This window comes from Escherichia sp. E2661, from assembly GCF_004745185.1.
GTDB lineage: Bacteria > Pseudomonadota > Gammaproteobacteria > Enterobacterales > Enterobacteriaceae > Escherichia.
The window spans coordinates 115,343-173,013 of record NZ_PDIG01000019.1 but is presented as its reverse complement, the minus strand read 5'-3'; the positions used below and the strand labels follow the sequence as shown (position 1 = coordinate 173,013).

At 50.5% G+C, this 57,671-nt stretch carries 39 protein-coding genes and 13 pseudogenes (2 of these 52 running past the window's edge); 46 read left to right on the top strand and 6 right to left on the bottom strand.

Annotated features, from left to right (window positions below; translation table 11 throughout):
• The 7 genes and pseudogenes from ftsY to ataT form a co-directional block, all read left to right on the top strand.
• Positions 1-1,175, top strand: a pseudogene (ftsY, locus tag CRI63_RS10390) (signal recognition particle-docking protein FtsY); it begins 404 nt to the left of the window's first position.
• Between the two features lie 2 nt (positions 1,176-1,177).
• Complete coding sequence (gene ftsE / locus CRI63_RS10385) at positions 1,178-1,846, top strand: cell division ATP-binding protein FtsE (RefSeq protein WP_000617723.1); 669 nt, start codon at positions 1,178-1,180, stop codon at positions 1,844-1,846.
• A pseudogene (gene ftsX / locus CRI63_RS10380) lies at positions 1,839-2,898 on the top strand (permease-like cell division protein FtsX). Before ftsE ends, ftsX begins: the two are co-directional and overlap by 8 nt.
• A 243-nt stretch (positions 2,899-3,141) precedes the next feature.
• Positions 3,142-3,996, top strand: coding sequence for an RNA polymerase sigma factor RpoH (gene rpoH / locus CRI63_RS10375; RefSeq protein ID WP_000130217.1), 855 nt, complete (start codon positions 3,142-3,144; stop codon positions 3,994-3,996).
• A gap of 271 nt (positions 3,997-4,267) precedes the next feature.
• The gene (gene livJ, locus CRI63_RS10370; protein ID WP_130209078.1) at positions 4,268-5,371 is read left to right on the top strand and encodes a branched chain amino acid ABC transporter substrate-binding protein LivJ; all 1,104 of its coding nucleotides are present in this window, start codon (positions 4,268-4,270) and stop codon (positions 5,369-5,371) included.
• A gap of 149 nt (positions 5,372-5,520) precedes the next feature.
• Positions 5,521-5,802 carry a type II toxin-antitoxin system antitoxin AtaR gene (gene ataR / locus CRI63_RS10365; protein ID WP_135519448.1) on the top strand — a complete coding sequence of 94 codons (282 nt, stop codon included), beginning with the start codon at positions 5,521-5,523 and terminating at the stop codon, positions 5,800-5,802.
• Positions 5,795-6,322, top strand: a complete 528-nt coding sequence (ataT, locus tag CRI63_RS10360; RefSeq protein ID WP_135405472.1) for a type II toxin-antitoxin system toxin acetyltransferase AtaT — start codon at positions 5,795-5,797, stop codon at positions 6,320-6,322. The genes ataR and ataT overlap by 8 nt, the downstream gene beginning before the upstream one ends.
• Here ataT and panM read toward each other — a convergent pair.
• Entirely contained in the window at positions 6,319-6,702 is a 384-nt protein-coding gene (panM, locus tag CRI63_RS10355; protein WP_135519446.1) for an aspartate 1-decarboxylase autocleavage activator PanM, read from the bottom strand. The genes ataT and panM overlap by 4 nt on opposite strands.
• A 423-nt stretch (positions 6,703-7,125) precedes the next feature.
• Here panM and livK point away from each other — a divergent pair, with 423 nt between their 5' ends.
• From livK to ugpQ, 11 genes and pseudogenes are all read left to right on the top strand, one after another.
• A complete protein-coding gene (livK, locus tag CRI63_RS10350; protein WP_135405474.1) occupies positions 7,126-8,235 on the top strand; it encodes a high-affinity branched-chain amino acid ABC transporter substrate-binding protein LivK in 1,110 nt (369 codons plus the stop codon).
• A gap of 47 nt (positions 8,236-8,282) precedes the next feature.
• Positions 8,283-9,209, top strand: coding sequence for a high-affinity branched-chain amino acid ABC transporter permease LivH (livH, locus tag CRI63_RS10345; protein WP_001295111.1), 927 nt, complete (start codon positions 8,283-8,285; stop codon positions 9,207-9,209).
• Positions 9,206-10,485, top strand: a pseudogene (gene livM / locus CRI63_RS10340) (branched chain amino acid ABC transporter permease LivM). The gene livH and the pseudogene livM overlap by 4 nt, the downstream one beginning before the upstream one ends.
• Complete coding sequence (gene livG / locus CRI63_RS10335; RefSeq protein ID WP_000082101.1) at positions 10,482-11,249, top strand: high-affinity branched-chain amino acid ABC transporter ATP-binding protein LivG; 768 nt, start codon at positions 10,482-10,484, stop codon at positions 11,247-11,249. Before livM ends, livG begins: the two are co-directional and overlap by 4 nt.
• A gap of 1 nt (position 11,250) precedes the next feature.
• Positions 11,251-11,964: a high-affinity branched-chain amino acid ABC transporter ATP-binding protein LivF gene (gene livF, locus CRI63_RS10330; RefSeq protein ID WP_000416895.1), complete on the top strand. Its 714-nt coding sequence runs from the start codon at positions 11,251-11,253 to the stop codon at positions 11,962-11,964.
• Positions 11,965-12,082: 118 nt separating this feature from the next.
• Entirely contained in the window at positions 12,083-12,829 is a 747-nt protein-coding gene (locus CRI63_RS10325; protein WP_135519444.1) for a tetratricopeptide repeat protein, read from the top strand.
• Between the two features lie 359 nt (positions 12,830-13,188).
• On the top strand, positions 13,189-14,505 hold the full coding sequence (gene ugpB, locus CRI63_RS10320) for a sn-glycerol-3-phosphate ABC transporter substrate-binding protein UgpB (protein WP_000803190.1): 1,317 nt from the start codon (positions 13,189-13,191) through the stop codon (positions 14,503-14,505).
• A 97-nt stretch (positions 14,506-14,602) separates the two neighbouring features.
• Positions 14,603-15,490, top strand: a complete 888-nt coding sequence (ugpA, locus tag CRI63_RS10315; protein ID WP_000099289.1) for a sn-glycerol-3-phosphate ABC transporter permease UgpA — start codon at positions 14,603-14,605, stop codon at positions 15,488-15,490.
• The gene (ugpE, locus tag CRI63_RS10310) at positions 15,487-16,332 is read left to right on the top strand and encodes a sn-glycerol-3-phosphate ABC transporter permease UgpE (RefSeq protein ID WP_000572183.1); all 846 of its coding nucleotides are present in this window, start codon (positions 15,487-15,489) and stop codon (positions 16,330-16,332) included. Before ugpA ends, ugpE begins: the two co-directional genes overlap by 4 nt.
• Position 16,333: 1 nt before the next feature.
• Complete coding sequence (gene ugpC, locus CRI63_RS10305; RefSeq protein WP_130221359.1) at positions 16,334-17,404, top strand: sn-glycerol 3-phosphate ABC transporter ATP binding protein UgpC; 1,071 nt, start codon at positions 16,334-16,336, stop codon at positions 17,402-17,404.
• Complete coding sequence (ugpQ, locus tag CRI63_RS10300; protein WP_130221360.1) at positions 17,401-18,144, top strand: glycerophosphodiester phosphodiesterase; 744 nt, start codon at positions 17,401-17,403, stop codon at positions 18,142-18,144. The genes ugpC and ugpQ overlap by 4 nt, the downstream gene beginning before the upstream one ends.
• Here the strand turns inward: ugpQ and CRI63_RS10295 are convergent.
• Positions 18,131-18,572 (bottom strand): annotated as a pseudogene (locus CRI63_RS10295) (DUF2756 family protein). The gene ugpQ and the pseudogene CRI63_RS10295 sit on opposite strands and share 14 nt — an antisense overlap.
• Before the next feature lie 120 nt (positions 18,573-18,692).
• Here CRI63_RS10295 and ggt point away from each other — a divergent pair.
• Positions 18,693-20,426: a gamma-glutamyltransferase gene (ggt, locus tag CRI63_RS10290; RefSeq protein WP_135519442.1), complete on the top strand. Its 1,734-nt coding sequence runs from the start codon at positions 18,693-18,695 to the stop codon at positions 20,424-20,426.
• Between the two features lie 59 nt (positions 20,427-20,485).
• Here the strand turns inward: ggt and yhhY are convergent, their stop codons facing one another.
• Positions 20,486-20,974: an N-acetyltransferase gene (yhhY, locus tag CRI63_RS10285; protein WP_135488648.1), complete on the bottom strand. Its 489-nt coding sequence runs from the start codon at positions 20,972-20,974 to the stop codon at positions 20,486-20,488.
• Between the two features lie 388 nt (positions 20,975-21,362).
• On the opposite strand from yhhY, the gene CRI63_RS10280 reads away from it, so the two are divergent.
• The 7 genes and pseudogenes from CRI63_RS10280 to CRI63_RS10250 all read left to right on the top strand — a co-directional run bounded on the left by CRI63_RS10280 (position 21,363) and on the right by CRI63_RS10250 (position 29,756).
• On the top strand, positions 21,363-22,400 hold the full coding sequence (locus tag CRI63_RS10280) for an oxidoreductase (protein ID WP_135488650.1): 1,038 nt from the start codon (positions 21,363-21,365) through the stop codon (positions 22,398-22,400).
• 122 nt (positions 22,401-22,522) lie between these two features.
• The gene (gene yhhW / locus CRI63_RS10275; protein ID WP_130209049.1) at positions 22,523-23,218 is read left to right on the top strand and encodes a quercetin 2,3-dioxygenase; all 696 of its coding nucleotides are present in this window, start codon (positions 22,523-22,525) and stop codon (positions 23,216-23,218) included.
• A 92-nt stretch (positions 23,219-23,310) separates the two neighbouring features.
• Positions 23,311-24,306, top strand: coding sequence for a gluconate operon transcriptional repressor GntR (gene gntR / locus CRI63_RS10270; protein WP_130209047.1), 996 nt, complete (start codon positions 23,311-23,313; stop codon positions 24,304-24,306).
• A 138-nt stretch (positions 24,307-24,444) separates the two neighbouring features.
• A pseudogene (gntK, locus tag CRI63_RS10265) lies at positions 24,445-24,973 on the top strand (gluconokinase).
• Between the two features lie 3 nt (positions 24,974-24,976).
• Positions 24,977-26,317, top strand: a complete 1,341-nt coding sequence (gene gntU, locus CRI63_RS10260) for a gluconate transporter (RefSeq protein ID WP_000210111.1) — start codon at positions 24,977-24,979, stop codon at positions 26,315-26,317.
• A gap of 139 nt (positions 26,318-26,456) precedes the next feature.
• Positions 26,457-28,554 (top strand): annotated as a pseudogene (locus CRI63_RS10255) (RecQ family ATP-dependent DNA helicase).
• Complete coding sequence (locus tag CRI63_RS10250) at positions 28,461-29,756, top strand: DNA-processing protein DprA (protein WP_135519440.1); 1,296 nt, start codon at positions 28,461-28,463, stop codon at positions 29,754-29,756. The pseudogene CRI63_RS10255 and the gene CRI63_RS10250 overlap by 94 nt, the downstream one beginning before the upstream one ends.
• A gap of 45 nt (positions 29,757-29,801) precedes the next feature.
• Here the strand turns inward: CRI63_RS10250 and yhgN are convergent, their stop codons facing one another.
• Positions 29,802-30,395 (bottom strand): NAAT family transporter YhgN, encoded by a 594-nt coding sequence (gene yhgN / locus CRI63_RS10245; RefSeq protein WP_130217718.1) that lies wholly within the window; start codon positions 30,393-30,395, stop codon positions 29,802-29,804.
• Between the two features lie 191 nt (positions 30,396-30,586).
• On the opposite strand from yhgN, the gene asd reads away from it, so the two are divergent.
• The 16 genes and pseudogenes from asd to CRI63_RS10165 all read left to right on the top strand — a co-directional run bounded on the left by asd (position 30,587) and on the right by CRI63_RS10165 (position 51,597).
• Positions 30,587-31,690, top strand: coding sequence for an aspartate-semialdehyde dehydrogenase (gene asd, locus CRI63_RS10240; protein ID WP_130217716.1), 1,104 nt, complete (start codon positions 30,587-30,589; stop codon positions 31,688-31,690).
• A gap of 271 nt (positions 31,691-31,961) precedes the next feature.
• A pseudogene (gene glgB / locus CRI63_RS10235) lies at positions 31,962-34,147 on the top strand (1,4-alpha-glucan branching enzyme).
• Positions 34,144-36,117 carry a glycogen debranching protein GlgX gene (gene glgX, locus CRI63_RS10230; protein ID WP_135519437.1) on the top strand — a complete coding sequence of 658 codons (1,974 nt, stop codon included), beginning with the start codon at positions 34,144-34,146 and terminating at the stop codon, positions 36,115-36,117. Before glgB ends, glgX begins: the two are co-directional and overlap by 4 nt.
• Before the next feature lie 17 nt (positions 36,118-36,134).
• Positions 36,135-37,430 (top strand): glucose-1-phosphate adenylyltransferase, encoded by a 1,296-nt coding sequence (gene glgC, locus CRI63_RS10225; RefSeq protein WP_130217714.1) that lies wholly within the window; start codon positions 36,135-36,137, stop codon positions 37,428-37,430.
• A pseudogene (gene glgA, locus CRI63_RS10220) lies at positions 37,430-38,864 on the top strand (glycogen synthase GlgA). The gene glgC and the pseudogene glgA overlap by 1 nt, the downstream one beginning before the upstream one ends.
• Positions 38,865-38,882: 18 nt before the next feature.
• Positions 38,883-41,330: a glycogen phosphorylase gene (glgP, locus tag CRI63_RS10215; protein WP_130221371.1), complete on the top strand. Its 2,448-nt coding sequence runs from the start codon at positions 38,883-38,885 to the stop codon at positions 41,328-41,330.
• 482 nt (positions 41,331-41,812) lie between these two features.
• Positions 41,813-42,517 carry a fimbrial protein gene (locus tag CRI63_RS10210; RefSeq protein WP_135519435.1) on the top strand — a complete coding sequence of 235 codons (705 nt, stop codon included), beginning with the start codon at positions 41,813-41,815 and terminating at the stop codon, positions 42,515-42,517.
• Positions 42,518-42,637: 120 nt separating this feature from the next.
• Positions 42,638-43,391, top strand: a pseudogene (locus CRI63_RS24365) (fimbria/pilus periplasmic chaperone).
• Between the two features lie 41 nt (positions 43,392-43,432).
• Complete coding sequence (locus CRI63_RS10200) at positions 43,433-46,024, top strand: fimbrial biogenesis usher protein (RefSeq protein ID WP_167852307.1); 2,592 nt, start codon at positions 43,433-43,435, stop codon at positions 46,022-46,024.
• A pseudogene (locus CRI63_RS10195) lies at positions 46,024-46,588 on the top strand (fimbrial protein). The gene CRI63_RS10200 and the pseudogene CRI63_RS10195 overlap by 1 nt, the downstream one beginning before the upstream one ends.
• Positions 46,589-46,595: 7 nt before the next feature.
• Positions 46,596-47,121 (top strand): annotated as a pseudogene (locus CRI63_RS10190) (fimbrial protein).
• Positions 47,087-47,863, top strand: coding sequence for a molecular chaperone (locus CRI63_RS10185; protein WP_135519433.1), 777 nt, complete (start codon positions 47,087-47,089; stop codon positions 47,861-47,863). Before CRI63_RS10190 ends, CRI63_RS10185 begins: the two are co-directional and overlap by 35 nt.
• A gap of 13 nt (positions 47,864-47,876) precedes the next feature.
• Positions 47,877-49,007 (top strand): fimbrial protein, encoded by a 1,131-nt coding sequence (locus CRI63_RS10180; protein ID WP_135519596.1) that lies wholly within the window; start codon positions 47,877-47,879, stop codon positions 49,005-49,007.
• A 130-nt stretch (positions 49,008-49,137) separates the two neighbouring features.
• Entirely contained in the window at positions 49,138-50,115 is a 978-nt protein-coding gene (locus CRI63_RS10175; protein WP_135519431.1) for a PstS family phosphate ABC transporter substrate-binding protein, read from the top strand.
• Positions 50,116-50,218: 103 nt separating this feature from the next.
• Complete coding sequence (locus CRI63_RS10170) at positions 50,219-50,995, top strand: hypothetical protein (RefSeq protein WP_135405496.1); 777 nt, start codon at positions 50,219-50,221, stop codon at positions 50,993-50,995.
• 2 nt (positions 50,996-50,997) lie between these two features.
• On the top strand, positions 50,998-51,597 hold the full coding sequence (locus CRI63_RS10165) for a hypothetical protein (protein WP_135519429.1): 600 nt from the start codon (positions 50,998-51,000) through the stop codon (positions 51,595-51,597).
• A 232-nt stretch (positions 51,598-51,829) separates the two neighbouring features.
• Here CRI63_RS10165 and glpD read toward each other — a convergent pair whose 3' ends face one another.
• Entirely contained in the window at positions 51,830-53,335 is a 1,506-nt protein-coding gene (gene glpD / locus CRI63_RS10160) for a glycerol-3-phosphate dehydrogenase (RefSeq protein WP_000448125.1), read from the bottom strand.
• Between the two features lie 189 nt (positions 53,336-53,524).
• On the opposite strand from glpD, the gene glpE reads away from it, so the two are divergent.
• The 3 genes and pseudogenes from glpE (at position 53,525) to CRI63_RS10145 (ending at position 55,502) form a co-directional block, all read left to right on the top strand.
• Positions 53,525-53,851: a thiosulfate sulfurtransferase GlpE gene (gene glpE / locus CRI63_RS10155; protein WP_130221378.1), complete on the top strand. Its 327-nt coding sequence runs from the start codon at positions 53,525-53,527 to the stop codon at positions 53,849-53,851.
• 44 nt (positions 53,852-53,895) lie between these two features.
• Positions 53,896-54,727: pseudogene (gene glpG / locus CRI63_RS10150) on the top strand (rhomboid family intramembrane serine protease GlpG).
• A 16-nt stretch (positions 54,728-54,743) separates the two neighbouring features.
• Entirely contained in the window at positions 54,744-55,502 is a 759-nt protein-coding gene (locus CRI63_RS10145; protein ID WP_021550071.1) for a DeoR/GlpR family transcriptional regulator, read from the top strand.
• On the opposite strand, the gene rtcR is transcribed toward CRI63_RS10145, so the two are convergent.
• Positions 55,484-57,082, bottom strand: coding sequence for a DNA-binding transcriptional regulator RtcR (gene rtcR / locus CRI63_RS10140; RefSeq protein WP_135519427.1), 1,599 nt, complete (start codon positions 57,080-57,082; stop codon positions 55,484-55,486). The genes CRI63_RS10145 and rtcR overlap by 19 nt on opposite strands.
• A gap of 188 nt (positions 57,083-57,270) precedes the next feature.
• Between rtcR and rtcB the strand changes: the two are divergent.
• Positions 57,271-57,671: pseudogene (gene rtcB, locus CRI63_RS10135) on the top strand (RNA-splicing ligase RtcB) (it continues 827 nt past the right edge of the window).

The following is a 57,671-nucleotide window of genomic DNA, read 5'->3' as shown; positions in this document are numbered from 1 at the left end:
GCGTGAAGAGCTGCCATTGCCGGAAGACGTCAACGCCGAAGAGGTTTCGCCAGAAGAGTGGCAGGCAGAAGCGGAAACCGTGGAGATTGTCGAAGCGGCGCAAGAAGAAGCGGCTAAAGAAGAAATCACCGACGAAGAGCTGGAAGCACAGGCGCTGGCTGCCGAAGCGGCAGAAGAGGCGGTGATGGTAGTTCCTCCGGCAGAAGAAGAGCAGCCAGTTGAAGAAATTGCCCAGGAGCAAGAAAAACCGACCAAAGAAGGTTTCTTCGCGCGCCTGAAACGCAGCCTGTTAAAAACCAAAGAAAATCTCGGTTCCGGATTTATCAGCCTGTTCCGCGGTAAAAAAATCGAACGATGATCTGTTTGAGGAGCTGGAAGAGCAGCTTTTGATCGCCGATGTGGGTGTGGAAACCACGCGTAAAATCATCACCAATCTGACGGAAGGCGCATCCCGCAAGCAGCTTCGTGACGCCGAGGCGCTCTATGGCCTGCTGAAAGAAGAGATGGGCGAGATTCTGGCGAAAGTCGATGAACCACTGAACGTCGAAGGCAAAGCGCCGTTTGTGATCCTGATGGTGGGCGTCAACGGTGTGGGTAAAACCACGACGATTGGTAAGCTGGCGCGTCAGTTTGAACAGCAAGGTAAATCGGTGATGCTGGCGGCGGGCGATACTTTCCGTGCGGCAGCCGTTGAGCAGCTTCAGGTCTGGGGTCAGCGCAACAATATCCCGGTGATTGCCCAGCATACAGGTGCGGATTCCGCCTCTGTTATCTTCGACGCCATTCAGGCTGCGAAGGCGCGTAATGTTGACGTTCTGATTGCCGATACCGCCGGACGCCTGCAGAACAAATCGCACCTGATGGAAGAGCTGAAGAAAATCGTCCGCGTGATGAAGAAACTCGACGTTGAAGCCCCGCATGAAGTTATGCTGACTATCGACGCCAGCACCGGGCAGAATGCGGTAAGCCAGGCCAAACTGTTCCACGAAGCGGTTGGCTTAACCGGCATCACGTTAACGAAACTGGACGGCACGGCGAAAGGCGGGGTAATTTTCTCGGTGGCTGACCAGTTTGGTATTCCTATCCGCTATATTGGTGTCGGCGAACGTATTGAGGATTTGCGTCCGTTTAAAGCGGACGACTTTATAGAGGCACTTTTTGCCCGAGAGGATTAACAATGATTCGCTTTGAACATGTCAGCAAGGCTTATCTCGGTGGGAGACAGGCGCTGCAGGGCGTTACGTTTCATATGCAGCCGGGTGAGATGGCGTTTCTGACCGGTCATTCCGGTGCAGGGAAAAGTACCCTCCTGAAGCTGATCTGTGGGATTGAGCGGCCAAGCGCCGGGAAAATCTGGTTTAGCGGCCATGACATCACGCGTCTGAAAAACCGTGAAGTTCCGTTTCTGCGCCGCCAGATCGGCATGATTTTCCAGGATCACCATCTACTGATGGACCGTACTGTCTATGATAACGTGGCGATCCCGTTGATTATCGCCGGTGCCAGCGGTGACGATATTCGTCGCCGTGTATCGGCGGCGCTGGACAAAGTCGGGCTACTGGACAAAGCGAAAAACTTTCCAATACAGCTTTCTGGCGGTGAACAGCAGCGCGTTGGTATTGCCCGCGCGGTGGTGAACAAACCTGCGGTACTGCTGGCGGACGAACCGACCGGTAACCTGGATGATGCGCTGTCAGAAGGGATTTTACGTCTGTTTGAAGAGTTTAATCGCGTTGGGGTAACAGTATTGATGGCAACACACGACATCAACCTGATTTCACGACGTTCCTATCGCATGCTCACCCTGAGCGATGGTCACTTGCATGGAGGCGTGGGCCATGAATAAGCGCGATGCAATCAATCATATCCGGCAGTTTGGCGGGCGTCTTGATCGCTTCCGTAAAACGGCTGGCGGCTCTGGCGACGGTGGGCGTAACGCGCCGAAACGCGCGAAGTCCTCGCCAAAACCGGCAAATCGCAAAACCAACGTTTTCAACGAACAGGTGCGCTATGCGTTCCACGGCGCTTTGCAGGATCTGAAAAGCAAACCGTTCGCCACGTTTTTAACCGTGATGGTCATCGCCATCTCGCTGACGCTGCCAAGCGTCTGTTATATGGTGTACAAAAAACGTTAACCAGGCGGCGACGCAGTATTATCCGTCACCGCAAATTACCGTTTACTTGCAAAAAACGCTGGATGATGACGCCGCTGCGGGCGTGGTGGCGCAGCTACAGGCCGAGCAGGGCGTGGAGAAAGTGAACTATCTTTCTCGTGAAGACGCACTGGGCGAGTTCCGTAACTGGTCTGGCTTTGGCGGTGCGCTGGACATGCTGGAAGAAAATCCGCTTCCGGCAGTGGCGGTGGTGATCCCAAAACTCGATTTCCAGGGGACGGAGTCACTGAATACGCTGCGCGATCGAATCACTCAGATTAACGGCATTGACGAAGTTCGGATGGATGACAGCTGGTTTGCTCGTCTGGCGGCGTTGACCGGGCTGGTCGGGCGCGTTTCAGCGATGATCGGCGTATTGATGGTGGCGGCCGTGTTCCTCGTCATCGGCAACAGCGTACGTCTGAGCATATTTGCTCGCCGTGACTCCATCAACGTGCAGAAACTGATTGGTGCGACGGATGGTTTCATCCTTCGCCCGTTCCTGTACGGCGGTGCACTGCTGGGATTTTCTGGCGCATTGCTGTCATTAATTTTGTCAGAAATTCTGGTACTGCGTTTGTCGTCAGCGGTGGCGGAAGTTGCGCAGGTTTTCGGAACTAAGTTTGATATCAATGGCTTATCTTTCGATGAATGCCTGCTTTTGCTGCTGGTGTGTTCGATGATTGGCTGGGTGGCAGCCTGGCTTGCCACGGTACAACATTTACGCCATTTTACGCCTGAATAATAAAAGCGTGTATACTCTTTCCCTGCAATGGGTTCCGTAGCAGGGAAAGAGACCCCGTTGTCTCTTCCCGGTATTTCATCTCTATGTCACATTTTGTGCGTAATTTATTCACAGCGTTGCATTGAACTTGTGGATAAAATCACGGTCTGATAAAACAGTGAATGATAACCTCATTGCTCTTAAGCTCTGGCACAGTTGTTGCTACCACTGAGGCGCCAGAAGATATCGATTGAGAGGATTTGAATGACTGACAAAATGCAAAGTTTAGCTTTAGCCCCTGTTGGCAACCTGGATTCCTACATCCGGGCAGCTAACGCGTGGCCGATGTTGTCGGCTGACGAGGAGCGGGCGCTGGCTGAAAAGCTGCATTACCATGGCGATCTGGAAGCAGCTAAAACGCTGATCCTGTCTCACCTGCGGTTTGTTGTTCATATTGCTCGTAATTATGCGGGCTATGGCCTGCCACAGGCGGATTTGATTCAGGAAGGTAACATCGGCCTGATGAAAGCAGTGCGCCGTTTTAACCCGGAAGTGGGTGTGCGCCTGGTCTCCTTCGCCGTTCACTGGATCAAAGCAGAGATCCACGAATACGTTCTGCGTAACTGGCGTATCGTCAAAGTTGCGACCACCAAAGCGCAGCGCAAACTGTTCTTCAACCTGCGTAAAACCAAGCAGCGTCTGGGCTGGTTTAACCAGGATGAAGTCGAAATGGTGGCCCGTGAACTGGGTGTAACCAGCAAAGACGTACGTGAGATGGAGTCGCGTATGGCGGCACAGGACATGACCTTTGACCTGTCTTCCGACGACGATTCCGATAGCCAGCCGATGGCTCCGGTGCTCTATCTGCAGGATAAATCATCTAACTTTGCCGACGGCATTGAAGATGATAACTGGGAAGAGCAGGCGGCAAACCGTCTGACCGACGCGATGCAGGGTCTGGACGAACGTAGCCAGGACATCATCCGCGCGCGCTGGCTGGACGAAGACAACAAGTCCACGTTGCAGGAACTGGCTGATCGTTACGGTGTTTCCGCTGAGCGTGTGCGCCAGCTGGAAAAGAACGCGATGAAAAAATTGCGCGCTGCCATTGAAGCGTAATTTCCGCTATTAAGCAGAGAACCCTGGATGAGAGTCCGGGGTTTTTGTTTTTTGGGCCTCTGCAATAATCAATTTCCCCTTCCGGCAAAACGCCAATCCCCACGCAGATTGTTAATAAACTGTCAAAATAGCTATTCCAATATCATAAAAATGGGGTATGTTTTAGCAGAGTATGCTGCTAAAGCACGGGTAGTCATGCATAAAACGAAATAAAGTGCTGAATCACAACACCACAACACACGTAATAACCAGAAGAATGGGGATTCTCAGGATGAATATAAAGGGTAAAGCGTTACTGGCAGGATGTATCGCGCTGGCATTCAGCAATATGGCTCTGGCGGAAGATATTAAAGTTGCGGTCGTGGGCGCGATGTCTGGTCCGGTGGCCCAGTACGGTGACCAGGAGTTTACTGGCGCAGAGCAGGCGGTAGCGGATATCAACGCCAAAGGCGGCGTTAAAGGTAACAAACTGCAAATCGTAAAATACGACGATGCTTGTGACCCGAAACAGGCGGTCGCGGTGGCGAACAAGGTCGTTAACGACGGCATTAAATACGTGATTGGTCACCTCTGTTCTTCATCAACACAGCCAGCGTCTGATATCTACGAAGACGAAGGCATTTTAATGATCACCCCTGCGGCAACCGCACCAGAGCTGACCGCGCGTGGCTATAAGTTGATTATGCGCACCACCGGCCTGGACTCCGACCAGGGGCCAACGGCGGCGAAATATATTCTTGAGAAAGTGAAACCGCAGCGTATTGCTATCGTTCACGATAAGCAGCAGTACGGCGAAGGTCTGGCGCGTGCGGTGCAGGACGGTCTGAAGAAAGGCAATGCTAACGTGGTGTTCTTTGATGGCATCACCGCCGGGGAAAAAGATTTCTCAACGCTGGTGGCGCGTCTGAAGAAAGAGAATATCGATTTCGTTTACTACGGCGGTTACCACCCGGAAATGGGGCAAATCTTGCGTCAGGCGCGCGCGGCAGGGCTGAAAACTCAGTTTATGGGGCCGGAAGGCGTGGCTAACGTCTCGCTGTCTAATATCGCGGGCGAATCAGCGGAAGGGCTGCTGGTGACCAAGCCGAAGAACTACGACCAGGTTCCGGCGAACAAACCGATTGTTGACGCGATCAAAGCGAAAAAACAGGACCCAAGCGGCGCGTTCGTCTGGACCACCTACGCCGCGCTGCAATCTTTGCAGGCGGGCCTGAATCAGTCTGACGATCCGGCTGAGATCGCCAAATACCTGAAAGCGAACTCCGTGGATACCGTAATGGGACCGCTGACCTGGGATGAGAAAGGCGATCTGAAAGGCTTTGAGTTCGGCGTATTTGACTGGCACGCCAACGGCACGGCGACCGATGCGAAGTAACAGATAGATAAATGAAAATGCCCGATGCGCTTAACGCCCATCGGGTTTTTTTGTGTTTGTTGAAATGGTTGTAGAAAGATTAAACAATCCAGGATATGCTTATTGTACGGTGATGTGCCGTACATTTTATACGGAGCAGGAGAGTTAACATGTCTGCTGTTAAAAAGCAGCGTATCGATCTGCGTTTAACTGACGATGACAAAAGTATGATTGAGGAAGCGGCAGCGATATCTAATCAGTCCGTCAGCCAATTTATGTTGAACAGCGCTTCGCAGCGGGCTGCGGAAGTGATTGAACAGCATCGGCGGGTGATCCTCAATGAGGAATCCTGGACGCGGGTGATGGATGCGCTGAGTAATCCCCCGTCACCAGGTGAAAAGCTAAAACGCGCGGCAAAAACGTCTTCAGGGAATGTAATAATTTATGGATGATCTGACGATAGAGATTCTGACCGATGATGCAGATTATGATCTACAGCGATTCGACTGCGGCGAGGAAGCGTTAAATCTCTTTCTGACGACACATCTCGTTCGTCAACATCGCAACAAAATTCTGCGAGCGTATATCCTTTGTCGCAACACTCCAGAACGTCAGGTGCTGGGATATTACACATTATCCGGCAGTTGTTTTGAACGAGCCGCATTGCCCTCGAAATCGAAACAGAAAAAAATTCCCTACAAAAATATTCCCAGCGTTACTCTTGGGCGTCTGGCAATTGATCGTTCAATACAGGGGCAGGGATGGGGAGCAACATTGGTTGCTCATGCCATGAAAGTCGTCTGGTCAGCCTCTTTAGCGGTAGGTATCCACGGTCTTTTTGTCGAGGCGCTGAATGAAAAAGCCCATACGTTTTATCAGTCGCTGGGCTTTATCCCGTTGGTCGGAGAAAACGAAAATGCGTTATTTTTCCCAACTAAATCCATTGAACTGCTTTTTACACAGAGCGATTAACGCTTCTCCCAGCCGCCCTGCTGTGCCGTAAACCCCAGTGCCTGCATAAACGCTGTCATCACGCCGCGATCTTCCACGCCAGCATCCGCCATCCACCAGCCTAAAACGCCAGGATTGTTACGCAAAACCTCTTCCAGCAGATATTGCCCCACACCGCGACGGCGGGTGACTTCCCGCACGCGCAGGGAATCCAGTGCTCCCTCGGTGCCGCTCAAGGTTACCCGCACGGCCGCGAGCAGACGCTCGTTAAAACGCGCGGCGTAGATACGGTGGTTATCGTCAACCTGTAAAGAGGAAGGGGAATACTCCGGCCAGATCTTTTGCAGGTCAATCCGGTCCTGGTCGCTAAAGTTTTCTAATCGAATGATGGTCAGCTTCATGGGTAACCCGTGTAAATCACAAAAGTGGAACCAGTGTAGCGAAATAATTTAATCGGAGGCTTTCTCTTTTTTATTTCTTTTGGCAGGTGATTAATTTTTTTTCAGCAATAATTACAAAGTTAAAACATTAGAGAATGAAAATTGTCCAGCATAATCCCCTGAATGGTAGTGAATTATTCCGCCCTTTGTACCGTTATTTTATGCTGACAACGGCGCTTTTTTTCTGTTTATCTATCAATAAATTCAGAATATTATCTGTTCTTAATCGACTGAAAAATAGGGATTTTAATCGCTATTATCACAAAATACTGCGCTAACCCCTTAATCCGACAGGTAAAAACAGTGCAGTATAAAAAAGAACAGTCTGATTTGTTAACACATAAAAACAAAGCAACACAACATTACGAGTGGGGATTTTGAATAATGAAACGGAATGCGAAAACTATCATCGCAGGGATGATTGCACTGGCAATATCACACACCGCTTTAGCCGACGATATTAAAGTTGCCGTTGTCGGCGCGATGTCCGGCCCGGTTGCCCAGTGGGGCGATATGGAATTTAACGGCGCGCGTCAGGCAATCAAAGACATCAATGCCAAAGGGGGAATTAAAGGCGATAAGCTGGTTGGCGTGGAATATGACGACGCCTGCGACCCGAAACAGGCCGTTGCGGTCGCCAACAAAATCGTTAACGACGGCATTAAATACGTTATTGGTCATCTTTGTTCTTCTTCTACCCAACCTGCGTCAGATATCTATGAAGACGAAGGTATTCTGATGATCTCGCCGGGAGCGACCAATCCGGAGCTGACCCAACGCGGTTATCAACACATCATGCGTACTGCCGGGCTGGACTCTTCCCAGGGGCCAACGGCGGCAAAATACATTCTTGAGACGGTGAAGCCCCAGCGTATCGCCATCATTCACGACAAACAACAGTATGGCGAAGGGCTGGCACGTTCGGTGCAGGACAGTCTGAAAGCGGCTAATGCCAACGTCGTTTTCTTCGACGGCATTACCGCTGGCGAGAAAGATTTCTCTGCGCTGATTGCCCGCCTGAAAAAAGAAAACATCGACTTCGTTTACTACGGCGGTTACTACCCGGAAATGGGGCAGATGCTGCGCCAGGCCCGTTCCGTTGGCCTGAAAACTCAGTTTATGGGGCCGGAAGGTGTGGGTAACGCATCATTGTCGAATATTGCCGGTGATGCCGCTGAAGGCATGTTGGTCACTATGCCAAAACGCTATGACCAGGACCCGGCAAACCAGGGCATCGTTGATGCGCTGAAAGCAGACAAGAAAGATCCGTCCGGGCCTTATGTCTGGATCACCTACGCGGCGGTGCAATCTCTGGCAACTGCCCTTGAGCGTACCGGCAGCGATGAGCCGCTGGCGCTGGTGAAAGATTTAAAAGCAAACGGTGCAAACACCGTGATTGGGCCGCTGAACTGGGATGAAAAAGGCGATCTTAAGGGATTTGATTTTGGTGTCTTCCAGTGGCACGCCGACGGTTCATCCACGGCAGCCAAGTGATCATCCCACCGCCCGTAAAATGCGGGCGGGTTTAGAAAGGTTACCTTATGTCTGAGCAGTTTTTGTATTTCTTGCAGCAGATGTTTAACGGCGTCACGCTGGGCAGTACTTACGCGCTGATTGCCATCGGCTACACCATGGTTTACGGCATTATCGGCATGATCAACTTCGCCCACGGCGAGGTTTATATGATCGGCAGCTACGTCTCCTTTATGATCATCGCCGCACTGATGATGATGGGCATTGATACCGGCTGGCTGCTGGTGGCGGCGGGATTCGTCGGCGCGATAGTCATCGCCAGCGCCTACGGCTGGAGTATCGAACGGGTGGCCTATCGCCCGGTGCGTAATTCTAAGCGCCTGATTGCGCTCATCTCGGCAATCGGTATGTCCATCTTCCTGCAAAACTACGTCAGCCTGACCGAAGGTTCGCGCGACGTGGCGCTGCCCAGCCTGTTTAACGGTCAGTGGGTGGTGGGTCATAGCGAAAACTTCTCTGCCTCTATTACCACCATGCAGGCGGTGATCTGGATTGTCACCTTCCTCGCCATGCTGGCGCTGACGATTTTCATTCGCTATTCCCGCATGGGGCGCGCCTGTCGTGCCTGCGCGGAAGATCTGAAAATGGCGAGCTTGCTTGGCATCAACACCGACCGGGTGATTGCGCTGACCTTTGTGATTGGCGCGGCAATGGCGGCGGTGGCGGGCGTGCTGCTCGGTCAGTTCTACGGTGTGATTAACCCCTACATCGGCTTTATGGCCGGGATGAAAGCTTTTACCGCTGCGGTGCTCGGTGGGATTGGCAGTATTCCGGGGGCGATGATTGGCGGCCTGATTCTGGGGATTGCGGAGGCGCTCTCTTCTGCCTATCTGAGTACGGAATATAAAGATGTGGTCTCATTTGCCCTGCTGATTCTGGTGCTGCTGGTGATGCCGACCGGTATTCTGGGTCGCCCGGAGGTAGAGAAAGTATGAAACCGATGCATATTGCAATGGCGCTGCTTTCTGCCGCGATGTTCTTTATCCTCGCTGGCGTCTTTATGGGCGTGCAGCTGGAGCTGGATGGCACCAAACTGGTGGTCGACACGGCTTCGGATGTCCGTTGGGAGTGGGTGTTTATCGGCACGGCGGTGGTCTTTTTCTTCCAGCTTTTGCGACCTGCTTTCCAGAAAGGGCTAAAAAGCGTTTCCGGACCGAAGTTTATTCTGCCAGCCATTGATGGCTCCACGGTGAAGCAAAAGCTGTTCCTCGTGGCGCTGCTGGTGCTTGCGGTGGCGTGGCCGTTTATGGTGTCGCGTGGGACGGTGGATATCGCCACCCTGACCATGATCTACATTATCCTCGGCCTCGGGCTGAACGTGGTGGTGGGGCTTTCCGGCCTGCTGGTGCTGGGGTACGGCGGCTTTTACGCCATCGGCGCTTACACTTTTGCACTGCTCAATCACTATTACGGTCTTGGCTTCTGGACCTGTCTGCCAATTGCCGGATTAATGGCAGCGGCGGCGGGCTTCCTGCTCGGCTTCCCGGTGCTGCGCCTGCGCGGTGATTATCTGGCGATCGTTACCCTCGGTTTCGGCGAAATTGTGCGCATATTGCTGCTCAATAACACCGAAATTACCGGTGGTCCGAACGGTATCAGCCAGATCCCGAAACCGACGTTTTTTTTGGCCTTGAGTTCAGTCGTACCGCCCGTGAAGGTGGCTGGGACACCTTCAGTAATTTCTTTGGCCTGAAATACGATCCCTCCGATCGCGTCATTTTCCTCTACCTGGTGGCGTTGCTGCTGGTGGTGCTAAGCCTGTTTGTCATTAACCGCCTGCTGCGGATGCCGCTGGGGCGTGCGTGGGAAGCGTTGCGTGAAGACGAGATCGCCTGCCGTTCGCTGGGCTTAAGCCCGCGTCGTATCAAGCTGACTGCCTTTACCATCAGCGCCGCGTTTGCCGGTTTTGCCGGAACGCTGTTTGCTGCGCGCCAGGGCTTTGTCAGCCCGGAATCCTTCACCTTTGCCGAATCGGCGTTTGTGCTGGCGATAGTGGTGCTCGGCGGTATGGGCTCGCAATTTGCAGTGATTCTGGCGGCAGTTCTGCTGGTGGTGTCGCGCGAGTTGATGCGTGATTTCAACGAATACAGCATGTTAATGCTCGGTGGTTTGATGGTGCTGATGATGATCTGGCGTCCGCAGGGCTTGCTGCCCATGACGCGCCCGCAACTCAAGCTGAAGAACGGCGCAGCGAAAGGAGAGCAGGCATGAGTCAGCCATTATTATCTGTTAACGGCCTGATGATGCGCTTCGGCGGCCTGCTGGCGGTGAACAACGTCAATCTTGAACTGTACCCGCAGGAAATCGTCTCGTTAATCGGCCCTAACGGTGCCGGAAAAACCACGGTCTTCAACTGCCTGACCGGATTCTATAAACCCACCGGCGGCACCATTTTACTGCGCGATCAGCATCTGGAAGGTTTACCGGGGCAGCAAATTGCCCGCATGGGCGTGGTGCGCACCTTCCAGCATGTACGTCTGTTCCGTGAAATGACGGTGATTGAAAACCTGCTGGTGGCACAGCATCAGCAACTGAAAACCGGGCTGTTCTCCGGCCTGTTGAAAACGCCTTCTTTCCGCCGCGCCCAGAGCGAAGCGCTCGACCGCGCCGCGACCTGGCTTGAGCGCATTGGTTTGCTGGAACACGCCAACCGTCAGGCGAGTAACCTGGCCTATGGTGACCAGCGCCGTCTGGAGATTGCACGCTGCATGGTGACGCAGCCGGAGATTTTAATGCTCGACGAACCGGCAGCAGGTCTTAACCCGAAAGAGACGAAAGAGCTGGATGAACTGATTGCCGAACTGCGTAACCATCACAACACCACTATCTTGTTGATTGAACACGATATGAAGCTGGTGATGGGGATTTCAGACAGAATTTACGTGGTTAATCAGGGGACGCCGCTGGCAAACGGTACGCCGGAGCAAATCCGTAATAACCCGGACGTGATCCGTGCCTATTTAGGTGAGGCATAAGATGGAAAAAGTCATGTTGTCCTTTGACAAAGTCAGCGCCCACTACGGCAAAATCCAGGCGCTGCATGAGGTGAGCCTGCATATCAATCAGGGCGAGATTGTCACGCTGATTGGCGCGAACGGGGCGGGGAAAACCACCTTGCTCGGCACGTTATGCGGCGATCCACGCGCCACCAGCGGGCGAATTGTGTTTGATGATAAAGACATTACCGACTGGCAGACGGCGAAAATCATGCGCGAAGCGGTAGCGATTGTTCCGGAAGGGCGTCGCGTCTTCTCGCGGATGACGGTGGAAGAGAACCTGGCGATGGGCGGCTTCTTTGCCGAACGTGACCAGTTTCAGGAGCGCATAAAGTGGGTGTATGAACTGTTTCCGCGTCTGCATGAGCGTCGTGTTCAGCGGGCGGGAACGATGTCCGGTGGTGAACAGCAGATGCTGGCGATTGGTCGCGCGCTGATGAGTAACCCACGTTTGTTATTACTTGATGAGCCATCGCTCGGACTGGCGCCGATTATCATCCAGCAAATTTTCGACACCATCGAACAACTGCGCGAGCAGGGGATGACCATCTTCCTCGTCGAGCAGAACGCCAACCAGGCGCTGAAGCTGGCTGATCGCGGCTACGTGCTGGAAAACGGTCATGTAGTGCTCTCCGATACCGGCGACGCGCTGCTGGCGAATGAAGCAGTGAGAAGTGCATATTTAGGCGGGTAAATTATCGAATACCCGGCAGCCACGTTCTGCCGGGCTCTTCGTCCGTATACAGACTTGTTTCAACAGACCGGGAGGATTAAAACCAGACCACTTATTTGCCACGGAAAGGTTTGCTCCCATGCATTATGCCGTTGTTGTCATGCTTGAACTGCTTTGCTGTATTCACGCTTACCGTACCGGACAAGAGCGGTACTGGATTTTTATCATTTTCTGTTTTCCGGTGATTGGTTGCGTGGCGTATTTTGTCATGGTGATGCTGCCAGAAACGGGCGCTGACAGTCACGGACGTACTTTGCTGATGCGTCTGCAGGACAAAATCAACCCGGAACGGCACCTGCGCAAATTAACCGAAGAGCTGGCGATTGCCGAGACTAATCAAAACCATTATGCGTTGGCTAATGAACTGGCGCGCCTTGGGCGTTATCACGAAGCCGTTCCCCATTATCAGCAGGCGTTAAGCGGGATATTCGTCCATGAAGCGGCAATGATGTTAAGCCTGGCGCAGGCACAATTTGCCATCCAGGAGTTCGCCGCCTGCCAGCAGACGCTGGAAGATGTGATGCGTTATAACCCCGATTTTCAGTCGGCAGACGGGCATTTGTTATTCGCCAGAACCTTAGCCGCACAAGAAAAATATGCAGATGCGGAAAGTGAGTTTGACGTGTTGGTTTCTTATTACCCTGGCCCGCAGGCGCGTATTTACTATGCGGAAATGCTGGCGAAAATGAGTCGGTTACGTGAAGCCAACGAGCAGTATGTTGCTGTAGTTGATACGGCTAAACGCTCAAGACCTCATTATAGAAAACATCACCGGGAATGGATTAAGGCCGCCAATGAACGGCTGAAGCAGAGTGTGGTGCGATGAAAATCTTCTTTGCCGTTAGACCAGTGTAGCGGCAATCTATTGTTAAAATTGAAAAATGTACTTCTCAACGGGCAGCAAAACTGGATGCAGAATTTGCTGCCATTTTTGCTCTTCATGGTAAGGCGTTCTGGCGATTAGCTGGTCGTTAATCGCCTCTTTTCAGTGCATTCTCGGGATATCCGTGCCCCATCTCCCATTTTCCCTCACCCGCGCCGTCACCGCCTTGTCATCTTTCTGACACCTTACTATCTTAAAAATGTAACAAAAGAGTTATTTTTCTGTAATTCGAGCATGTCATGTTACCCCGCGAGCATAAAACGCGTGAATTCGCGCATTCGGTACAACAAGAGAGATAATCAATGAAACCGTTACATTATACAGCTTCAGCACTGGCGCTCGGACTGGCGTTAATGGGCAATGCGCAGGCCGTGACGACCATTCCGTTCTGGCATTCTATGGAAGGGGAACTGGGGAAGGAGGTGGACTCTCTGGCCCAACGTTTTAACGCCGAAAACCCGGATTACAAAATTGTACCGACCTATAAAGGCAACTACGAACAGAATTTAAGCGCGGGGATTGCCGCATTCCGTACCGGTAACGCGCCGGCTATTTTGCAGGTTTATGAAGTTGGTACTGCCACCATGATGGCGTCGAAAGCCATTAAACCGGTGTATGACGTGTTTAAAGAGGCGGGGATTCAATTCGATGAGTCGCAGTTTGTGCCGACGGTTTCAGGTTACTACTCTGACAGCAAAACGGGCCACTTACTCTCCCAGCCGTTCAACAGCTCGACTCCCGTTCTCTATTACAACAAAGACGCCTTCAAGAAAGCGGGGTTAGATCCGGAACAGCCGCCGAAAACCTGGCAGGATCTGGCCGACTATGCCGCAAAACTAAAAGCTTCCGGTATGAAGTGCGGCTACGCCAGCGGCTGGCAGGGCTGGATCCAACTGGAAAACTTTAGCGCCTGGAACGGTCTGCCGTTTGCCAGCAAAAACAACGGTTTTGACGGCACAGACGCAGTGCTTGAGTTCAACAAGCCGGAACAGGTGAAACACATCGCCATGCTCGAGGAGATGAACAAGAAGGGCGATTTCAGCTACGTCGGGCGTAAGGATGAATCCACCGAGAAGTTCTATAACGGTGATTGCGCGATGACGACCGCCTCTTCCGGTTCTCTTGCCAACATTCGCGAGTATGCCAAATTCAACTACGGCGTAGGCATGATGCCTTACGACGCCGATGCGAAAGATGCGCCACAAAACGCCATTATCGGCGGAGCCAGCCTTTGGGTGATGCAAGGCAAAGATAAAGAAACTTATACGGGTGTGGCGAAGTTCCTCGACTTCCTCGCGAAGCCAGAAAACGCTGCCGAGTGGCATCAGAAAACCGGTTATCTGCCAATCACCAAAGCAGCGTATGACCTGACCCGTGAGCAGGGCTTTTATGAGAAAAACCCAGGGGCGGATACCGCGACACGTCAGATGCTGAACAAGCCGCCGTTGCCGTTCACCAAAGGGCTGCGTCTGGGCAACATGCCGCAGATCCGCGTGATTGTGGATGAAGAGCTGGAGAGCGTGTGGACCGGTAAGAAGACACCGCAGCAGGCGCTGGATACCGCCGTTGAGCGTGGGAATCAGTTGCTGCGCCGCTTTGAGAAATCGACGAAGTCTTAACCAGTGAAATGTCGGGTGCGCTTCGCTTATCCGACCTGCCATCGTGTGTAGGCAGAATAAGTGAAGCGTATCCGGCACAGTTCAGGAATTAACCGTAATGTCATCATCCCGTCCGGTGTTCCGCTCGCGCTGGCTGCCTTATCTGCTGGTCGCGCCGCAGCTCATCATCACCGTTATCTTTTTTATCTGGCCTGCGGGCGAAGCGTTGTGGTACTCGCTACAAAGCGTCGATCCGTTTGGTTTCTCCAGCCAGTTTGTCGGCCTGGATAACTTCGTCACGCTGTTCCATGACAGCTACTATCTCGACTCCTTCTGGACGACGATAAAATTCAGTACCTTTGTCACCGTCAGCGGTTTGCTGGTGTCGCTGTTCTTCGCGGCGCTGGTGGAGTACATCGTGCGCGGCAGCCGTTTCTATCAAACCTTAATGCTGCTGCCGTATGCCGTGGCTCCCGCCGTTGCCGCCGTATTGTGGATCTTCCTGTTTAACCCCGGTCGCGGGCTGATCACTCATTTTCTCGCAGAGTTCGGCTACGACTGGAACCATGCGCAAAACAGCGGTCAGGCGATGTTTTTGGTGGTGTTTGCCTCGGTGTGGAAGCAAATCAGCTACAACTTCCTGTTCTTCTATGCCGCGCTGCAATCCATTCCCCGTTCGTTGATTGAAGCCGCAGCTATCGACGGTGCAGGGCCTATTCGCCGCTTCTTTAAGATTGCGCTGCCGCTTATCGCCCCGGTGAGTTTCTTCCTGCTGGTGGTGAACCTGGTGTATGCCTTCTTCGACACCTTCCCGGTGATCGACGCCGCCACGTCCGGCGGGCCGGTTCAGGCTACCACGACGCTGATTTATAAGATCTACCGCGAAGGCTTTACCGGACTGGATCTGGCTTCGTCTGCCGCGCAGTCGGTAGTGTTGATGTTCCTCGTCATCGTGCTGACGGTGGTGCAGTTCCGCTATGTTGAAAGCAAGGTGCGTTACCAATGATTGAGAACCGTCCGTGGCTGACAATATTCAGCCATACCATGTTGATCCTCGGGATCGCGGTGATCCTCTTCCCGCTGTACGTGGCGTTTGTTGCGGCGACGCTGGATAAACAAGAAGTTTACGCCGCGCCGATGACGCTTATTCCCGGCACGCATCTGCTGGAAAACATCCACAACATCTGGGTGAACGGGGTAGGCACGAATAGCGCGCCGTTCTGGCGGATGTTGCTTAACAGCTTTGTGATGGCGTTCAGCATTACGCTCGGCAAAATTACCGTCTCGATGCTCTCGGCATTTGCCATTGTCTGGTTTCGTTTTCCACTACGTAACCTCTTCTTCTGGATGATTTTTATCACCCTGATGCTGCCGGTTGAAGTGCGTATTTTCCCGACGGTGGAAGTCATCGCCAACCTGAAAATGCTCGACAGCTACGCTGGTTTAACGCTGCCGCTGATGGCATCGGCGACCGCTACCTTCCTGTTCCGCCAGTTCTTTATGACGCTGCCGGATGAACTGGTGGAAGCGGCGCGGATCGACGGCGCGTCGCCAATGCGTTTCTTTTGCGACATCGTTTTTCCGCTGTCAAAAACCAATCTGGCGGCGCTGTTTGTGATCACCTTTATTTACGGCTGGAACCAGTATTTGTGGCCGTTGTTGATTATTACCGACGTTGATCTCGGCACCACCGTGGCAGGGATTAAAGGGATGATCGCCACTGGCGAAGGCACCACGGAATGGAACTCGGTGATGGCGGCGATGTTGTTAACCCTGATCCCACCAGTAGTGATTGTTTTAGTGATGCAGCGTGCCTTTGTGCGCGGCCTGGTCGATAGTGAGAAATAAGATGGCAGGACTGAAATTACAGGCAGTAACCAAAAGCTGGGATGGCAAAACCCAGGTCATTAAACCGCTGACCCTTGATGTGGCGGATGGCGAATTTATCGTGATGGTCGGGCCGTCTGGCTGCGGGAAATCGACGTTATTGCGAATGGTGGCCGGACTGGAGCGGGTAACGACGGGCGATATCTGGATCGACCGCAAGCGTGTCACTGAAATGGAGCCGAAAGATCGCGGAATTGCGATGGTATTCCAGAACTACGCGCTTTATCCGCATATGAGCGTCGAAGAAAACATGGCGTGGGGGCTGAAAATCCGCGGCATGGGCAAGCAGCAAATTGCCGAGCGCGTTAAAGAAGCGGCGCGTATTCTGGAACTGGACGGCCTGCTCAAACGTCGCCCGCGTGAGCTATCCGGCGGTCAGCGCCAGCGTGTGGCGATGGGGCGCGCGATTGTGCGTGAGCCGGCGGTGTTCTTGTTTGATGAGCCGCTCTCTAACCTTGATGCCAAGCTGCGCGTGCAGATGCGGCTTGAGCTACAACAACTGCACCGTCGCCTGAAAACAACTTCACTCTACGTTACCCACGATCAGGTTGAGGCGATGACGCTCGCCCAGCGGGTAATGGTGATGAACGGCGGCGTTGCCGAACAGATTGGCACACCGGTTGAAGTGTACGAAAAGCCCGCCAGCCTGTTTGTGGCGAGCTTTATCGGCAGTCCGGCGATGAACCTGCTGGCTGGCCGCGTGAATAACGAAGGCACGCATTTCGAACTGGACGGCGGTATTGTGCTGCCGCTAAACGGTTACTATCGCCAGTATGCCGGGCGTAAAATGACCCTCGGTATCCGCCCGGAACATATTGCGCTAAGTTCGCAGGCAGAAGGTGGCGTGCCACTGGTGATGGACACGCTGGAGATCCTCGGCGCTGATAATCTGGCGCACGGACGCTGGGGCGAGCAGAAGCTGGTGGTGCGACTGGCGCATCAGGAGCGCCCGACGGCAGGCAGCACGCTGTGGCTGCATCTGCCGGAAAATCAGCTACATCTTTTTGATGGTGAAACAGGACAACGAGTATGAGTAACTGGCCTTATCCCCGCATCGTCGCTCATCGTGGCGGCGGTAAACTGGCTCCGGAAAACACCCTGGCAGCAATCGATGTGGGGGCAAAATACGGTCATAAGATGATCGAATTTGACGCGAAGTTATCGAAAGATGGCGAGATCTTCCTGCTCCATGACGATAATCTCGAACGTACCAGCAACGGTTGGGGCGTTGCGGGCGAACTAAACTGGCAGGATTTACTGCGCGTGGATGCAGGCAGTTGGTACAGCAAAGCGTTTAAAGGTGAGCCGCTGCCGTTGCTTTCGCAGGTGGCGGAACGCTGTCGCGAACATGGGATGATGGCGAATATCGAAATCAAACCCACCACTGGCACCGGGCCATTAACGGGCAAAATGGTGGCGCTGGCGGCACGCGAACTGTGGGCCGGTATGACGCCGCCGCTGCTGTCATCGTTTGAGATTGATGCTTTAGAAGCCGCACAATTGGCGGCACCGGAACTGCCGCGTGGTTTGTTGCTTGATGAGTGGCGCGACGACTGGCGCGAACTGACCACGCGGCTGGGCTGCGTCTCTATTCATCTCAATCATAAGTTGCTCGATAAAGCGCGAGTGATGCAGTTAAAAGACGCCGGACTGCGGATTCTGGTGTATACCGTCAACAAACCCCAGCGCGCGGCAGAGTTGCTGCGCTGGGGCGTGGATTGCATCTGTACCGATGCGATTGATGTAATTGGTCCGAACTTTACGGCCCAATAGTTTTCAACGGAATGTCAGGCTGCGACGTGCTGGGCGGATTCAGCATGTCGCCGTTTTTCCTCTTCTTGCAGCATATGCTGCTGATTTAGCGAGCTATCCGGATTATGGTTACTGTTTAACATCCCGCCGTTGGTGTTGGGCAGCATTTGCTGCCGGGCAGGATTTAGCTCCCCCGGCTGCGACTGCAATACCCGCTGAGAGTTGCTATTAATCTGATTTTCTAAATGCTGCTGTTGCAATTGCGTCTGAGTTTTCAGTTGCTGATTCAGCATCCCTTTTTGCTGGATTTGCTGCGTTTGCATTTGAGTTTGCATCCGCTGCTGGCTGGGGATTTGATATCCCGGCTGGTTGGGGTTGTTCAGAGTATTAATGGGCTGTGCAAAGCCGACAAATGGCAGGAGTGCCGTCAAAAGCAGAAGTCGTTTCATCGCGTATCCTCCTCTGAAGATATCCTTTAAGTTTACTCGCTTCCCGGCAAAACGATGATTAATTCAGAGTTATATACCAGGCTTAGCTGGGGTTGCCCCACACATAACTGGAGAATAACGATGATAAAACCGACGTTTTTACGCCGGGCGGCGATTGCAGCTTTGCTTTCAGGATGTTGTTTTAGTGCGGCAGCCGCGCCACCTGTTTCTTATGGTGTGGAGGAAGATGTCTTCCATCCGGTACGCGCAAAGCAGGGGATGGTGGCGTCTGTAGATGCTACTGCCACTCAGGTGGGGGTGGATATCCTCAAGGAGGGCGGGAATGCCGTTGATGCCGCCGTGGCGGTGGGCTACGCGCTGGCGGTAACGCATCCGCAGGCAGGGAATCTGGGCGGCGGTGGTTTTATGTTAATCCGCTCGAAAAATGGCAATACCACGGCTATCGATTTCCGCGAAATGGCGCCCGCCAAAGCGACCCGCGATATGTTCCTTGATGATCAGGGCAACCCGGACAGCAAAAAATCACTCACTTCGCATCTGGCTTCCGGCACGCCCGGTACGGTAGCAGGTTTCTCGCTGGCGTTGGATAAATACGGCACCATGCCGCTGAACAAAGTGGTGCAGCCAGCGTTTAAACTGGCACGCGATGGTTTTATCGTTAACGACGCGCTGGCAGACGATCTCAAAACCTACGGTAGCGAAGTGTTGCCGAATCACGAAAACAGTAAAGCTATCTTCTGGAAAGAGGGCGAGCCGCTGAAAAAGGGCGACAAACTGGTGCAGGCGAATCTGGCAAAGAGCCTGGAGATGATTGCCGAAAACGGCCCGGATGAATTCTATAAAGGCACGATAGCGGAACAGATTGCCCAGGAGATGCAGAAAAACGGTGGCTTGATCACTAAAGAAGATTTAGCAGCGTATAAAGCGGTCGAACGCACGCCGATAAGCGGCGATTATCGCGGGTATCAGGTTTACTCCATGCCACCGCCATCTTCCGGCGGTATTCATATCGTACAAATCCTCAATATTCTGGAAAACTTCGATATGCAGAAATACGGCTTTGGCAGCGCCGATGCGATGCAAATCATGGCAGAAGCTGAGAAATATGCCTACGCCGACCGCTCGGAATATCTTGGCGACCCGGATTTTGTCAAAGTCCCGTGGCAGGCGCTGACCAATAAAGCCTATGCCAAATCCATTGCCGATCAAATCGATATCAATAAAGCGAAGCCGTCCAGCGAGATTCGCCCTGGCAAACTTGCGCCTTATGAGAGTAATCAAACTACCCATTACTCAGTGGTGGATAAAGACGGTAACGCGGTAGCGGTGACCTATACGCTGAACACCACCTTCGGTACGGGTATTGTCGCGGGCGAGAGCGGTATTCTGCTTAATAATCAGATGGATGATTTCTCCGCCAAACCGGGCGTGCCGAACGTTTACGGGCTGGTGGGCGGTGATGCCAACGCCGTCGGGCCGAACAAACGTCCGCTGTCGTCGATGTCACCAACCATTGTGGTGAAAGACGGTAAAACCTGGCTGGTCACCGGAAGCCCTGGCGGTAGCCGGATTATCACCACTGTGCTGCAAATGGTGGTAAACAGTATCGATTATGGTATGAATGTCGCCGAAGCGACCAATGCGCCGCGTTTCCACCATCAGTGGTTGCCGGACGAGCTGCGTGTCGAGAAAGGATTTAGCCCGGATACGATCAAGCTGCTGGAAGCAAAAGGTCAGAAAGTGGCGCTGAAAGAGGCGATGGGCAGTACGCAAAGCATTATGGTTGGGCCTGACGGTGAGTTGTACGGTGCATCCGACCCGCGCTCGGTGGATGATTTAACGGCGGGGTATTAATATCTTAAGCCTCTCCCGGTAGGTGAGGGCTTAAATGACAAACTTAGATTGCAAATTCTCTATTTCACCCGCGCCATATAATACGCATCAACATATTCACCATTACGCAATGCGTACTTCTTGCCGGTCCCTTCAATCTCAAAGCCGAATTTTTTATAGACCTTAATTGCTGGCGCGTTATCGACGAACACCGTTAGTTCAATACGATCTACCCGCAACCAGTTGTCGCACATTTCAATCATCTCTCGTATCAGGGCGCTGGCGACGCCGCGATTCTTCCAGCGGGCGTCGACACAGATACCAAAATCGGCAACATGACTGCGGCGTGGGCGTTGCTGTACATCAATGGTGAGATGGCCCACGACGTCTCCATCAATACAGGCGACGAGTTGCTTGATGCTGGGGCGATCGGCGAGTCGTTCCAGCCACATATGTTCTGAAGGATGAGGCACCTGTAGTGTGTTGTAATACACCTCCGGCTGGGCGTGGATATGCCGAATGGCCTCATAATCGCGCGTTTCTGCGTGGCGTATTACTATCTCACTCATTCCTCTGTCCTCTTTAGGGTAAATGTCCCTTTCAACATCATTGACTTTCAAATACGAGTCAAATGGATTTTTTTGCAAAAAGTGTTGGACAAGTGCGAATGAGAATGATTATTATTGTCTCGCATTCAGGAAGACCCTCGCGGAGAACCTGAAAGCACGACATTGCTCACATTGCTTCCAGTATTACTTAGCCAGCCGGGTGCTGGCTTTTTTTTTGCTTTCGTACTGGTTTGTTTGCCATTTTGTGTAGGCAGGGTAAGGCCTTCACGCCGCATCCGGCATGAATAAAGTGCACTTTGCCAACAATCTGACGTACTGAAGCCCAGGCATAGGAACCACGTCCGCTTTGCGCTAAGGTGTAAATAACCACCTTAAAAAGGACGAAATCATGGTCATCAACTGCGCCTTTATTGGCTTCGGCAAAAGCACCACCCGTTACCATCTGCCGTATGTACTTAACCGCAAGGATAGCTGGCATGTCGCGCATATTTTTCGCCGCCATGCGAAGCCGGAAGAACAGGCCCCCATTTATTCCCATATTCATTTCACCAGCGATCTCGACGAAGTGTTAAACGATCCCGATGTTAAGCTGGTTGTCGTCTGCACCCACGCGGACAGCCACTTCGAGTACGCGAAGCGCGCACTGGAAGCCGGGAAAAATGTACTGGTCGAAAAACCGTTCACCCCGACGCTTGCGCAGGCGAAAGAGCTGTTTGCGCTGGCGAAAAGTAAAGGGCTGACCGTCACGCCGTATCAGAATCGTCGCTTTGATTCCTGCTTCCTGACGGCAAAAAAAGCGATTGAAAGCGGCAAGCTGGGAGAGATTGTCGAAGTGGAAAGCCATTTTGACTATTACCGCCCGGTGGCAGAAACCAAACCTGGACTGCCGCAGGATGGCGCGTTCTATGGGCTTGGTGTGCATACCCTGGACCAGGTTATCTCGCTGTTTGGTCGCCCGGATCACGTCGCTTACGACATCCGCAGCTTGCGTAATAAAGCCAATCCTGACGATACCTTTGAAGCGCAGCTGTTTTATGGCGACCTGAAAGCGATCGTTAAAACCAGTCATCTGGTGAAAATCGATTATCCGAAATTTATCGTTCACGGTAAGAAAGGTACATTTATTAAATACGGCATCGACCAGCAGGAAACCAGCCTGAAGGCTAATATTATGCCGGGCGAACCTGGATTTGCGGCGGATGATTCGGTCGGTGTGCTGGAGTATGTCAATGACGAGGGCGTGACGGTCAGAGAAGAGATGAAGCCGGAGATGGGCGATTATGGGCGCGTTTATGATGCGTTGTACCAAACCATCACCAGCGGGGTGCCAAATTACGTCAAGGAATCTGAAGTTCTTACTAATCTGGAAATCCTTGAACGCGGTTTTGAACAAGCCTCTCCCTCCACAGTGACTCTCGCGAAGTAAGTTTGATGGCCCCTCGAATAGTTCAATTTTTTTGAACAGAGGGGTCAATTTTCACCCTCTATCATCCCAGGCAGATCGGGTCCACACTAAGCCCATCGAAATCATTCAGGGGGCGAATACAAATGATCTACTTACGCAAAGCAAATGAACGCGGTCATGCAAATCATGGCTGGCTGGACTCCTGGCATACTTTCTCTTTTGCCAACTATTATGATCCGAACTTTATGGGTTTCTCCGCGTTGCGCGTGATTAACGACGACGTGATTGAAGCAGGGCAGGGCTTCGGCACTCACCCGCATAAAGATATGGAAATTTTGACCTACGTGCTGGAAGGTACTGTTGAGCACCAGGACAGCATGGGCAATAAAGAACAGGTTCCGGCGGGCGAGTTCCAGATTATGAGTGCGGGTACGGGTATTCGTCACTCAGAGTACAACCCAAGCAGCACCGAGCGTCTGCATCTGTATCAGATCTGGATCATGCCGGAAGAAAACGGCATTACGCCGCGTTATGAACAGCGTCGCTTCGATGCCGTGCAGGGTAAACAACTGGTGCTCTCGCCGGATGCGCGTGACGGTTCGCTGAAAGTGTATCAGGATATGGAACTGTACCGCTGGGCGCTGGTAAAAGATGAGCAGTCGATACATCAGATTGCCGCTGAACGCCGCGTCTGGATCCAGGTGGTGAAAGGTAATGTCACTATTAACGGCGTAAAAGCCTCGACCAGCGATGGTCTGGCGATTTGGGATGAGCAGGCGATTTCCGTCCACGCTGATAGCGACAGTGAAATCCTGCTGTTCGATTTACCGCCAGTCTAAATTTATCTCACAACCTTCCTGAGGAATCAGGAAGGTTGTGATGCGTCCGTGGTAAACTAAAGGAATCTATCCCTTTTGTACCTTTCAGGACGATGAAAAAGAAAAGACCCGTACTTCAGGATGTGGCTGACCGTGTAGGCGTGACCAAAATGACGGTCAGCCGCTTTTTGCGTAACCCGGAGCAGGTTTCCGTCGCTCTACGTGGCAAGATTGCCGCCGCTCTTGATGAACTGGGTTATATTCCCAATCGCGCGCCCGATATCCTCTCTAACGCCACCAGCCGGGCGATTGGTGTCCTGTTACCTTCTCTCACCAACCAGGTTTTTGCGGAAGTATTACGCGGAATCGAAAGCGTCACCGACGCGCACGGTTATCAAACCATGCTGGCGCACTACGGTTATAAACCGGAAATGGAGCAAGAACGCCTTGAATCGATGCTCTCCTGGAATATCGATGGCCTGATCCTTACCGAACGTACCCACACGCCACGCACCTTAAAGATGATTGAAGTGGCGGGTATTCCGGTGGTGGAGCTGATGGACAGCCAGTCGCCGTGCCTCGATATCGCTGTCGGTTTTAATAACTTTGAAGCGGCACGCCAGATGACTGCCGCTATTATTGCTCGCGGGCATCGTCACATTGCTTATCTCGGCGCACGTCTCGACGAACGTACTATCATCAAACAGAAGGGATATGAGCAGGCGATGCTGGATGCAGGCCTGGTGCCATATAGCGTGATGGTTGAACAATCTTCTTCTTACTCTTCCGGTATTGAACTGATTCGTCAGGCGCGGCGGGAATATCCACAGTTGGATGGCGTGTTCTGTACCAACGATGACCTGGCGGTCGGCGCGGCGTTTGAATGTCAGCGTCTGGGGTTGAAAGTTCCTGACGATATGGCGATTGCCGGTTTCCACGGTCATGACATCGGCCAGGTGATGGAGCCACGGCTGGCAAGTGTGCTGACGCCGCGTGAGCGGATGGGCAGCATTGGCGCTGAACGCCTGCTGGCGCGTATTCGTGGCGAAGCGGTGACGCCGAAAATGTTAGATTTAGGTTTCACCTTGTCACCGGGTGGATCTATTTAAGCCTACAAATTTGAAGTAGCTCACACTTATACACTTAAGGCACGGATGGATATTGCTTCTGTTTTTGTCCGGCTGGAGAATGTTACCGATAACAGTTACCCGTAACATTCTTAATTCTTGTACTGTGGGGGCACCACTTTGAGCACGACTAATCATGATCACCACATTTACGTCTTAATGGGCGTATCGGGCAGCGGCAAATCTGCGGTCGCCAGTGAAGTGGCGCATCAACTTCATGCCGCGTTTCTTGATGGCGATTTCCTCCATCCGCGCCGCAATATCGAAAAAAATGGCGTCTGGTGAACCGCTGAATGACGACGATCGCAAACCGTGGTTGCAGGCGCTGAACGACGCCGCGTTTGCCATGCAGCGTACCAATAAAGTGTCGCTGATCGTCTGCTCTGCACTGAAAAAACACTATCGCGACCTGCTGCGTGAAGGTAATCCGAATCTCTCTTTCATCTACCTGAAAGGCGATTTTGATGTGATTGAAAGCCGCCTGAAAGCGCGCAAAGGCCATTTCTTTAAAACCCAAATGCTGGTGACGCAGTTTGAAACGCTGCAGGAGCCGGGTGCGGACGAAACCGATGTACTGGTGGTGGATATCGATCAACCGCTGGAAGGTGTTGTGGCAAGCACCATTGAGGTTATTAAAAAAGGCAAATAAGTAGTGACTACATTAACGCTTGTTTTAACAGCAGTAGGGTCTGTTTTACTGCTGCTGTTTTTAGTCATGAAGGCGCGTATGCACGCTTTCCTGGCTTTGATGGTGGTGTCTATGGGGGCTGGCCTTTTTTCCGGTATGCCGCTCGATAAAATCGCAGCGACGATGGAAAAAGGGATGGGAGGCACCCTCGGCTTCCTGGCGGTGGTTGTCGCCCTGGGAGCCATGTTTGGCAAGATCTTACATGAAACCGGCGCAGTCGATCAGATTGCCGTCAAAATGCTCAAATCCTTCGGTCACAGCCGCGCGCATTATGCCATCGGCCTTGCGGGGCTGGTCTGCGCGCTACCGCTGTTCTTTGAAGTGGCGATTGTTCTGCTGATTAGCGTTGCTTTCTCGATGGCGCGCCACACCGGCACGAACCTGGTGAAACTGGTAATCCCATTATTCGCAGGCGTGGCAGCAGCGGCTGCGTTCCTGGTGCCTGGACCAGCGCCGATGCTGCTGGCATCGCAGATGAATGCCGACTTTGGCTGGATGATCCTGATTGGCCTGTGTGCGGCAATTCCGGGGATGATTATTGCCGGGCCGCTGTGGGGCAATTTCATCAGCCGTTACGTGGAGCTGCATATTCCTGACGACATCAGCGAACCGCATCTCGGCGAAGGCAAAATGCCGTCTTTTGGATTCAGCCTGTCGCTGATCCTGCTGCCGCTGGTGCTGGTAGGTCTTAAAACCATTGCTGCGCGTTTTGTACCAGAAGGATCAACTGCTTACGAATGGTTTGAGTTTATCGGTCATCCGTTTACTGCGATTCTGGTTGCTTGTCTGGTAGCGATTTATGGCCTGGCAATGCGTCAGGGCATGCCAAAAGACAAAGTGATGGAGATTTGCGGTCACGCGCTACAACCAGCGGGGATTATTCTGCTGGTGATTGGTGCAGGCGGCGTGTTCAAACAGGTGCTGGTTGACTCTGGCGTAGGTCCGGCGCTGGGCGAAGCATTAACCGGCATGGGCCTGCCGATTGCTATCACCTGCTTCGTGCTGGCAGCTGCAGTGCGCATCATTCAGGGGTCTGCCACCGTTGCCTGTTTAACGGCGGTGGGGCTGGTGATGCCGGTCATTGAACAACTGAACTACTCCGGTGCGCAAATGGCGGCACTGTCGATTTGTATCGCTGGTGGTTCGATTGTCGTCAGCCACGTTAACGACGCCGGTTTCTGGTTGTTCGGTAAATTTACCGGCGCGACCGAAGCCGAAACGCTGAAAACCTGGACCATGATGGAAACCATCCTCGGCACTGTTGGTGCCATCGTCGGGATGATTGCGTTCCAGCTGTTGAGTTAATTACTGCGACAAATTACTGCGAGCTTGCTCGCAGTAATTCATTTCTCTTTTCTCCTCTCTTCATCTTTTTGATCTCTCTCGCAAATTTACCTGCTAATAATCCGTTCTAATCACTGCCTAAAGATAGCAGGAGATAAAGATGGAAAAGCACGGAGCTGAATTGCTTTTAAAGCGGATGTTAGGAAATACCACCGCTACTTTCAGGGAAGGGCAATGGGAAGCCATAGACGCGGTGGTGAACCAACGGCGAAAACTGCTGGTTGTCCAACGCACTGGCTGGGGGAAAAGTGCCGTGTACTTCATCGCCAGTAAAATCTTCCGCGATCGCGGCGTTGGCCCGACAATTATCATCTCTCCTTTGCTTGCCCTGATGCGTAACCAGGTTGCCGCCGCTGAACGGTTAGGTATTACGGCTGAAACGTTGAATTCTACAAACAGAGAAGAATGGCAGCGCATTAGCGATAAGTTGCTGCAAGGTGAGGTCGATTGCTTGCTGGTTTCCCCGGAACGTTTGGCAAACCAGGACTTTATCGAAACGGTTTTATATCCTATAGCCGATCGTATTGGCTTGCTTGTGGTCGACGAGGCGCACTGCATCTCTGATTGGGGCCACGATTTTCGCCCGGATTACCGACGTATATTAGATATTTTGCGCCAACTGCCTGCGAATACCCCTGTTCTGGGTACAACCGCGACAGCGAATAACCGTGTCGTTGAGGATATCCGTCAGCAATTGGGTGACATTGTGATTCAGCGTGGAACGCTGGCTCGCGAAAGTTTGGCGCTTGATGCCTTAGTCTTAGGTGAACAGTCATCCCGTCTGGCATGGTTAGCAACGGTTATCCCTCAGTTTTCCAAATCGGGAATTGTTTATACCCTGACTACTCGCGATGCCGAACTTGTCGCCGAGTGGTTAAGGAAAAATGGTATCAGTGCATTTGCTTACTACAGTGGCGTGACTTGTGAAGGCGCGGAAGATTCTAATACTGCCAGGGAATATCTGGAGCAGGCACTGCTGGCAAATAAAATTAAAGTTCTGGTCGCGACGACGGCGCTGGGAATGGGCTTTGACAAACCGGATTTGGGGTTTGTTATTCATTACCAGATGCCAGGTTCGATAGTTGGTTACTACCAACAGGTGGGGCGTGCCGGTCGCGGTATCGATTCTGCTGTTGGCATACTGCTTTGTGGCAGTGAAGACCGCGCTATTCATAAATTCTTCCGTGAAAGCGCCTTTCCTGCGGAGGCGCAAATTCATGAAATACTCAACGTACTTAGCGAGAATGACGGTCTTACCCTACGAGGCATTGAACAACGGACGAATCTTCGTTATGGGCAAATAGAAAAAGCACTGAAGTTACTGGTAGCTGAAAATCCATCGCCTGTGGTGTATACCGAGAAATTATGGCGCAGAACAATTGTCAGTTTTTCTCCTGACCATGAACGAATTAACCATTTGATGAATCAGAGAAAAAGTGAGCTGGAAGACGTTGAAAGCTATATCACGACCAAGGAGTGCAAAATGCAATTTCTGCGCCGCGCACTCGATGAGCCAAGTGCCGAACGTTGTGGTAAATGTAGCAGTTGTCTTCAGCATCCGTTGTTGTCGCCCGACATTGATAGCGGCTTACTCCATGCGGCAAATTTATTTATTAAACACGCTGACCTGCCATTAAATCTCAATAAACAGGTGGCAGCTGGGGCTTTTACGCAATACGGATTTAAAGGGAACTTGCCTGCGGGTTTACAAGGATCTACGGGGCGAGTCCTTTCTCGTTGGGGCGATTCCGGGGTGGGGAAAGCAGGTAGCACAGGAGAAAAAAATGGGGCGCTTCAGTGATGAGCTGGTGGAGGCATGTGCGGAAATGGTTCGCCAACGCTGGAATCCGCATCCTGAACCAACCTGGGTATGCTGCGTTCCTTCATTAAGGCACCTCGACCTGGTTCCTGATTTTGCCCGGCGACTGGCGGCGAAACTAGGCTTACCTTTTATTGATGCCATTGGAAAAGTCGTGGACAATCCACCGCAGAAAATGCAGCAAAACCGTTTTCACCAGTGTCAAAATCTCGACGGGGCGTTTGTGATTACCCCTCCTTTGATGCCAGGTCCGGCGTTGCTGGTTGACGATATCGTGGATTCTGCATGGACGCTGACAGTTCTGACAGCACTGTTACGCCAGGCAGGTTGCCCGACGGTTTATCCTCTTGCCCTTGCTTCTACCTCGGTAAAAAATTGATGAATCTTTCAGCCAATGCACAAGCAACTCTCCTGCTAACCAGCGATTTTTCTCGCGCGGCGGCGAGTGAGTATAAACCTCTTAGTAATAGTGAATGGGGGAAGTTTGCATTATGGCTGAAGCACCAACGTATCAGTCCCGCCGATCTTCTGGTGCCGCAACCGCAAGAGAAACTTACAGGCTGGAGCGATCCGCGTATTTCTCAGGAGCGTATTCTTGGCTTGCTGGCGCGTGGTCATAGTCTGGCGTTGGCGGTAGATAAGTGGCAACGCGCCGGTTTATGGATCTTAACCCGAGGAGATGCCGATTATCCCGTTCGCTTGAAAAACCGATTGCGAACGGATGCACCTCCCGTTTTATTTGGCTGCGGGAATAAAGCATTACTGCAAGCGGAAGGTATGGCGATTGTTGGCTCGCGAGACGCTCCGACTGACGATTTGCGCTATACCCAACAACTGGCCGCGAAACTGGCCCAACAGGGGATTTGCGTTATCTCTGGTGGTGCGCGAGGTATTGATGAATGTGCAATGGCGTCGGCACTAGAGGCCGGGGGAACTGCCGTTGGCGTATTAGCTGATAGCTTGTTAAAAACGAGCACGTTAGTGAAATGGCGTGAAGGGCTTATAGCAGGCAACCTGGTGTTGATTTCGCCGTTTTACCCAGAGGTACGTTTCACTGTCGGCAATGCGATGGCGCGGAATAAATATATTTATTGCCTTGCTGAAAGCGCAATGGTTGTACGTGCGGGAATGACCGGTGGAACGATAACCGGGGCGATGGAGGCATTAAAACATCAGTGGCTGCCTGTCCTGGTTAAACCAAATCAGGATATGCAATCAGCCAATTCACGATTAGTAGAAAATGGGGCGTCATGGAGTGCTGAACAGGCTGAGAATGTGCCGATCAGACTGCCAGATGTTCCTGGGCTGATGTATGACAGAGCACTCCGTAACGCTCAACCAGAACTGTTTTCGCTGCATGAAGATGACGCAAATTACGCAGTAATGTCCGCGCATACGCCTGTCGATTTTTATCAACTCTTTGTGGCGGAACTGGCGATCCTTGCAAAGGAATCGATAAGTATTGAAAGGCTGGCGTCTTGTACTGGTTTAACCATCGAACAAATTAGTGTGTGGCTGAACCGCGCAGAAGAAGAGGGAAGGGTTATTCGATTGGGCGAAGGTCATTATCAGTTCAGGTAATAAAACAGGTGCCGCGTCTGGTTGTGTGCAGCACCTATTTGAACCTTAACCCTTCATCCACATCCGAATGCCGTCGAGGAACATCTGGGTTGCCATCATCACCAGAATCAATCCCATCAGGCGTTCCAGTGCATTCACTCCTTTCTCGCCCAGCAGACGTAAAAATAGCGAAGACTGAAGCAGGATGACAAAGGTGCCGCCCCAGGCCAGCAGCAGCGCAATCACCAGATGCCCCATCTGATTCGGGTACTGATGAGACAGCAACATTAATGTGGCGAGAATAGTCGGCCCTGCTACTAATGGGATTGCCAGCGGCACAATAAATGGCTCTTCACCTGCCGGAAGCCCACTGCTATTGCCAGAAGCACTGGGGAAAATCATCTTAATGGCGATCAGAAAGAGAATGATGCCGCCAGAAATGGAGACGGTTTCCGCCCGCAGGCTAAGAAATGCCAGAATTTTCTCACCCGCAAACAGGAACACCAGCATCACCATGAGAGCAATAAGCAACTCTCGCACCATGATTGCCCGACGTCTTTTCGGTTCTGTATGTTTCAGTACGGACATAAAAATAGGTAGGTTTCCGAGCGGATCCATAATCAAGATCAATAAAACTGCTGCAGAAATGATTTCATTCATAACTCAAGTTCCCTGATAATTGCCGTGGACTTTCTGCGTGCTACGAAAGCAGGATAAGTCGCATTACTGATGGCTTCGCTATCATTGATTAATTTCACTTGCGACTTTGGCTGCTTTTTGTATGGTGAAAGATGTGCCATGAGGACACCGGCACATATATACAGCACACATCTTTGCAGGAAAAAACGCTTATGAAAAATGTTGGTTTTATCGGCTGGCGCGGTATGGTCGGCTCCGTTCTCATGCAACGCATGGTTGAAGAGCGCGACTTCGACGCCATTCGCCCTGTCTTCTTTTCGACTTCACAGTCTGGTCAGGCTGCGCCTTCCTTTGGCGGTGCTTCTGGCACACTTCAGGATGCCTTTGATCTGGAGGCGCTGAAGGCTCTCGATATCATCGTAACCTGTCAGGGCGGCGAGTATACCAACGAAATCTATCCAAAGCTCCGTGAGAGCGGATGGCAAGGTTACTGGATTGACGCAGCATCGTCTCTGCGCATGAAAGATGACGCCATCATCATTCTTGACCCAGTCAATCAGGACGTCATTACTGATGGATTAAATAAAGGCATCAGGACTTTTGTTGGCGGTAACTGTACCGTAAGCCTGATGTTGATGTCGTTGGGCGGTTTATTCGCCAATGATCTTGTTGATTGGGTTTCCGTTGCAACCTACCAGGCGGCTTCCGGCGGTGGTGCGCGACATATGCGTGAGTTGTTAACCCAGATGGGCCAACTGTATGGCCATGTGGCGGATGAACTCGCGACACCGTCCTCTGCTATTCTCGATATTGAACGCAAAGTCACGACCTTAACCCGCAGCGGCGAGTTGTCAGTGGATAACTTTGGCGTGCCATTGGCAGGCAGCCTGATTCCGTGGATCGACAAACAGCTTGATAACGGTCAGAGCCGCGAAGAATGGAAAGGTCAGGCGGAAACCAACAAGATTCTCAACACATCTTCCGTTATTCCGGTAGATGGTTTGTGTGTGCGTGTCGGGGCGTTGCGCTGCCACAGCCAGGCATTCACCATCAAATTGAAAAAAGATGTGTCTATTCCGACCGTGGAAGAACTGTTGGCGGCCCATAACCCGTGGGCAAAAGTGGTTCCAAACGATCGCGAAATCACTATGCGTGAGCTAACCCCAGCTGCCGTCACCGGTACGCTGACCACGCCGGTAGGCCGTTTGCGTAAGCTGAATATGGGACCTGAGTTCCTGTCAGCCTTTACCGTGGGCGACCAGCTGCTGTGGGGGGCCGCGGAGCCGCTACGCCGGATGCTTCGTCAACTGGCGTAATGTTTATTCATTAAATTTGGGGCGTAATGCTGCCCCTTTTAGTGCGTAGTACAGGAGTAAGCGCAGATGTTTCATGATTTACCGGGAGTTAAATAGAGCATTGGCTATTCTTTAAGGGTGGCGGGATACATACGTATTCAATGCCTTACCTGAAGTGAGGACGGCGTAGAGAGGATGCACAGAGTGCTGCGCCGTTCAGGTCAAAAAAATGTCACAACCAGATGTCAAAAATTAGTTGGATGGGGTGACACAATAAAACAGGAAGACAAGCATGTCCGATCGTATCGATAGAGACGTGATTAACGCGCTAATTGCAGGTCATTTTGCGGATCCTTTTTCCGTACTTGGAATGCATAAAACCACAGCGGGACTGGAAGTCCGTGCCCTTTTACCTGACGCCACCGATGTGTGGGTAATTGAACCAAAAACTGGACGCAAAGTCGCTAAACTGGAGTGTCTCGACTCTCGTGGATTCTTCAGCGGCGTCGTTCCTCGGCGTAAAAATTTTTTCCGCTATCAGTTGGCGGTTGTCTGGCATGGCCAGCAGAATCTGATTGATGATCCTTACCGTTTTGGCCCTTTAATCCAGGAAATGGACGCCTGGCTGTTATCTGAAGGTACCCACCTGCGCCCGTATGAAACCTTAGGTGCGCACGCAGATACTATGGATGGCGTTACCGGCACGCGTTTTTCTGTCTGGGCGCCAAATGCCCGCCGTGTCTCGGTTGTTGGGCAATTCAACTACTGGGATGGTCGTCGTCACCCGATGCGCCTGCGTAAAGAGAGCGGTATCTGGGAACTGTTTATCCCTGGCGCGCATAACGGTCAGCTCTATAAATACGAAATGATTGATGCCAATGGCAATCTGCGTTTGAAGTCTGATCCTTATGCCTTCGAAGCGCAGATGCGCCCGGAAACCGCTTCCCTTATTTGCGGACTGCCTGAAAAGGTCGTGCAGACCGAAGAGCGCAAAAAAGCGAATCAGTTTGATGCGCCAATTTCTATCTATGAAGTTCACCTGGGGTCATGGCGTCGTCACGCCGACAACAACTTCTGGTTAAGCTACCGCGAACTTGCCGATCAGTTGGTGCCTTACGCTAAGTGGATGGGCTTTACCCACCTCGAACTGCTGCCAATTAACGAACATCCATTCGATGGCAGTTGGGGCTATCAGCCGACAGGTTTGTATGCGCCAACTCGCCGTTTTGGCACTCGCGATGATTTCCGCTATTTCATTGATGCCGCCCACGCAGCAGGTTTGAACGTGATTCTCGACTGGGTGCCGGGTCACTTCCCAACAGATGACTTTGCACTTGCCGAATTTGACGGTACAAATCTGTATGAACACAGCGATCCGCGTGAAGCTACCATCAGGACTGGAATACCCTGATCTACAACTATGGTCGTCGCGAAGTCAGCAATTTCCTTGTTGGTAACGCGCTGTACTGGATCGAGCGTTTTGGTATCGATGCGCTGCGCGTCGATGCGGTTGCTTCGATGATTTATCGTGATTACAGCCGTAAAGAAGGCGAGTGGATCCCGAACGAGTATGGTGGACGCGAGAATCTGGAAGCGATTGAATTCCTTCGCAATACCAACCGTATTATCGGTGAACAAGTTCCTGGTGCAGTAACGATGGCGGAGGAGTCTACCGACTTCCCGAACGTTTCCCGCCCGCAGGATATTGGTGGTCTGGGCTTCTGGTACAAGTGGAACCTTGGCTGGATGCACGACACTCTGGATTACATGAAGCTCGACCCGGTTTATCGTCAATACCACCACAATAAACTCACCTTCGGGATGCTCTACAACTACACTGAAAACTTCGTCCTGCCGCTGTCGCACGACGAAGTGGTGCACGGCAAAAAATCGATTCTCGACAGGATGCCAGGCGATGCATGGCAGAAGTTTGCCAATCTGCGAGCCTACTATGCCTGGATGTGGGCGTTCCCGGGCAAGAAACTGTTGTTCATGGGTAACGAATTTGCCCAAGGGCGTGAGTGGAACCACGATGCCAGCCTCGACTGGCATCTGCTGGAAGGTGGCGACAACTGGCATCACGGTGTCCAGCGACTGGTACGCGATCTGAACCATACTTATCGTCACCACAAAGCTCTGCACGAGCTGGATTTCGACGCCTACGGCTTTGAATGGCTGGTGGTGGATGACCATGAGCGCTCGGTGCTGATCTTTGTGCGTCGCGATAAAGAGGGTAACGAAATTATCGTTGCCAGCAACTTTACGCCGGTGCCGCGCCATGATTATCGCTTTGGCATTAATCAGCCAGGTAAGTGGCGTGAGATTCTCAACACCGATTCCATGCACTACCACGGCAGCAATGCTGGCAATGGCGGCGCGGTACATAGCGATGAGATCGCCAGCCACGGTCGTCAGCATTCATTGAGCCTTACTCTACCACCGCTGGCTACTATCTGGCTGGTGCGGGAGGGAGAATGACACAACTCGCCATTGGCAAACCTGCTCCCCTTGGCGCGCACTATGATGGCCAGGGCGTCAACTTCACGCTCTTTTCCGCTCATGCTGAGCGGGTAGAGCTATGTGTGTTTGACGCTCAGGGCATAGAACACCGGTATGACTTGCCAGGACGCAGCGGCGATGTCTGGCACGGTTACTTGCCGGATGCGCGCCCGGGTTTGCACTATGGGTATCGCGTACATGGCCCCTGGCAACCTGCCGTGGGGCATCGCTTTAACCCGGCGAAGTTGTTGATTGATCCTTGCGCGCGGCAAATTGAGGGTGAGTTTAAAGATAACCCGCTGCTGCATGCAGGCCATAATGAACCTGATTATCGTGACAACGCCGCCATTGCGCCGAAATGCGTGGTGGTGGTCGATCACTATGACTGGGAGGATGATGCCCCGCCGCGCACGCCGTGGGGCAGCACCATCATTTATGAAGCCCATGTCAAAGGATTAACCTATCTGCATCCGGAGATCCCGGTTGAGATCCGCGGCACCTATAAAGCGCTCGGCCATCCGGTGATGATCAACTATTTAAAACGGTTGGGCATTACCGCGCTGGAACTGTTGCCAGTGGCGCAGTTTGCCAGTGAGCCGCGCCTGCAACGCATGGGGCTAAGTAACTACTGGGGCTACAATCCGGTGGCGCTGTTTGCACTGCATCCGGCATATGCCAGCTCGCCCGAAACGGCGTTGGACGAGTTCCGCGACGCAGTGAAAGCCCTGCACAAGGCGGGTATTGAAGTCATTCTCGACATCGTACTCAACCACAGTGCGGAACTGGACCTGGACGGCCCGGTATTCTCACTGCGCGGGATCGACAACCGTAGCTATTATTGGATAAGAGACGACGGCGATTATCACAACTGGACTGGTTGTGGTAATACGCTCAATTTGAGCCATCCGGCGGTAGTGGAGTACGCCAGCGCCTGTCTACGCTACTGGGTAGAAACCTGCCACGTTGATGGCTTCCGCTTCGATCTCGCAGCAGTCATGGGACGAACACCGGAGTTTCGTCAGGATGCGCCGCTGTTTACGGCTATCCAGAATTGCCCTGTGCTTTCGCAAGTGAAGTTAATTGCCGAACCGTGGGATATCGCGCCAGGTGGTTATCAGGTGGGCAATTTCCCACCGCTGTTTGCCGAGTGGAATGATCATTTCCGCGACGCCGCACGCCGTTTCTGGCTGCACTATAACCTGTCGCTGGGTGAGTTTGCCGGGCGTTTTGCCGCCTCCAGCGATGTTTTTAAACGTAATGGCCGTCTGCCGAGTGCTGCGATTAATCTCGTCACTGCGCATGACGGTTTTACGCTTCGCGACTGCGTTTGTTTCAACCATAAACACAATGAAGCAAATGGAGAGGAAAATCGCGACGGGACCAACAACAATTACAGTAACAATCATGGTAAAGAAGGGTTAGGCGGTACTCTTGATTTGATTGAACGGCGGCGCGACAGCATTCACGCCCTGTTAACGACGTTGTTGCTCTCCCAGGGTACGCCGATGTTACTGGCAGGTGATGAACATGGTCACAGCCAGCATGGCAATAACAATGCCTACTGTCAGGATAACCAACTAACGTGGTTGGACTGGTCGCAGGCAAACAGTGGGTTAACGGGGTTTACCGCCGCGTTAATCCATTTGCGCAAGCGCATTCCTGCTTTGGTAGAGGATCGCTGGTGGGAAGAAGGCGATGGCAATGTCCGTTGGCTGAATCGATATGCTCAACCTTTAAGCTCGGATGAGTGGCAAAACGGGCCAAAGCAGCTGCAAATTTTGCTTTCGGATCGTTTTTTGATCGCAATAAACGCCACGCTTGAGGTAACAGAGATTGTTTTACCTGCTGGGGAGTGGCACGCCATTCCCCCATTCGCTGGAGAGGATAACCCAGTGATTACGGCTGTCTGGCCGGGACCTGCACACGGATTGTGTGTGTTCCAGAGATGATAAAAAAGGAGTTAGTCATGGTTAGTTTAGAGAAGAACGATCACTTAATGTTGGCGCGCCAGCTGCCATTGAAATCTGTTGCCCTGATACTGGCGGGAGGACGTGGTACTCGCCTGAAGGATTTAACCAATAAGAGAGCAAAGCCTGCCGTACACTTCGGCGGTAAGTTCCGCATTATCGACTTTGCGCTGTCCAACTGCATCAACTCTGGGATCCGTCGTATGGGCGTGATCACCCAGTACCAGTCTCACACCCTGGTGCAGCATATTCAGCGCGGCTGGTCGTTCTTCAATGAAGAAATGAACGAGTTTGTCGACCTGCTGCCCGCGCAGCAGAGAATGAAAGGGGAAAACTGGTATCGCGGTACCGCAGACGCGGTCACTCAAAACCTCGATATCATCCGCCGCTATAAAGCGGAGTATGTGGTGATCCTGGCTGGTGACCACATCTACAAGCAAGACTACTCGCGAATGCTTATCGACCACGTCGAAAAAGGTGCGCGTTGTACTGTTGCTTGTATGCCAGTACCGATTGAAGAAGCCTCTGCATTTGGCGTTATGGCAGTCGATGAAAACGATAAAATTATCGAATTTGTTGAAAAACCGGCTAACCCGCCATCAATGCCAAACGATCCGAGCAAATCTCTGGCGAGTATGGGTATCTACGTCTTTGACGCCGACTATCTATATGAATTGCTGGAAGAAGACGATCGTGATGAAAACTCCAGCCACGACTTTGGTAAAGATTTGATTCCAAAGATCACCGAAGCAGGCCTGGCTTATGCGCATCCATTCCCTCTCTCTTGCGTACAGTCTGACCCAGACGCCGAGCCGTACTGGCGCGATGTGGGTACGCTGGAAGCTTACTGGAAAGCGAACCTTGATCTGGCCTCTGTGGTGCCGGAACTGGATATGTACGATCGCAACTGGCCAATTCGCACCTACAATGAATCATTGCCACCAGCGAAATTCGTTCAGGATCGCTCCGGTAGTCATGGGATGACCCTTAACTCACTGGTTTCCGGCGGTTGTGTAATCTCTGGTTCAGTGGTGGTGCAGTCCGTTCTGTTCTCACGCGTTCGTGTTAATTCATTCTGCAACATTGATTCCGCCGTATTGTTACCGGAAGTATGGGTAGGTCGCTCGTGCCGTCTGCGCCGCTGTGTCATTGACCGCGCTTGTGTCATTCCGGAAGGCATGGTGATTGGTGAGGATGCAGAGGAAGATGCACGTCGTTTCTATCGTTCAGAAGAAGGCATCGTGCTGGTTACGCGCGAAATGCTACGGAAGTTAGGGTATAAACAGGAGCGATAATGCAGGTTTTACATGTATGTTCAGAGATGTTCCCGCTGCTTAAAACCGGCGGTCTGGCTGATGTTATTGGGGCATTACCCGCAGCACAAATCGCAGACGGCGTTGACGCTCGCGTACTGTTGCCTGCATTTCCCGATATTCGCCGTGGCGTGACCGATGCGCAGGTGGTATCTCGTCGTGATACCTTTGCCGGACATTTCACGCTGCTGTTTGGGCATTACAACGGGGTTGGCATTTACCTGATTGATGCACCGCATCTCTACGATCGTCCCGGAAGCCCGTATCACGATACCAACTTATTTGCCTACACCGACAACGTGTTGCGTTTTGCGCTGTTGGGGTGGGTCGGGGCAGAAATGGCCAGTGGGCTGGACCCATTCTGGCGCCCTGATGTAGTGCACGCGCACGACTGGCATGCAGGCCTTGCGCCTGCGTATCTGGCGGCACGCGGGCGTCCGGCGAAGTCTGTGTTTACTGTGCACAATCTGGCCTATCAAGGCATGTTTTATGCACATCACATGAATGACATCCAATTGCCATGGTCATTCTTTAATGTTCATGGGCTGGAGTTCAACGGGCAAATCTCTTTCCTGAAAGCCGGACTGTATTACGCTGACCATATTACAGCGGTTAGTCCGACCTACGCTCGCGAGATTACTGAACCACAGTTTGCCTACGGTATGGAAGGTTTACTTCAGCAGCGTCATCGTGAAGGACGACTTTCCGGCGTACTGAACGGCGTGGACGAGAAAATCTGGAGTCCAGAGACGGACTTACTTTTAGCCTCGCGTTACACCCGCGATTCATTGGAGGATAAAGCGGAGAATAAGCGCCAGTTGCAAATCGCAATGGGGCTTAAGGTTGACGATAAAGTGCCGCTTTTTGCAGTGGTGAGCCGTCTGACCAGCCAGAAAGGCCTGGATCTGGTGTTAGAAGCCTTACCGGGCCTTCTGGAACAGGGCGGACAACTGGCGCTGCTCGGCGCGGGCGATCCGGTATTGCAGGAAGGTTTCCTTGCTGCAGCAGCGGAACACCCCCGGTCAGGTTGGTGTACAGATTGGTTATCACGAAGCATTTTCGCATCGCATTATGGGCGGCGCGGACGTCATTCTGGTGCCCAGTCGTTTTGAACCGTGCGGTTTAACACAACTTTATGGATTGAAGTACGGCACGCTGCCTTTGGTGCGGCGTACCGGTGGGCTTGCTGATACAGTCTCTGACAGTTCTCTAGAGAACCTCGCAGATGGCGTCGCCAGTGGGTTTGTCTTTGAAGATAGTAATGCCTGGTCGCTGTTACGGGCTATTCGACGTGCTTTTGTACTTTGGTCCCGTCCTTCACTTTGGCGGTTTGTGCAACGTCAGGCTATGGCAATGGATTTTAGCTGGCAGGTCGCGGCGAAGTCGTACCGTGAGCTTTACTATCGCTTGAAATAGTTTTCAGGAAACGCCTATATGAATGCTCCGTTTACATATTCATCGCCCACCCTTAGCGTAGAAGCGCTTAAGCACTCTATCGCTTATAAGCTGATGTTTACGATTGGAAAGGATCCTGTCGTTGCCAATAAACATGAGTGGCTGAACGCAACGTTATTTGCTGTGCGCGATCGTCTCGTGGAGCGTTGGTTGCGCTCGAACCGTGCCCAACTGTCGCAAGAAACTCGCCAGGTTTACTACCTGTCGATGGAGTTTTTGATTGGCCGTACTCTCTCCAACGCCATGTTGTCGTTAGGTATTTATGACGATGTTCAGGGGGCGCTGGAGTCGATGGGGTTAAATCTCGAAGAGTTGATTGATGAAGAAAATGACCCGGGCCTCGGGAATGGTGGTCTGGGACGTCTGGCAGCTTGCTTCCTGGATTCACTGGCGACTTTAGGGTTGCCAGGTCGCGGCTACGGTATTCGTTACGACTACGGCATGTTCAAGCAGAACATTGTTAACGGCAGTCAGAAAGAGTCACCGGACTACTGGCTGGAGTACGGCAACCCGTGGGAATTTAAACGACACAATACGCGCTACAAAGTGCGTTTTGGTGGACGTATTCAGCAAGAAGGCAAGAAAACTCGCTGGATTGAAACTGAAGAAATTCTGGCCGTTGCTTATGACCAGATAATCCCCGGCTATGACACTGACGCAACTAATACCCTGCGTTTGTGGAGCGCACAAGCCAGTAGCGAAATTAACCTGGGTAAATTCAACCAGGGGGACTACTTCGCGGCGGTGGAAGACAAAAACCACTCCGAGAACGTATCTCGCGTACTGTACCCGGACGACTCCACTTATTCCGGGCGTGAACTGCGTCTGCGTCAGGAATACTTCCTGGTTTCCTCGACCATTCAGGACATTTTAAGCCGCCATTATCAGCTGCATAAAACCTACGATAATCTGGCAGATAAAATCGCGATTCATCTCAATGACACCCATCCGGTGCTGTCGATTCCTGAATTGATGCGTCTGCTGATTGACGAGCATAAATTCAGCTGGGATGACGCTTTTGAAGTGTGCTGCGAGGTCTTCTCTTACACCAACCACACGCTGATGAGCGAGGCGCTGGAAACCTGGCCGGTCGATATGCTGGGTAAAATTCTGCCGCGTCACTTGCAGATAATCTTTGAAATCAATGACTATTTCCTGAAAACCTTGCAAGAGCAGTATCCGAACGACACTGACCTGCTGGGACGGGCGTCAATCATTGATGAATCCAACGGGCGTCGTGTGCGGATGGCCTGGCTGGCGGTTGTCGTGAGTCATAAAGTTAACGGTGTTTCAGAGTTGCACTCTAACTTGATGGTGCAGTCGCTGTTTGCTGATTTTGCGAAAATCTTCCCGGGTCGTTTCACCAACGTTACCAACGGTGTGACGCCGCGTCGCTGGCTGGCGGTAGCGAACCCATCGCTTTCAGCTGTGCTGGACGAACACCTGGGCCGTAACTGGCGCACCGACCTTAGCCTGCTGAGCGAGCTGCAACAGCATTGTGATTTCCCGATGGTCAACCATGCGGTGCATCAGGCGAAGCTGGATAACAAAAAACGTCTGGCCGAGTACATCGCCCAGCAGTTGAATGTGGTGGTGAATCCGAAGGCGCTGTTTGATGTGCAGATCAAACGTATTCACGAATACAAACGTCAATTGATGAATGTGTTGCACGTTATCACTCGTTATAACCGTATCAAGGCCGATCCGGATGCTAATTGGGTGCCGCGCGTGAATATTTTTGGCGGCAAGGCTGCTTCGGCTTATTACATGGCGAAGCACATTATCCATTTGATCAACGATGTAGCTAAAGTGATCAACAACGATCCGCAGATTGGCGACAAGTTGAAAGTGGTGTTTATCCCGAACTACAGCGTTAGTCTGGCGCAGTTGATCATTCCGGCGGCCGATCTGTCTGAACAGATTTCGCTGGCGGGGACGGAAGCCTCCGGCACCAGTAACATGAAGTTTGCCCTTAACGGCGCGCTGACTATCGGTACGCTGGACGGTGCGAACGTCGAGATGCTGGATCATGTCGGTGATGACAATATCTTTATCTTTGGTAACACAGCGGAAGAAGTGGAAGAACTGCGTCGTCAGGGTTACAAACCGCGTGAATACTACGAGAAAGATGAAGAGCTGCATCAGGTGCTGACGCAAATCGGCAGCGGTGTATTCAGTCCGGAAGATCCGGGACGCTATCGCGATCTGGTTGATTCGCTGATCAACTTCGGCGATCACTACCAGGTACTGGCGGATTATCGCAGCTATGTCGATTGTCAGGATAAAGTCGACGAACTCTACGAGCGTCAGGAAGAGTGGACTGCCAAAGCGATGCTGAACATCGCCAATATGGGCTACTTCTCTTCAGACCGTACGATAAAAGAGTACGCCGATCATATCTGGCATATTGATCCAGTGAGATTGTAAGTTCGTAAAGTGATAACTGCCGTGTGTTCCCATAAAGCTATCGTTAATGGGCACACGGCATTTTTATATCAGATAAACAAAATGTCATGAAAATTTACATATGCTATCAATATATAATTAATATTTATTATTTATTAATAAGGTATCTCATCAGGGAATATTACATATAACGAACATTATAAATAAATAATAAATCATTTGTCGTGTTTATATATTTACTCACTCCTCAGTTCTTCTTTATAAAATAAACTCCTTTGTTTTCAAATGACTGTATTTTTATATAAAGTCAATTATTGCGAGTATTGATTCTTTTAGTTACATTACCAAGCAGCTCATATAATATTTTCCAGCCATTCTATCTCTTAATTTTTCTGGGATTAACCACACCAGCTTTATTCATTTAAATAATGTGATTTGTTAAAGCTGAATGTAAAAATAATCGCCAATATTGCTTGGATTTTTTAACAAAAGGAAAGGTATAAATGAAATTCAATCTATCTAATTTATCCGTAGTTTTACTCGCATCAGGTATGCTGATGTCAACTGCGGTAACTGCTGCGCCAGGCGATGCATCACAATTTGGTGGTGCGGATACAGACTGGAGCACCGTTGATTATCCAAAACTCACCGATATGGATGACAACACTGATGCGATGGGCGGAAACATTCGCTTTACTGGTCGAGTGGTTAAAGCGACGTGTAAGGTTGCTACAGAATCGAAACAGATTGAAGTAGTACTGCCAGTCGTACCTTCTAACGCTTTCACGGGCATTGATACCGAAGCGACGGGCGCCAGTAACCAGACTGACTTCAACATTAAACTGACCGACTGTAGCAATACGGACAGTCAAAACATTGAATTTCGTTTTACTGGCGTAGCAGACAGTGCCAACCAGACGCTTGCCAATGAAGTTGAAGGGGCCGCTGATGCTGATAGTACTGGCGAAGCAGGTGCAACAGGTGTAGGGATTCGTATTTATTCTAAAAACACTACAGCTGACGGTCTGATTAAACTGAATACACAAACTCCTCAGGGGAGTAGTTCTTCGGCAGCCTACGTGATTCCTGGCGATGCAGCCACTCATGATTTTACTGCGGCATTTACCGCGGGCTATGCGCAGAACGGTAGTACCGTTGCACCAGGTCTGGTGAAATCGACGGCAAGTTTCGTCGTGCTGTACGAATAATTACAGCAAGATAATTTCAGGTTACAGTTACTTGTAGCCTGAAATTAATATTACGTGTTTATTTGTAATAAATAGACTCGTATCAGTAATTACAATTAATTTCATCTACAAGGATGCAGTATGAGATGGATTTCAAAAAATAAATGTTTTACGAATAGAAACATTAATTCTTTGCAGAAGGCTCATTATGTCATAAGGGCCGGTGCTCTATTTTTACTATCCGCCATATCTATCAATGCTATTGCTGCGGGTGGCTTCGGTCTTGGTTCTACGCGTCTGGTTTATCCATCTGACAGTCAGCAAATTACGTTAAGTGTACAGAATGGTGGGGCTAACACCAGCTATTTAATCCAGTCATGGATTGATGACAATAAAAGCAGTAAAAAAAAGTCAGGATTTTGTGGTTACGCCTCCTTTATTTATGTTGCCAACGCGAAAAGAAGCCTCATTGAGGATAATGTTTATTGGTAAATCACAGTTACCGACTGATCGCGAAACATTATTCTGGATGAATGTGAAAGCGATTCCGCCAACGGATGAGAAGAATACCCAGAAAAACACGTTACAACTGGCGTTACAAAACAGAATTAAATTATTTTACCGTCCGACTAATTTACCCGTTCAGGCTGGTAAAGCACGGGATATGCTGCGATTTAAATACGAAGGTAAACAGCTGAGAGTCATTAACCCTTCTCCCTATTATCTGACGGTGACTGGAATCAGGGTGCAAGGGGCAAAATTACCTAATGCGTTTGTTCCACCGAAAAGTGACGTAACAGTGTCTTCACCAGTGACGTTAGCCGGTGAAATTACTTATCAAACTATCAATGATTACGGTGCCACAACGGCCAGGCAAAAGGGAACGATGCAATAAACCTGGAAGATTAAAACGTTAAAGCAACTCAGGTCAGGGATATGAACCTAAAGCTCAGAAAACTCGAACACAGGATGGCAAGGCACAAGCAGATGAGGCGGTGTATGCTGCTTCTACTGACACTTTTGCCTGCGTGTTCAGTGGCTGGTTTGCGCTTTAACCCTGCATTCCTGTCGGGTGATACAGAAGCTGTTGCTGATTTATCTCGTTTTGAGAAAGGGATGACGTATCTGCCAGGTAGTTATGAGGTTGAAATATGGGTCAATGATTCGCCTTTGACATCACGTAAGGTCACTTTCAAAGCTGATGAGCAGAATCAGTTGATTCCCTGTTTTTCGCTCGATGAGTTAGTCACCTTAGGAATAAACAAAAGTGCATTGCCGGAGCAGGCGCAAGCAGAGGGGAATCATTGTCTCGATTTGCGTATATGGTTTGCAGAAGTTCAATATACTCCTGAACTGGATGCGCAACGACTCAAACTGACCTTCCCGCAGGCAATATTAAAGCATGAAGCACGTGGTTATATCCCACCTGAGGAATGGGATAATGGTATCCCAGCCATTCTTATTAATTATGATTTTTCTGGCAACAGCGATCGTGGAGACTATGCGTCTGATAGTTATTATTTAAATCTTCGCTCAGGTTTAAACTTAGGAGCGTGGCGTTTTCGTGATTATTCTACATGGAGTCGTTCAGGTAATTCACCGGGTAAAATTGCACATGTGAGTAGTACGTTACAACGGGTCGTTATTCCTTTTAAAAGTGAATTAACACTGGGTGATACCTGGTCTTCATCAGATGTTTTCGACAGCGTGAGTATTCGTGGTGCTAAACTTGAGTCCGATGAAAACATGCTGCCGGATAGCCAAAGTGGCTTTGCTCCTACTGTGCGCGGCATTGCTAAAAGTAATGCTCAGGTAACGATTAAACAAAATGGTTATGTTATTTATCAGACCTATACTCCCCCTGGGCCTTTTGAAATCAACGATCTGAACCCTACGTCTTCCGCAGGGGATTTGGAAGTTACGATCAAAGAGTCTGATAATTCCGAAACTATCTATACCATTCCTTACGCCGCTGTACCCATCCTTCAACGCGAAGGACATATTAAATATTCCGCAACTGCCGGTAAATATCGTAGTAATAGCTATAATCAAAACAATCCGAATATCTTTCAAGGAGATTTGATTTGGGGGTTACCCTGGGATATTACCGCCTATGGAGGAATACAATACTCTAATAATTATCGGGCAATAGCACTCGGGCTTGGGTTCAACCTTGGTATGTTTGGTGCGACCTCATTTGATTTGACGCAAGCCAATAGCACACTTGCTGATGGCAGTAAACATCAAGGGCAATCGTACCGTTTTCTATACTCAAAATCGTTAGTGCAAACAGGTACGGCTTTTCAGATTATTGGTTATCGCTACTCGACGGAGGGGTTTTATTCGTTGAGTGATACCACATACAAACAAATGTCGGGCACGGTTATCGATCCAGATACCCTTAATGAAAAAGACTATGTTTATAACTGGAATGATTTTTATAATTTACGTTATAACAAAAGAGGAAAGTTTCAGGCAAATATATCGCAACCATTGGGCGAATATGGCTCTATGTATTTGGCAGCGAGTCAACAAACTTACTGGAATACGAATAATAAAGATACCTTATACCAGGTTGGCTATAATACGAGTGTGCATGGGATTTATTTAAACATTGCTTATAACTACAGCAAATCACCAGGTTCAGATGCGGACAGAATCTTATCCGTCAATATATCATTGCCGATCAGTAATTGGTTATCACCAGCAGTCGATGGGCGCACTGCGACAAATTCTATGACAGCGACCTATGGCTACAGTCAAGATAATAGCGGTCATGTGAATCAGTATGCTGGAGTATCTGGTTCACTGCTGGAACAACATAATCTAAACTATAATATTCAACAAAATTTTGCCAATCAGAATAATAGCGGAAATGGATCGGTAGGTTTAAATTACCGCGGTACTTATGGTTCACTAAATTCCGGATACAGCTACGATAATAATGGTAACCAGCAATTTAACTATGGTTTAAGTGGTGCCATGGTTGTTCACGAAAATGGTTTAACGCTAAGTCAGCCGTTAGGTGAAACAAATATACTGATAAAAGCACCAGGAGCAAACAATGTAAATGTGGAGCGCGGAACGGGGGTTAAAACAGACTGGCGTGGCTATGCTGTCGTGCCTTATGCCACGGAATATCGGCGTAATAATATCTCTTTAGACCCTATGTCTATGAGTATGCATACAGAATTAGATGCCACTACTATGGAAGTGATACCCAGTAAAGGTGCTTTAGTTCGCGCTGAGTTTAATGCACATGTCGGTATTCGTGGTTTATTTAATCTTCACTATCGTAATAAATCAGTTCCATTTGGTGCGACGGCCAGTGTACCCACTGAGGGGACCACTCAGATTACAGGAATAGTGGGTGACAGTGGGCAGGTTTATCTCTCCGGTTTGCCTTTACAAGGCATAATAAATATACAGTGGGGAGAAAGTTCTTATCAGCAATGTCAGGCAAGCTATCAATTACCGGAAAGCGAGCTGGATAATGCCATTAGCTATGCAAATCTGGAGTGCCGCTAATGAATATATTACAGAAATTTATTCTATTAATTTTTACATCATTATTCATGATGGTGATTTCATGTAACGCACTGGCTAACGATACCGTAATAGTCACATTTACAGGACAATTATTAGCAAAAAACGTGTGATATTACAGCTGGAAGCAAAGATCAGCCAGTAAATATGGGAACTTATGACGTCAATGATTTTTTGAATGTAGGGGATGTTTCTGGCAGCCATACATTTACGATCAATCTGGAAGGATGTCCTACAACAACCAGTACTGTGTATAGTTCAGGAGTAAGTGCTAATGTGAGGTTTACTGGAGATACTGATGCTATTAATACCACTTTATTACGCCTTACTTCCAGTGCAGATAGTGCAACTGGAGTGGGCGTCGAAATTTTAGATAGCAATGATAAAATTATAGCGATTAATAGTGAGTCAGGGTTCAAAGAATTAATTTTAGATAATAATGGCGATACCAGTTTAGCCTTTAAACTCCGCTATAAGTCAACTCAGCAAAACGTACATGCGGGGCAGGCGAATGCGCTGTTGTACTTTGATATAGATTATCAGTGAGGATAATATGACGCGCTCCTGGAATTTAATTGCTCTGTTATTCTCTGTGATATCAATGCCATCCATTGCTGATGATACAACACATACAGGTGTTGTACGGATAGAAGGAATAATAACGGCAAAGACTTGTATTGTTGCCGATGAGTCTAAAAATTTCACAGTTAACATGCCTGATGTTCCCAGTTATAGGGTGAGAAATTCAGGGAGTGTTACTGAAAAAAGTTGGCTTCTCTGTAAAGTTAACCCGTTGTGGCAGTGATGTCGGTCATGCCAATGTCACGTTTGATGGAACATCAGTTAGTGAAGACACGGCCCTATATAAACTGGAAGAGGGCTCAGTCGAGGGGTTAGCACTGGCTATTTTTGACAACAACAAACAAAGTATTAGTAATGGTATAAAGAGTACAAGTTATGCCCTTACACCATTGGTAGATAATACATTGCATTTCTTTGCTGCTTATAAAGCTATAAAAAATGATGTACAACCAGGAGAGGCGAATGCATCAGTTTCCTTTATCGTCACTTATGATTAATGTGCTGATATGCTTTTTTATATGTTGCACAAATGCGCAGGCAGGAGTTGTTGTTGGCGGTACCCGTTTTGTTTACCCAGAAAAGCAGTCATCAATTTCGGTCGAGCTTAAAAATACTGCCAGTAAAGATATGCTGGTTAAAATTTCCGTGACACCTGATGATGGCCGCCAGTTAAAAGGCACACTGGAATCCCAACCTTTACTACCAAATAAGGCGTTTATTGCCACACCACCATTATTGGTACTTAAACAAGATAAAAATACCAAAATAAGAATTAATCGCGTGGGTGATCAGTTACCTGCAGATCGTGAGAGTTTATTTATACTGAATGTTGCAGCGTTACCTGCTCAGGAACAAAACTCACAACTTAAGAACGAAAATCAACTCCAGGTAGCTGTACGCAACAGGATGAAAATATTTTATCGCCCGGAGACGTTATCAGGTAATCCACTTGACGCTTATCAACAGTTACGCTGGACGCGAAACAATGAAGTTGTCACTGTTTTTAACCCTACGCCCTGGTATGTGACACTCTATAATTTATCTATTGATGGTAAAAGCATAAATGGTGGCATGGTCGCACCATTTAGTCATCGTCAACAGGATTGGTGTCAGCGGCAAGGATATTGTGAGATTAACTGGCAAACGTTGGATCTTTACAATAATGCTTTACCTGTTTGGAGCGTAAAATTAAATGTTTTACAAAATAATGCTATGGGTGCAGTAGCGATACATGGATAACCGGAGAAGCATGATGCTTACTTATTTTCGGGGAAATATAAAAGCAATTTGTATATTGTTTATTCTTTTAGTCAGTAGCTGCTATAACATCGTATATGCTGAAGATATGGGACGGGATCGTGCTTTTTGTTATCCTGGTTCACCAGGTAATAATACTACTCCTGCGACATTTTCTTATAATTTTGGTACTGTGATTGTCTCTGATGTCAATAATAATTCTCCTGGAACAGTATTACCAGCACAGGACTGGAACATAGGGCGTTACAAGGCTTATTGCAATTCACTTGATGATTATGAAGTTTATTTTTCTGGTGTGTCTGGGATTGATCCGTCGGGAGCATCTGGTGATCATCAGGGGAGCGATATATTTATTCCTTTGACTCATGAAATATCTGTCTCGACACATATAAAACTCTATAATAAAAATGGTTCAATGACAGATAAAACAGTACCTTTCGATAACTATAGCACCAATTATCCAGCAGACAGAAGTAAATCATCGAATTGGGCATCAGGTACTGAAGGATATATAAAAATCAGACTTGATAAAAAAATAATATCCGATATATCAATAAATAACGTATTGCTGGTTTCTTTGTATGTCAGCCAGTTCCCAACTGAACATGGCCCCGTTCCTGTATTTAATGCTTATATTGGCAACTTAAATATTGAGGTTCCACAAGGCTGCACAATTAATGAGGGTACCAGCTTTACCGTTAATATGCCGGATGTCTGGGCTAGTGAGTTAAGTCGGGCTGGCGCTGGAGTGAAACCAACGGGTGTTTCTCCTGTTGCCACTACCATTCCGATCAATTGTACGAACAAAGATATTGATGCCGTAATGACGCTGGTTTTTGATGGCAATATTTCATCAACGAGAGATGTTAATGGCCGGCAAAGCATTATTCAGGCGGAGGATAACCCAGACGTTGGCATTATGATTATGGATAGCCAACAGGAATCCGTAGACTTGAACGCCCTTGCTGCGCATGTTGGTGTGCCATTTAAGTTAATTGAAAACCGAGCTGAGTCAGCTCAGACAGCAGACGTGACTTTTCTGTCTCTACCCGTTAGTACCACAGGGCGACTACCCGCTGCGGGTCGTTATAATGCCCTGGCTGTTTTGCGGGTGGAATACCAGTGATGTATGAGTCAGTACAGAAACGGATTAGCCCGCTTTTAGCCATCGGTAGGGCAGTGCCTGGTGGAAGATGTGGGATATGTGCCGATGTATCCAACAATGAAATAACCCTCGAGGGAAAGGAATCAGCGCGATGAATAAATTCACAGGCGTTTTACTGTTAGGTGCAGTATTACTGGCGGGATGCGCCGACCGGAAAGGGTACTATAACAGCGTCAGGGAAGAAGAGAGCCATGGCCTGACGTCTCTGCGGGGACAGCCTGAATTCCGTTACAGCGAAGATTGGACAAGATGGCCGAGAGTGTACGGTGCAACAGCTTTATACCCGCTGTATGCTTCTGCATATTATGAATTAGTACCGGAGCCGAAAGATGCGGATCAAACCTCGCTGGCCTGGCAGGCGTATGGTTTACAGCAAACCCGAACAGCTGAATCCTACGATAGTCTGATTAAAGGTACTGCGACAGTTATTTTTGTCGCGCAACCTTCTGAAGGGCAGAAAAAACGTGCAGAAGAAGCGGGCGTTAAGCTGAAATATACCGCGTTTGCCCGCGAAGCCTTTGTCTTTATCGTTGATATCAAAAACCCGGTTAATTCACTTAGCGAACAGCAGGTCAAAGACATTTTTAGCGGTAAAGTGAGTCGCTGGAATAAAGTGGGTGGCAGTGACGACCGCATAAAAGTCTGGCAGCGGCCAGAAGATTCTGGAAGCCAAACGGTTATGAAGGGACTGGTTATGCAAGATACTCCAATGCTGCCAGCCAAAAAATCCACTGTTATCGATCTTATGGGTGGTTTAATTACCGAAGTCGCCGACTACCAAAATACGCCGTCTTCCATTGGATACACCTTCCACTATTACGTCACACGTATGAATGACAATATGCTCAAAATGCGCAAACAGATCAAACTGCTGGCTATAAATGGCGTTGCGCCTACAGAGGAAAATATCCGTAACGGCACTTATCCGTATATAATTGATGCTTATATGGTGACGCGCGAAAACCCCACGCCGGAAACGCAGAAATTCGTCGATTGGTTTTTAAGCCCACAGGGACAGCAATTGGTAGATGATGTGGGCTATGTGCCGCTGTATAAAACGCAACCTTAGAGCAGGGAAATAATATGGATACTACCATTATTCGCCTGAACGCGGCGAATGCTCGTTTTGTTTATCAACCGTTTACACGCGACCAGCGGGCGAGGGGGTAATTATGCAACCCAGCCCCGCCATGCAGGCATTAATTGAGCAGATATATTACACCTTTCGCCGTTATCCGGTGCCGAAGCAATTTGTGGTTTGTTGTGAATATTGCCTGAGTCAGCAGGAACAAAAGGCATTACGGAATACATCGTTACGAGCGATCCCTTATTCTTTAATCAATGCCTGGAATAGTAGTCCTGGTCCTGATCCGCAAAACAGCGATGAAGTCCGTTATTTTCTGCCGCGTCTACTGGAATTTGTTGCGCAGGGGTATTTTGACAATATTCACGAAGTCTTTTCTCTGCGCCGTATCAACCTGGCTAATAAAGCAAACTGGCGTGCGGATGAACTGGCGATATTGCAGCAATTTGCCTGCCAGTATATGGCTGATTGGGTATCTGGCGATGAAGCTGTCGAATTACAGTACATGCTGGAAATGTTTTTCCGTGCCGATATCGCCCTTGCGCCATTGCTTGATGCCGTTATCTCTGTACCCGGTTACCAGCCCACAGTGTCAGTGGCATGTTTACTGTGGCATAACAGGGAAGAGAATATCCAGAATAGTAGCTTTGAGCAGGATGATGACGATAAAGCTATTACCGCCCAAATCAATACCTGGGCTGACAACAATCAATCCATCCTGAAAGAACGCTCGCGGCAAGCGATTGAGAACCCGCTTAGGCAGCCTGAACAGGGCACACGATATCAGGTCTGGGAAGATGACTGGATGATAGATGAGTGTTTATGCGCGATGTATGACGCATCATCCGAATCACCAGGGCAATAAAGATGAATAAAATCAGACTTTATATTCCCCCGCTAATTCTCGGCTTTATTATTGTACCGTTGTTGATATGGCCGACGGTAGTTGCGCTGGCTGCTTCTGTTATAACGCTGAGTTTTCTGGGGGAGATACTGTTCTCTATCCCGCTCATGATCAGGCGTATTTCATTTCTGGAATTACAACTTTGGTTATCGGTCGAATATGCGCTTTTCTTCTGTGTAATGTGCTGCGTCGGTTGGCAATTTGCTCGCAGAACTCAATCTGAATTGAAAAGCAGACTCCATTGTTGGCTGGTATTTGCACCAGTTTATTTCTGGTTGCTCCTGTGGAATATCATTTTTTATGTCGCGCCAGCGCAAATTGCTTTGCTGGAAAATATGCGCAGTTTCTTTCTGACAGTCGTCTGGCTCCCACTGAATTTTTCGCCATTTTGGTCCCAACCGTGGACTGGCTTTGTCGGTCCGATAAGTGCACAGCTTGGTTTTGCGTTGGGATATTATTGCCAGTGGCGTAGCAAAAATAGAAGTCAGAGGAAGAAGTGGGGCGAGTGGGTAATGTGTCTGAGTTTTGCTACGTTGGGTATGATTGCGTGGGCTTTGCGGTAATTCCTTGAATCAAAAAGTAGGTTAGATTGAAAATTGACCTCAGATTGTTGACAAAGTGCGCTTTGCTCATGCCGGATACGGCGTGAACGCCTTATTCGGCCTATAAAACCATGTAAATTCAATATATTGCATAAACCACGTAGGCCTGATAAGCGTAGCGCATCAGGCAGTTTTTTTGTTTATCATCAGTCTCAGGTCAGATTGAAATCTGACCTGACCACCTTACGTTAATTTACGACGCCAGCGACAACTTCTGCTGCGTATACTCCACCAGCCACTGACTCACACGAGACTGTTGTTCCGCATTCAGCCACATGCCTTGTTTTGTGCGACGCCACAGGGCATCGTCGGCGCGACGGACCCATTCGTGATCCACCAGATATTTCAGCTCCGCTTCGTAGAACTCATGACCGAAATCCTCCCCGAGGTCGCTTATCGCCCCCGCATTGCCGAGCAGCAGCTCGCTGTTGCTGCCGTACGTTCGCGCATAATGACGTGCCAGCGATTCGGTCAGGAATGGATAGCGGCGGCGCAGACGAGCTGCGTAATCGTCGCGGTCGCCTTCAATGGCACCACCCGGCAGCACGCTCTCTTTCGTCCACGCCGGGCCAATACCCTGATAATACGGCGTCAGTTTTTCCAGCGCATGTTCCGCCAGTTTGCGGTAGGTGGTCAGCTTACCGCCGAATACCGACAGCAGCGGTGCTTTGCCGTTTTCATCATGGATATCAAGGGTGTAATCACGGGTGATTGCCTGCGGTGAGTCGGATTCATCATCACACAGCGGGCGCACGCCGGAGTAGGTCCAGACGATATCGTCACGGCTTAGCTGCTTTTTAAAGTGCGTGTTATACACTTTCAGCAGGTAATTGATTTCACTCTCTTCAATCTTCACTGCTTTTGGATCGCCTTTGTATTCCACATCGGTGGTGCCGATGATGGAAAACTCGTCCATCCATGGGATCACGAACACAATACGTTTATCTTCGTTTTGCAGAATGTAGGCTTGCTTCTGGGTATGCACGCGTGGCACCACAATATGGCTGCCTTTGATCAGGCGAATGCCATAAGGCGAAGGCAGATGCATCCCATCGTCGAAGAACTGCTTCACCCACGGGCCGGTGGCGTTCACCAGGCCGCGTGCCTGCCAGCTGTATTTTTTACCGGTATCGATATCTTCCGCTTCCACAATCCACAGGCCGTTTTCGCGGCGAGCAGAAGTGGCACGAGTACGAGTAAGCACTTCGCCGCCTTTACGCACCACCATCTGGGCGTTGGCGAGTACCAGACGGGCGTCGTCAACCCAACAGTCGGAATATTCGAATCCGCGCTTAATTTCCGGTTTTAACACTGAGTTTGCGCCAAAACGCAAACCGGTTGATCCCGGCAGGCTGGTGCGTTTACCCAGATGATCGTACATAAACAGACCAATCCGAATCATCCACGCCGGGCGCAGATGCGGACGATGCGGCAAGCGAAAACGCATCGGGAAGGCGATATGCGGGGCCATTTTCAGTAGCACTTCACGTTCGGCCAGCGCCTCGCTGACCAGTCGGAATTCATAGTGCTCAAGGTAGCGCAGGCCACCGTGAATGAGTTTTGAACTGGCGGAAGAGGTCGCGCAAGCGAGATCCTGCGCCTCCAGCATCAGCACGGATAAACCGCGTCCAGCGGCGTCTGCCGCGATACCAGCACCATTGATGCCGCCACCTATCACAATCAGATCTTTGGTTTCCATGCTGCCCTCATTCACTTTCGTTAAAGCTCATAAATGCTCGTTATCGAACATATTAGCAAAGAATCGCGCTTTGGGTAACATTGAAAAAACATTTTAGAGTGATATGTATAACATTATGGCGTTTATCTGCCGCTTCGACGTAAACTGTGCGGTAAATTTGCCCACTTGTTTGTAAAGAAAGAGAGACGCATGGATCAGTTCGAATGTATTAACGTTGCCGACGCGCACCAGAAGTTGCAGGAAAAAGAGGCGGTGCTGGTCGATATTCGCGATCCACAGAGTTTCGCAATGGGGCATGCGGCGCAGGCTTTCCATTTGACTAACGACACGCTGGGCGCGTTTATGCGTGATAACGACTTCGATACACCGGTGATGGTGATGTGTTACCACGGTAATAGCAGCAAAGGCGCGGCGCAGTATCTGCTGCAACAGGGCTACGATGTGGTCTATAGCATTGATGGCGGCTTTGAAGCCTGGCAGCGTCAGTTTCCTACAGAGGTGGCGTACGGCGCGTAACGCTTTATACTGTCCCCTTTTGTGTGGAATAAGCGACAGCAACGATGTTGATGATTACCTCTTTTGCTAACCCCCGCGTGGCGCAGGCGTTTGTTGATTATATGGCGACGCAGGGTGTTATCCTCACGATTCAACAACATAACCAAAGCGATGTCTGGCTGGCGGATGAGTCCCAGGCCGAGCGCGTGCGGGCGGAGCTGGCGCGTTTTCTCGAAAACCCGGCAGATCCGCGTTATCTGGCGGCGAGCTGGCAGGCGGGCCATACCGGCAGTGGCCTGCATTATCGCCGTTATCCTTTCTTTACTGCCTTGCGTGAACGTGCAGGTCCGGTAACCTGGGTGATGATGATCGCCTGCGTGGTGGTGTTTATCGCCATGCAAATTCTCGGCGATCAGGAAGTGATGTTATGGCTGGCCTGGCCATTCGATCCAACACTGAAATTTGAGTTCTGGCGTTACTTCACCCACGCGTTAATGCACTTCTCGCTGATGCATATCCTCTTTAACCTGCTCTGGTGGTGGTATCTCGGCGGTGCGGTGGAAAAAACGCCTCGGCAGCGGTAAGCTAATTGTCATTACTCTCATTAGCGCCCTGTTAAGTGGCTATGTGCAGCAAAAATTCAGCGGGCCGTGGTTTGGCGGGCTTTCTGGCGTGGTGTATGCGCTGATGGGCTACGTCTGGCTACGTGGCGAACGCGATCCGCAAAGTGGCATTTACCTGCAACGTGGGTTAATTATCTTTGCGCTGATCTGGATTGTCGCCGGATGGTTTGATTTGTTTGGGATGTCGATGGCGAATGGAGCACACATCGCCGGGTTAGCCGTGGGTTTAGCGATGGCTTTTGTTGATTCGCTCAATGCGCGAAAACGAAAATAATTCCAGGGATTTATAAATGAAACAAACACAACGTCACAACGGTATTATCGAACTGGTTAAACAGCAGGGTTATGTCAGTACCGAGGAACTGGTGGAGCACTTCTCCGTCAGCCCGCAGACTATTCGCCGCGACCTCAACGAGCTGGCAGAGCAAAACCTGATCCTGCGCCATCATGGCGGCGCGGCGCTGCCTTCCAGTTCGGTTAACACGCCGTGGCACGATCGCAAGGCCACTCAGACCGAAGAAAAAGAGCGCATCGCCCGTAAAGTGGCGGAGCAAATCCCCAACGGCTCGACGCTGTTTATCGATATTGGCACCACGCCGGAAGCGGTGGCGCACGCGCTGCTTAATCACAGCAATTTGCGCATTGTCACCAACAATCTCAACGTTGCTAACACGCTGATGGTGAAAGACGATTTTCGCATCATTCTCGCCGGTGGCGAATTACGCAGCCGCGATGGTGGGATCATTGGCGAAGCGACGCTCGATTTTATCTCCCAGTTCCGTCTGGACTTTGGCATTCTGGGGATCAGCGGCATCGATAGCGACGGCTCGCTGCTGGAGTTCGATTACCACGAAGTTCGCACCAAACGCGCCATTATTGAGAACTCGCGTCACGTTATGCTGGTTGTCGATCACTCGAAATTTGGCCGTAATGCGATGGTCAATATGGGCAGCATCAGCATGGTTGATGCCGTCTACACCGACGCCCCGCCGCCAGCGGGCGTGATGCAGGTGCTGACGGACCATCATATTCAACTGGAGCTGTGCTGATCCTGCATCGCTTCCCACGTCAGACCAAAACGCGCCAGGTATTTGCGTAGCCGATCCGCGTCATTGACGCTGGCTTTGCCCTGGCGCGAAACATCAAAAAGCTGTCGTCCGGCAGCAGAAAGCGACTTTGCCTGGCGGCAGATAGCGATAACGTGTTCCAGTTGCATACGGTCGAAGAGATCGATGTTTTCTGCCTCTGCGCCCAACAACGCCGTAAGCGCGGAGGGGCGGCTCTCCTGCCAGTTATAGCGCAGACGGTTTATCTCATCTTCAACCACGTCCAGAGTAATGCGTCCGCTAGTGGCAAAGGTTGCCATTCGCGTGACGCTGGCAGAAAGCTCGCGAAAGTTACCGCGCCATGTTGCCTGGGGAGATGTCGCAAAGGCCAGCCAGGCGCGCCGCGCTTCGGTGTTAAAACGCACGCTGTCGCCGGTGAGTGAAGCGTGGCGCTCCACTTCATAATCCAGGTTAGGTTCAATATCTTCCTGACGCTGGCGCAGCCCCGGCAGGGTGAAGGTCCAGAGATTGATCCGCGCGTATAGATCTTCGCGAAATTTGCCTTCGGCAACCAGCTGGCGTAAATCGCGCACCGTTCCGGCGATGAGCTGAAAATCACTGCTCACCTGGCGATCGCTGCCAAACGGGTAAAAGGTTTTCTCTTCAATGGCTTTCAGCAGCATTGCCTGTTCGTCTGCGCCCAGTTCGCCAATCTCATCAAGAAACAACATTCCGCCGTTGGCGCTGCGTAATAAACCTTCACGCGATTCCCGCGCCCCGGTAAACGCGCCTTTCACATGACCAAACAGCGTCGACATGGCGGTATCGCCGCGCAGGGTGGCGCAGTTCACTTCCACAAACGCGCCGCTAAACTGATGCCGCGCCTGTTTTAGCTCGAAGATGCGTCGCGCCAGAAATGACTTACCTGCACCGGTCGGGCCATTAAGCAGAATTGGCGCGCGGGATTTAATCGCCACTTTTTCAATCTGCTCAATCATGCGGTTGAAGTGGGGGTTACGCGTGGCAATGCCGGACTTAAGAAAATCAAGCGTTTGCTGGCGTTCCTCGGCAAAGCGGCTGGCGATGGCGTTATAACGGCTTAAATCGAGATCGATAATCGTCACTTCACCTGCGCCGCGTGGCTGTTCTTTTTTGCGCGGAGGCGAGGTCTGCGCCAGCCGGGCGGGCAGGTAACGCGCTTCCGCCAGCAGAAACCAGCAAATCTGCGCGACGTGGGTGCCGGTGGTGATGTGAATTAAATAGTCTTCTTTCTCTGGCTGAAACTCGTAACCACGAGCGAAATCATGCAGGCAGGCGTAAACCTCTTCGAAATCCCACGGGTTATGCAGCTCAATCTCAACGCCCACTACTTCTGTTTCTGGCGAAACGCTGGCGATATCGCGTTTAAGTGTTTCAAACAGCGAGCGCGAGCGGGCATCGTGCAACAATTCCAGTCGATCGATGACCAACGATTCTTGCTGGCATAAACAGAGCGTCGGACGCCATTTTGACCAGCGCTGGCTGCCGCGCCCGGCATAATCCAGCACTGTTCCGACAAAGCCAAAAGCCACTGTTTTACGCATCTTAGATATCCTTATAAAAGACGATATTTCATTATCGGTGAATTGGTTTTGTGGAAAATCTCCGTTTACGGACGTAAAGATTTAACCTATTTAAAAACAATGAATTAAAAAATTAACCTGCATATTTAATTTTCTGGCACGACGGTTGCAATTATCAGGACAGCAAACAACGAAAAGAGAAAAACAAAATGAATTACGAATTACTGACCACTGAAAATGCCCCGGTAAAAATGTGGACCAAAGGCGTGCCGGTAGAAGCCGATGCACGTCAGCAACTTATTAATACGGCGAAGATGCCGTTTATTTTCAAACATATTGCGGTAATGCCTGATGTACACCTGGGTAAAGGTTCCACCATTGGTAGCGTGATCCCGACTAAAGGGGCGATTATTCCGGCGGCTGTGGGCGTGGATATCGGTTGTGGAATGAACGCACTGCGTACCGCGTTAACGGCGGCAGACCTGCCTGAAAACCTGGCGGAGCTGCGTCAGGCAATTGAAACGGCCGTGCCGCATGGGCGTACCACTGGCCGTTGTAAACGTGATAAAGGCGCATGGGAAAACCCGCCTGTTAACGTCGATGCGAAATG

Bases quoted from the DNA above. Each gene is read 5' to 3' on its own strand.
- ftsE (WP_000617723.1), top strand. From the start codon at position 1,178: ATGATTCGCTTTGAACATGTCAGCAAGGCTTATCTCGGTGGGAGACAG.
- rpoH (WP_000130217.1), top strand. From the start codon at position 3,142: ATGACTGACAAAATGCAAAGTTTAGCTTTAGCCCCTGTTGGCAACCTG.
- livJ (WP_130209078.1), top strand. From the start codon at position 4,268: ATGAATATAAAGGGTAAAGCGTTACTGGCAGGATGTATCGCGCTGGCA.
- ataR (WP_135519448.1), top strand. From the start codon at position 5,521: ATGTCTGCTGTTAAAAAGCAGCGTATCGATCTGCGTTTAACTGACGAT.
- ataT (WP_135405472.1), top strand. From the start codon at position 5,795: ATGGATGATCTGACGATAGAGATTCTGACCGATGATGCAGATTATGAT.
- panM (WP_135519446.1), bottom strand. From the start codon at position 6,702: ATGAAGCTGACCATCATTCGATTAGAAAACTTTAGCGACCAGGACCGG.
- livK (WP_135405474.1), top strand. From the start codon at position 7,126: ATGAAACGGAATGCGAAAACTATCATCGCAGGGATGATTGCACTGGCA.
- livH (WP_001295111.1), top strand. From the start codon at position 8,283: ATGTCTGAGCAGTTTTTGTATTTCTTGCAGCAGATGTTTAACGGCGTC.
- livG (WP_000082101.1), top strand. From the start codon at position 10,482: ATGAGTCAGCCATTATTATCTGTTAACGGCCTGATGATGCGCTTCGGC.
- livF (WP_000416895.1), top strand. From the start codon at position 11,251: ATGGAAAAAGTCATGTTGTCCTTTGACAAAGTCAGCGCCCACTACGGC.
- CRI63_RS10325 (WP_135519444.1), top strand. From the start codon at position 12,083: ATGCATTATGCCGTTGTTGTCATGCTTGAACTGCTTTGCTGTATTCAC.
- ugpB (WP_000803190.1), top strand. From the start codon at position 13,189: ATGAAACCGTTACATTATACAGCTTCAGCACTGGCGCTCGGACTGGCG.
- ugpA (WP_000099289.1), top strand. From the start codon at position 14,603: ATGTCATCATCCCGTCCGGTGTTCCGCTCGCGCTGGCTGCCTTATCTG.
- ugpE (WP_000572183.1), top strand. From the start codon at position 15,487: ATGATTGAGAACCGTCCGTGGCTGACAATATTCAGCCATACCATGTTG.
- ugpC (WP_130221359.1), top strand. From the start codon at position 16,334: ATGGCAGGACTGAAATTACAGGCAGTAACCAAAAGCTGGGATGGCAAA.
- ugpQ (WP_130221360.1), top strand. From the start codon at position 17,401: ATGAGTAACTGGCCTTATCCCCGCATCGTCGCTCATCGTGGCGGCGGT.
- ggt (WP_135519442.1), top strand. From the start codon at position 18,693: ATGATAAAACCGACGTTTTTACGCCGGGCGGCGATTGCAGCTTTGCTT.
- yhhY (WP_135488648.1), bottom strand. From the start codon at position 20,974: ATGAGTGAGATAGTAATACGCCACGCAGAAACGCGCGATTATGAGGCC.
- CRI63_RS10280 (WP_135488650.1), top strand. From the start codon at position 21,363: ATGGTCATCAACTGCGCCTTTATTGGCTTCGGCAAAAGCACCACCCGT.
- yhhW (WP_130209049.1), top strand. From the start codon at position 22,523: ATGATCTACTTACGCAAAGCAAATGAACGCGGTCATGCAAATCATGGC.
- gntR (WP_130209047.1), top strand. From the start codon at position 23,311: ATGAAAAAGAAAAGACCCGTACTTCAGGATGTGGCTGACCGTGTAGGC.
- CRI63_RS10250 (WP_135519440.1), top strand. From the start codon at position 28,461: ATGGACGCTGACAGTTCTGACAGCACTGTTACGCCAGGCAGGTTGCCC.
- yhgN (WP_130217718.1), bottom strand. From the start codon at position 30,395: ATGAATGAAATCATTTCTGCAGCAGTTTTATTGATCTTGATTATGGAT.
- asd (WP_130217716.1), top strand. From the start codon at position 30,587: ATGAAAAATGTTGGTTTTATCGGCTGGCGCGGTATGGTCGGCTCCGTT.
- glgX (WP_135519437.1), top strand. From the start codon at position 34,144: ATGACACAACTCGCCATTGGCAAACCTGCTCCCCTTGGCGCGCACTAT.
- glgC (WP_130217714.1), top strand. From the start codon at position 36,135: ATGGTTAGTTTAGAGAAGAACGATCACTTAATGTTGGCGCGCCAGCTG.
- glgP (WP_130221371.1), top strand. From the start codon at position 38,883: ATGAATGCTCCGTTTACATATTCATCGCCCACCCTTAGCGTAGAAGCG.
- CRI63_RS10210 (WP_135519435.1), top strand. From the start codon at position 41,813: ATGAAATTCAATCTATCTAATTTATCCGTAGTTTTACTCGCATCAGGT.
- CRI63_RS10200 (WP_167852307.1), top strand. From the start codon at position 43,433: ATGAACCTAAAGCTCAGAAAACTCGAACACAGGATGGCAAGGCACAAG.
- CRI63_RS10185 (WP_135519433.1), top strand. From the start codon at position 47,087: ATGCATCAGTTTCCTTTATCGTCACTTATGATTAATGTGCTGATATGC.
- CRI63_RS10180 (WP_135519596.1), top strand. From the start codon at position 47,877: ATGCTTACTTATTTTCGGGGAAATATAAAAGCAATTTGTATATTGTTT.
- CRI63_RS10175 (WP_135519431.1), top strand. From the start codon at position 49,138: ATGAATAAATTCACAGGCGTTTTACTGTTAGGTGCAGTATTACTGGCG.
- CRI63_RS10170 (WP_135405496.1), top strand. From the start codon at position 50,219: ATGCAACCCAGCCCCGCCATGCAGGCATTAATTGAGCAGATATATTAC.
- CRI63_RS10165 (WP_135519429.1), top strand. From the start codon at position 50,998: ATGAATAAAATCAGACTTTATATTCCCCCGCTAATTCTCGGCTTTATT.
- glpD (WP_000448125.1), bottom strand. From the start codon at position 53,335: ATGGAAACCAAAGATCTGATTGTGATAGGTGGCGGCATCAATGGTGCT.
- glpE (WP_130221378.1), top strand. From the start codon at position 53,525: ATGGATCAGTTCGAATGTATTAACGTTGCCGACGCGCACCAGAAGTTG.
- CRI63_RS10145 (WP_021550071.1), top strand. From the start codon at position 54,744: ATGAAACAAACACAACGTCACAACGGTATTATCGAACTGGTTAAACAG.
- rtcR (WP_135519427.1), bottom strand. From the start codon at position 57,082: ATGCGTAAAACAGTGGCTTTTGGCTTTGTCGGAACAGTGCTGGATTAT.